This window comes from Halovibrio sp. HP20-59 (genome assembly GCF_033052795.2).
In the GTDB taxonomy this organism is placed as follows: Bacteria; Pseudomonadota; Gammaproteobacteria; order Pseudomonadales; family Halomonadaceae; genus Vreelandella.
Map to the genome: position 1 here is coordinate 230687 of NZ_JAWJUW020000001.1, position 55446 is coordinate 286132.

60 protein-coding genes and 1 pseudogene (1 of these 61 running past the window's edge) are annotated in these 55446 nt (G+C 54.0%); 30 read left to right on the top strand and 31 right to left on the bottom strand.

Going from position 1 to position 55446, the window contains the following annotated elements:
- Positions 1-14: 14 nt before the first annotated feature.
- From RZA33_RS01100 to RZA33_RS01110, 3 genes are all read left to right on the top strand, one after another.
- Positions 15-362 carry a putative quinol monooxygenase gene (locus RZA33_RS01100; RefSeq protein ID WP_317506000.1) on the top strand — a complete coding sequence of 116 codons (348 nt, stop codon included), beginning with the start codon at positions 15-17 and terminating at the stop codon, positions 360-362.
- Between the two features lie 79 nt (positions 363-441).
- Positions 442-909 (top strand): S-ribosylhomocysteine lyase, encoded by a 468-nt coding sequence (locus tag RZA33_RS01105; protein WP_317506001.1) that lies wholly within the window; start codon positions 442-444, stop codon positions 907-909.
- A gap of 79 nt (positions 910-988) precedes the next feature.
- A complete protein-coding gene (locus RZA33_RS01110; RefSeq protein ID WP_317506002.1) occupies positions 989-1639 on the top strand; it encodes a peroxiredoxin in 651 nt (216 codons plus the stop codon).
- Between the two features lie 119 nt (positions 1640-1758).
- On the opposite strand, the gene RZA33_RS01115 is transcribed toward RZA33_RS01110, so the two are convergent.
- The 11 genes from RZA33_RS01115 to RZA33_RS01165 form a co-directional block, all read right to left on the bottom strand.
- Positions 1759-2082 (bottom strand): hypothetical protein, encoded by a 324-nt coding sequence (locus tag RZA33_RS01115; protein WP_317506207.1) that lies wholly within the window; start codon positions 2080-2082, stop codon positions 1759-1761.
- On the bottom strand, positions 2082-2687 hold the full coding sequence (locus RZA33_RS01120; RefSeq protein ID WP_317506003.1) for a hypothetical protein: 606 nt from the start codon (positions 2685-2687) through the stop codon (positions 2082-2084). The genes RZA33_RS01115 and RZA33_RS01120 overlap by 1 nt, the downstream gene beginning before the upstream one ends.
- A 71-nt stretch (positions 2688-2758) precedes the next feature.
- Positions 2759-4027, bottom strand: a complete 1269-nt coding sequence (locus RZA33_RS01125; RefSeq protein WP_317506004.1) for a PAS domain-containing methyl-accepting chemotaxis protein — start codon at positions 4025-4027, stop codon at positions 2759-2761.
- 402 nt (positions 4028-4429) lie between these two features.
- Positions 4430-5086 carry a DUF3047 domain-containing protein gene (locus tag RZA33_RS01130; protein WP_317506005.1) on the bottom strand — a complete coding sequence of 219 codons (657 nt, stop codon included), beginning with the start codon at positions 5084-5086 and terminating at the stop codon, positions 4430-4432.
- 10 nt (positions 5087-5096) lie between these two features.
- Entirely contained in the window at positions 5097-5297 is a 201-nt protein-coding gene (locus RZA33_RS01135) for a zf-HC2 domain-containing protein (RefSeq protein ID WP_317506006.1), read from the bottom strand.
- A 58-nt stretch (positions 5298-5355) separates the two neighbouring features.
- Positions 5356-5652, bottom strand: a complete 297-nt coding sequence (locus tag RZA33_RS01140) for a hypothetical protein (protein ID WP_317506007.1) — start codon at positions 5650-5652, stop codon at positions 5356-5358.
- Positions 5653-5694: 42 nt separating this feature from the next.
- Positions 5695-6123, bottom strand: coding sequence for a DoxX family protein (locus RZA33_RS01145; RefSeq protein ID WP_317506008.1), 429 nt, complete (start codon positions 6121-6123; stop codon positions 5695-5697).
- 295 nt (positions 6124-6418) lie between these two features.
- Positions 6419-6889, bottom strand: a complete 471-nt coding sequence (locus tag RZA33_RS01150; RefSeq protein ID WP_317506009.1) for a thioredoxin domain-containing protein — start codon at positions 6887-6889, stop codon at positions 6419-6421.
- A gap of 1 nt (position 6890) precedes the next feature.
- The gene (locus RZA33_RS01155) at positions 6891-7457 is read right to left on the bottom strand and encodes a sigma-70 family RNA polymerase sigma factor (protein WP_317506010.1); all 567 of its coding nucleotides are present in this window, start codon (positions 7455-7457) and stop codon (positions 6891-6893) included.
- Between the two features lie 57 nt (positions 7458-7514).
- Positions 7515-7823, bottom strand: coding sequence for an EthD family reductase (locus tag RZA33_RS01160; protein ID WP_317506011.1), 309 nt, complete (start codon positions 7821-7823; stop codon positions 7515-7517).
- 60 nt (positions 7824-7883) lie between these two features.
- Complete coding sequence (locus RZA33_RS01165; RefSeq protein ID WP_317506012.1) at positions 7884-8441, bottom strand: carboxymuconolactone decarboxylase family protein; 558 nt, start codon at positions 8439-8441, stop codon at positions 7884-7886.
- A 149-nt stretch (positions 8442-8590) separates the two neighbouring features.
- Between RZA33_RS01165 and RZA33_RS01170 the strand changes: the two genes are divergently transcribed.
- The 6 genes from RZA33_RS01170 to RZA33_RS01195 all read left to right on the top strand — a co-directional run bounded on the left by RZA33_RS01170 (position 8591) and on the right by RZA33_RS01195 (position 13721).
- Positions 8591-9415, top strand: a complete 825-nt coding sequence (locus tag RZA33_RS01170; RefSeq protein ID WP_322976184.1) for a YiiX/YebB-like N1pC/P60 family cysteine hydrolase — start codon at positions 8591-8593, stop codon at positions 9413-9415.
- 302 nt (positions 9416-9717) lie between these two features.
- Entirely contained in the window at positions 9718-10098 is a 381-nt protein-coding gene (locus RZA33_RS01175; protein ID WP_317506014.1) for a hypothetical protein, read from the top strand.
- A gap of 480 nt (positions 10099-10578) precedes the next feature.
- A complete protein-coding gene (locus tag RZA33_RS01180) occupies positions 10579-11295 on the top strand; it encodes a cytochrome c peroxidase (protein WP_317506015.1) in 717 nt (238 codons plus the stop codon).
- A gap of 124 nt (positions 11296-11419) precedes the next feature.
- Entirely contained in the window at positions 11420-11776 is a 357-nt protein-coding gene (locus RZA33_RS01185; protein WP_317506016.1) for a hypothetical protein, read from the top strand.
- An 89-nt stretch (positions 11777-11865) separates the two neighbouring features.
- Positions 11866-12657, top strand: a complete 792-nt coding sequence (gene lgt / locus RZA33_RS01190; protein WP_317506017.1) for a prolipoprotein diacylglyceryl transferase — start codon at positions 11866-11868, stop codon at positions 12655-12657.
- Positions 12657-13721 (top strand): L,D-transpeptidase family protein, encoded by a 1065-nt coding sequence (locus RZA33_RS01195; protein WP_317506208.1) that lies wholly within the window; start codon positions 12657-12659, stop codon positions 13719-13721. The genes lgt and RZA33_RS01195 overlap by 1 nt, the downstream gene beginning before the upstream one ends.
- 101 nt (positions 13722-13822) lie before the next feature.
- Here the strand turns inward: RZA33_RS01195 and RZA33_RS01200 are convergent, their stop codons facing one another.
- Positions 13823-14287: a DoxX family protein gene (locus tag RZA33_RS01200; protein WP_317506018.1), complete on the bottom strand. Its 465-nt coding sequence runs from the start codon at positions 14285-14287 to the stop codon at positions 13823-13825.
- 11 nt (positions 14288-14298) lie between these two features.
- Positions 14299-14853 carry a DUF302 domain-containing protein gene (locus RZA33_RS01205; protein WP_317506019.1) on the bottom strand — a complete coding sequence of 185 codons (555 nt, stop codon included), beginning with the start codon at positions 14851-14853 and terminating at the stop codon, positions 14299-14301.
- Between the two features lie 258 nt (positions 14854-15111).
- On the opposite strand from RZA33_RS01205, the gene RZA33_RS01210 reads away from it, so the two are divergent.
- The gene (locus RZA33_RS01210; protein WP_317506020.1) at positions 15112-16233 is read left to right on the top strand and encodes a methyl-accepting chemotaxis protein; all 1122 of its coding nucleotides are present in this window, start codon (positions 15112-15114) and stop codon (positions 16231-16233) included.
- Between the two features lie 126 nt (positions 16234-16359).
- Here RZA33_RS01210 and merA read toward each other — a convergent pair whose 3' ends face one another.
- Positions 16360-17793, bottom strand: a complete 1434-nt coding sequence (gene merA / locus RZA33_RS01215; protein ID WP_416337830.1) for a mercury(II) reductase — start codon at positions 17791-17793, stop codon at positions 16360-16362.
- Positions 17756-18002 (bottom strand): annotated as a pseudogene (gene merF / locus RZA33_RS01220) (mercury resistance system transport protein MerF). Before merF ends, merA begins: the two are co-directional and overlap by 38 nt.
- A 92-nt stretch (positions 18003-18094) precedes the next feature.
- On the opposite strand from merF, the gene merR reads away from it, so the two are divergent.
- Positions 18095-18529 carry an Hg(II)-responsive transcriptional regulator gene (merR, locus tag RZA33_RS01225; protein WP_317506022.1) on the top strand — a complete coding sequence of 145 codons (435 nt, stop codon included), beginning with the start codon at positions 18095-18097 and terminating at the stop codon, positions 18527-18529.
- Between the two features lie 122 nt (positions 18530-18651).
- Here the strand turns inward: merR and RZA33_RS01230 are convergent, their stop codons facing one another.
- Positions 18652-19572 (bottom strand): AraC family transcriptional regulator, encoded by a 921-nt coding sequence (locus tag RZA33_RS01230; RefSeq protein ID WP_317506023.1) that lies wholly within the window; start codon positions 19570-19572, stop codon positions 18652-18654.
- Between the two features lie 104 nt (positions 19573-19676).
- On the opposite strand from RZA33_RS01230, the gene RZA33_RS01235 reads away from it, so the two are divergent.
- Entirely contained in the window at positions 19677-20519 is an 843-nt protein-coding gene (locus tag RZA33_RS01235) for a cysteine hydrolase (protein WP_317506024.1), read from the top strand.
- A gap of 422 nt (positions 20520-20941) precedes the next feature.
- Positions 20942-21637, top strand: a complete 696-nt coding sequence (locus RZA33_RS01240; protein WP_317506025.1) for a haloacid dehalogenase type II — start codon at positions 20942-20944, stop codon at positions 21635-21637.
- A 231-nt stretch (positions 21638-21868) separates the two neighbouring features.
- On the opposite strand, the gene RZA33_RS01245 is transcribed toward RZA33_RS01240, so the two are convergent.
- From RZA33_RS01245 to RZA33_RS01270, 6 genes are all read right to left on the bottom strand, one after another.
- Positions 21869-22390 (bottom strand): peroxiredoxin-like family protein, encoded by a 522-nt coding sequence (locus tag RZA33_RS01245; RefSeq protein WP_317506026.1) that lies wholly within the window; start codon positions 22388-22390, stop codon positions 21869-21871.
- A 130-nt stretch (positions 22391-22520) separates the two neighbouring features.
- Positions 22521-23963 carry a dihydrolipoyl dehydrogenase gene (locus tag RZA33_RS01250; RefSeq protein WP_317506027.1) on the bottom strand — a complete coding sequence of 481 codons (1443 nt, stop codon included), beginning with the start codon at positions 23961-23963 and terminating at the stop codon, positions 22521-22523.
- Between the two features lie 169 nt (positions 23964-24132).
- Entirely contained in the window at positions 24133-24645 is a 513-nt protein-coding gene (locus RZA33_RS01255) for a DUF302 domain-containing protein (protein ID WP_202606199.1), read from the bottom strand.
- Between the two features lie 28 nt (positions 24646-24673).
- Positions 24674-25177: a hypothetical protein gene (locus RZA33_RS01260; RefSeq protein ID WP_322976185.1), complete on the bottom strand. Its 504-nt coding sequence runs from the start codon at positions 25175-25177 to the stop codon at positions 24674-24676.
- A gap of 131 nt (positions 25178-25308) precedes the next feature.
- Positions 25309-25566, bottom strand: a complete 258-nt coding sequence (locus RZA33_RS01265) for a hypothetical protein (protein WP_317506029.1) — start codon at positions 25564-25566, stop codon at positions 25309-25311.
- Between the two features lie 57 nt (positions 25567-25623).
- A complete protein-coding gene (locus RZA33_RS01270) occupies positions 25624-27915 on the bottom strand; it encodes a PqqD family peptide modification chaperone (protein ID WP_317506030.1) in 2292 nt (763 codons plus the stop codon).
- Between the two features lie 253 nt (positions 27916-28168).
- Between RZA33_RS01270 and RZA33_RS01275 the strand changes: the two genes are divergently transcribed.
- From RZA33_RS01275 to RZA33_RS01285, 3 genes are all read left to right on the top strand, one after another.
- Positions 28169-29140, top strand: a complete 972-nt coding sequence (locus RZA33_RS01275; RefSeq protein ID WP_317506031.1) for a sulfurtransferase — start codon at positions 28169-28171, stop codon at positions 29138-29140.
- A gap of 98 nt (positions 29141-29238) precedes the next feature.
- Entirely contained in the window at positions 29239-29826 is a 588-nt protein-coding gene (locus RZA33_RS01280; protein WP_317506032.1) for a TetR/AcrR family transcriptional regulator, read from the top strand.
- A gap of 38 nt (positions 29827-29864) precedes the next feature.
- Positions 29865-30641, top strand: coding sequence for a ZIP family metal transporter (locus RZA33_RS01285; protein ID WP_317506033.1), 777 nt, complete (start codon positions 29865-29867; stop codon positions 30639-30641).
- Positions 30642-30674: 33 nt separating this feature from the next.
- Here RZA33_RS01285 and RZA33_RS01290 read toward each other — a convergent pair whose 3' ends face one another.
- Positions 30675-31154: a helix-turn-helix domain-containing protein gene (locus RZA33_RS01290; protein ID WP_317506034.1), complete on the bottom strand. Its 480-nt coding sequence runs from the start codon at positions 31152-31154 to the stop codon at positions 30675-30677.
- Positions 31155-31222: 68 nt separating this feature from the next.
- Here RZA33_RS01290 and RZA33_RS01295 point away from each other — a divergent pair, with 68 nt between their 5' ends.
- On the top strand, positions 31223-33388 hold the full coding sequence (locus RZA33_RS01295; RefSeq protein WP_317506035.1) for a heavy metal translocating P-type ATPase: 2166 nt from the start codon (positions 31223-31225) through the stop codon (positions 33386-33388).
- Between the two features lie 14 nt (positions 33389-33402).
- Here RZA33_RS01295 and RZA33_RS01300 read toward each other — a convergent pair whose 3' ends face one another.
- A complete protein-coding gene (locus RZA33_RS01300; protein ID WP_317506036.1) occupies positions 33403-34416 on the bottom strand; it encodes an isocitrate dehydrogenase in 1014 nt (337 codons plus the stop codon).
- 618 nt (positions 34417-35034) lie between these two features.
- Between RZA33_RS01300 and RZA33_RS01305 the strand changes: the two genes are divergently transcribed.
- From RZA33_RS01305 to cfa, 3 genes are all read left to right on the top strand, one after another.
- Positions 35035-36525, top strand: a complete 1491-nt coding sequence (locus RZA33_RS01305) for a SulP family inorganic anion transporter (RefSeq protein WP_317506037.1) — start codon at positions 35035-35037, stop codon at positions 36523-36525.
- Positions 36526-36545: 20 nt separating this feature from the next.
- Positions 36546-37403, top strand: coding sequence for a universal stress protein (locus tag RZA33_RS01310; protein ID WP_317506038.1), 858 nt, complete (start codon positions 36546-36548; stop codon positions 37401-37403).
- Between the two features lie 163 nt (positions 37404-37566).
- The gene (gene cfa / locus RZA33_RS01315; protein ID WP_317506039.1) at positions 37567-38727 is read left to right on the top strand and encodes a cyclopropane fatty acyl phospholipid synthase; all 1161 of its coding nucleotides are present in this window, start codon (positions 37567-37569) and stop codon (positions 38725-38727) included.
- 9 nt (positions 38728-38736) lie between these two features.
- Here cfa and crcB (RZA33_RS01320) read toward each other — a convergent pair whose 3' ends face one another.
- From crcB (RZA33_RS01320) to RZA33_RS01330, 3 genes are all read right to left on the bottom strand, one after another.
- Positions 38737-39132, bottom strand: coding sequence for a fluoride efflux transporter CrcB (gene crcB, locus RZA33_RS01320; RefSeq protein ID WP_317506040.1), 396 nt, complete (start codon positions 39130-39132; stop codon positions 38737-38739).
- On the bottom strand, positions 39129-39518 hold the full coding sequence (gene crcB, locus RZA33_RS01325; protein ID WP_317506041.1) for a fluoride efflux transporter CrcB: 390 nt from the start codon (positions 39516-39518) through the stop codon (positions 39129-39131). The genes crcB (RZA33_RS01320) and crcB (RZA33_RS01325) overlap by 4 nt, the downstream gene beginning before the upstream one ends.
- Before the next feature lie 218 nt (positions 39519-39736).
- Positions 39737-41428, bottom strand: a complete 1692-nt coding sequence (locus RZA33_RS01330; RefSeq protein ID WP_317506042.1) for a 2-isopropylmalate synthase — start codon at positions 41426-41428, stop codon at positions 39737-39739.
- Between the two features lie 202 nt (positions 41429-41630).
- Here RZA33_RS01330 and RZA33_RS01335 point away from each other — a divergent pair, with 202 nt between their 5' ends.
- Complete coding sequence (locus RZA33_RS01335; protein WP_317506043.1) at positions 41631-42116, top strand: Lrp/AsnC family transcriptional regulator; 486 nt, start codon at positions 41631-41633, stop codon at positions 42114-42116.
- Between the two features lie 89 nt (positions 42117-42205).
- Positions 42206-42565: a RidA family protein gene (locus tag RZA33_RS01340; protein WP_317506044.1), complete on the top strand. Its 360-nt coding sequence runs from the start codon at positions 42206-42208 to the stop codon at positions 42563-42565.
- A 4-nt stretch (positions 42566-42569) separates the two neighbouring features.
- Here RZA33_RS01340 and hexR read toward each other — a convergent pair whose 3' ends face one another.
- The 4 genes from hexR to RZA33_RS01360 all read right to left on the bottom strand — a co-directional run bounded on the left by hexR (position 42570) and on the right by RZA33_RS01360 (position 48871).
- Positions 42570-43433, bottom strand: a complete 864-nt coding sequence (gene hexR, locus RZA33_RS01345) for a transcriptional regulator HexR (RefSeq protein ID WP_317506045.1) — start codon at positions 43431-43433, stop codon at positions 42570-42572.
- A complete protein-coding gene (locus RZA33_RS01350; RefSeq protein ID WP_317506046.1) occupies positions 43423-45189 on the bottom strand; it encodes a putative bifunctional diguanylate cyclase/phosphodiesterase in 1767 nt (588 codons plus the stop codon). The genes hexR and RZA33_RS01350 overlap by 11 nt, the downstream gene beginning before the upstream one ends.
- Positions 45186-47429 (bottom strand): GAF domain-containing protein, encoded by a 2244-nt coding sequence (locus RZA33_RS01355; RefSeq protein WP_317506047.1) that lies wholly within the window; start codon positions 47427-47429, stop codon positions 45186-45188. The genes RZA33_RS01350 and RZA33_RS01355 overlap by 4 nt, the downstream gene beginning before the upstream one ends.
- A gap of 86 nt (positions 47430-47515) precedes the next feature.
- The gene (locus RZA33_RS01360; RefSeq protein WP_317506048.1) at positions 47516-48871 is read right to left on the bottom strand and encodes an aldehyde dehydrogenase family protein; all 1356 of its coding nucleotides are present in this window, start codon (positions 48869-48871) and stop codon (positions 47516-47518) included.
- 276 nt (positions 48872-49147) lie between these two features.
- Between RZA33_RS01360 and RZA33_RS01365 the strand changes: the two genes are divergently transcribed.
- From RZA33_RS01365 to RZA33_RS01400, 8 genes are all read left to right on the top strand, one after another.
- The gene (locus tag RZA33_RS01365) at positions 49148-50296 is read left to right on the top strand and encodes a GNAT family N-acetyltransferase (RefSeq protein WP_317506049.1); all 1149 of its coding nucleotides are present in this window, start codon (positions 49148-49150) and stop codon (positions 50294-50296) included.
- A 139-nt stretch (positions 50297-50435) separates the two neighbouring features.
- A complete protein-coding gene (gene ftsB, locus RZA33_RS01370) occupies positions 50436-50774 on the top strand; it encodes a cell division protein FtsB (RefSeq protein ID WP_317506050.1) in 339 nt (112 codons plus the stop codon).
- The gene (gene ispD, locus RZA33_RS01375) at positions 50771-51478 is read left to right on the top strand and encodes a 2-C-methyl-D-erythritol 4-phosphate cytidylyltransferase (RefSeq protein WP_317506051.1); all 708 of its coding nucleotides are present in this window, start codon (positions 50771-50773) and stop codon (positions 51476-51478) included. The genes ftsB and ispD overlap by 4 nt, the downstream gene beginning before the upstream one ends.
- Positions 51478-51966: a 2-C-methyl-D-erythritol 2,4-cyclodiphosphate synthase gene (gene ispF, locus RZA33_RS01380; protein ID WP_317506052.1), complete on the top strand. Its 489-nt coding sequence runs from the start codon at positions 51478-51480 to the stop codon at positions 51964-51966. The genes ispD and ispF overlap by 1 nt, the downstream gene beginning before the upstream one ends.
- Positions 51959-52990 carry a tRNA pseudouridine(13) synthase TruD gene (gene truD / locus RZA33_RS01385; RefSeq protein WP_317506053.1) on the top strand — a complete coding sequence of 344 codons (1032 nt, stop codon included), beginning with the start codon at positions 51959-51961 and terminating at the stop codon, positions 52988-52990. The genes ispF and truD overlap by 8 nt, the downstream gene beginning before the upstream one ends.
- Positions 52991-53119: 129 nt before the next feature.
- Positions 53120-53866, top strand: a complete 747-nt coding sequence (gene surE, locus RZA33_RS01390; protein ID WP_317506054.1) for a 5'/3'-nucleotidase SurE — start codon at positions 53120-53122, stop codon at positions 53864-53866.
- On the top strand, positions 53853-54530 hold the full coding sequence (locus RZA33_RS01395; protein ID WP_317506055.1) for a protein-L-isoaspartate(D-aspartate) O-methyltransferase: 678 nt from the start codon (positions 53853-53855) through the stop codon (positions 54528-54530). The genes surE and RZA33_RS01395 overlap by 14 nt, the downstream gene beginning before the upstream one ends.
- On the top strand, positions 54527-55446 hold the 5' portion of the coding sequence (locus RZA33_RS01400) for a DUF368 domain-containing protein (protein ID WP_317506056.1). Its footprint extends 40 nt past the window's final position; only the first 920 of its 960 coding nucleotides appear in the window; its start codon is at positions 54527-54529; its stop codon lies beyond the right edge, outside the window. The genes RZA33_RS01395 and RZA33_RS01400 overlap by 4 nt, the downstream gene beginning before the upstream one ends.

The following is a 55446-nucleotide window of genomic DNA, read 5'->3' on the forward strand; positions in this document are numbered from 1 at the left end:
CTTAGGAGATGAAAATGTCAGAAAAGATTTACTGTGTTGCCGGATTTAAGCCCAAACCAGGCAAAGAAGAAGCGGTATTCAAAGCGCTTCAGTCGTTAGAGCCAAACACCCATCGCGAAGACGCGTGTATTCACTATACGGTAACGCGCCAGATCGATAACCCTTTCGCCCAAGGCACCGGTTACCCGATCGTGTTTCACGAAATTTGGGCGAGCCGCGAAGAGTTTGAAGCACACTGTCAGCGTAAAGAGATCCAAGACTTTTTTGCTCAGCATGTTGAAGCGCCCGATGGCGATATTGAAGATGCCAATGTCTGCGTTTACACCGATGAGCCATGGAACTTTGATGCTCCTAAGGTGTGATGCACAGCGCCATCAGCGGCTTAGTGCAAAATAGCGCGATTAGATTTGATGATAGAGTTGATAAAGAAAGGAGCGTGATATGACCGATAAGAAAATGAACGTAGAGAGCTTTAATCTGGATCACACCAAGGTAAAAGCGCCCTACATCCGTTTAGCCGACATCAAAGAAGGCCAGAACGGTGACCGTATTCATAAATACGATTTGCGCATTTGCCAGCCTAACAAAGGCCATATGGACATGCCGGCGCTGCACTCCCTTGAGCACCTAATGGCAGAGATGTCGCGCAACCATACCGATAAAGTGGTCGATATCAGCCCGATGGGCTGCCAGACGGGTTTCTACATCGCGATGATTAACCACGACGACTACAACGATGTGGTCTCGATCATCGAAAAAACCCTGAACGACGTGTTAGAAGCCACTGAAGTCCCCGCCTGTAACGAAATGCAGTGCGGCTGGGCGGCTAGTCACAGCCTAGAGGGCGCTCAAGAGCTCGCGAAAGGGTTACTAGCGAAACGCAGCGAGTGGACCGAAGTATTCGCTTAAGCATTACTGGCAAGCACGCCTGCGCTAAATTGAGACGCCTCCCATGTGGAGGCGTTTAACGCCCAAGAAGGAGGAAAGCATGTCACTACGTATTAATGCAGTGGTTCCTGATTTTGAAGCGGATACCAGCCACGGATCCATCAATTTCCACGAGTGGATCGGCGATAGCTGGGCGATTCTGTTTTCGCATCCCAAAGATTTTACCCCGGTATGCACGACCGAGTTTGGTGCTGTCGCGAAGCTTAGCGCCGAGTGGAAAAAGCGTGATACCAAAGTGATCGGCGTTTCCGTCGATGGCGTAGCAGATCACAAGCGCTGGGGCGACGATATTAAAACCGTCTGCGGGAGTGATGTCGATTTTCCGATCATCGCCGACGACGGGCTCAAGGTCTCCAAGCTTTACGACATGTTGCCGGAAGATGCCTACCTGCCCGATGGCCGCACTCCCGCAGACAGCGCGACGGTGCGCTCGGTATTTATTATCGGCCCTGATAAGCAGTTGAAGCTTTCAATGACTTACCCGATGACCGTCGGGCGTAACTTCGCCGAAATCCTGCGCGCGCTGGATGCCCTTCAGGCGACCACCAAGCACGGCGTGGCGACCCCGGCGGACTGGGCCGTTGGGCAGGACGTCATTATACCGCCCAGCGTGTCTGACGAAGATGCTAGGCAGAAGTACGGTGAATATGAAACTGTCTTACCCTATCTGCGCAAAACACCGCTGCGCTAAAGGGGCTTTAGCCTAGAGACGCAGCGGTTTCTATAAGACAAGTAGCTTGATCAACAAAGCCAGCGCCTCGGTGCTGGCTTTTTGCGGCTAGTGTCTAACGCTAAAACCCTGCCAAGTCGCTAGACCATCATTAGCATGGCTATTCCCGCTAGGTAGAGGCCAATGATGACCGTGCTTTCAAAGCCGATACTGCCTGGCCCTTGTTCTTGACGTTGCAGCAATCCCAGCATCAATGCGGCGGTCATTAACGTTGATATGGCCACCCATAGCAAAACATGGCTGGGTATGGCGTGATAAATAGAGCCACCTCGATAAGCCACATCTGCAGCGCCAGCAAACAAGGTGTCAAACGCATTACCGCCAATAATGCCAGTTACCGCGAGCGTAAGAGCTCCTCGCCGGACCGCTGCGACCGTTGTTACCAGCTCGGGTAGCGATGTCATCACAGAAGTAAGTAGTATGCCGACGGCTGCTTTAAGGCCAGCTTGCCCGTGGTGTCTTCCGGTACGTCCTGGCGTGTTTCCCTTGTGCGTGTGGGGCTCCACATAGGGTGCTGGTGTGAGTTTTTAACCAGCTTTAAGGCGAATAAGTAAGCAATAAATAGCAGCGGGGTAATGGGGTGCACATGCCATAGCGTCCACGCTGGCGCAAAGTGTCCTACCAGCAATAAACTCAACAGACATAACAGCAGTGCTGCCTGAATCAAGTTGCCCAGCGAAGCAGCCGCGTGCTCTAAGTTAGCGCGTCTGTGCACCATATCGGCAATGGTCAGAAATAGCGTCTGAATGGCAATGCCGCCCAAGGCATTACTCATGGCCAGCTCGGGTTTGTCGGTCCATGCAGACGAAACAGAAACGACAATCCCTGATAACGAGGTTGCCATGCCGAGTAAAACGGCGCCCGCGATAGCTTCCCCCAGGCCAGTGCGGTCAGCAAGGTCATCGACGACCCAGGCCAGCCGAGTGCCGATGAGGCCAATAATGACAGCGCAAAGGCCGAATAACCCCAGGGCTAACGATAGCGACATAGTGTTAAGCGATGGGATCATTGGGTGCCCTTCTGCTAGAACATCGGTCTCATTTCTACTAAATCAGAAATTTCCTCAATAAGCGTTGGCGATCAAGCGGATTCAAGCGCTAACTGATCAATGGAGCTCGAAACGCTACGCGCCCCGGTGAGGATCTCGTTAACAATGGTTTCAATTTCGCTCACGCTAGCTTGGCTTGATTTCCCCTGCTCGACTACCTGCTGCATAGCATGAGTCGTACGTTCTACCAAGGCGCTATTATCTTTAAGCACGCGGGTAATATCCTCGACCGCTTCGCTGGAGCCTTTGGCTAAACGGCGTACCTCACTGGCAACCACCGCAAACCCTCGACCTTGCTCGCCAGCGCGAGCGGCTTCTACCGCAGCGTTGAGTGATAGCAGATTGGTTTGATTAGCAATACGGGCAATTGATTCGGTAATATTATTAATACTTTGCGCCTGTTGGTTAAGCGCTGCAATCAATTGCTGCGCCTCTGCCAAGGTTTGGGCTGCCTGCTCGGAATCACGTACAGCGCGCTGCAAATGACTGAGGCCATTTTGTGCAATCTGCTCTGTCTGGGATGAGGTGCTTTGAGCTGCGGTGACGGCCCTCGTCGCCGATTCAGCGGCTGCTACGGAACCCGTGATATCGGTAGCAAACTTGACTACCTTCACCACATTGCCATTGTTATCCTGGATAGGATTGTAAGTCGCCTCTAACCAGACACTGTCACCACGCGAATCCAAACGTTCAAACTTACCCTGAGTAAACTCGCCTTGTGCCAAGCTCTTCCAAAAATGCGGGTTAGCATGATAAAAATCAGGCGGGCAAAATATCTGATGGTGTGCCCCAACCAACTGCTCATTACGATAGCCCATGACGCGCTCAAAATTGGCGTTGGCATTTAGGACTTCACCGTTGGGCGTAAACTCAATCACCGCCATAGAGCTATCCAATGCTTCTAACACAGCATTTTTACGCTCGGCTTCTTGGTGGTCGGCGGTGACGTCATTGGCGATTTTTATGATCGACATGACTTTGCCGCGGTGATTGCTAATAGGCAAGTAAGTAGCCTCCAGCCAGACTTCCTCGCCTTGAGCATTGGTACGCCTAAAACGCCCCTGTTGGCTGTGGCCGGCTGCTAGCGTTTCCCAAAATGTAAGGTATTCGCGACGGCGGATCTCTTCAGGAAAGCAGAAAATCCGGTGGTGTTGCCCCTTCACTTGGTCGAGGGTGTAACCCATGGTGGTTAAAAACTGTTCACTTGCTTTCTGAATAATCCCTTCAGGTGAGAAAGTAATACAAGCAGTGTGTTGGTGCAGGGCGGTGTGTAAACCATTGGAAGCGAGAAACGAAAGCATTGACAGTCCTTTCAATGAGTCTTTTTAAATTACGTGTACAAGGTTAGACCAATGTGGATTTGTAAGCATCGGCATATGTCGGCCTGACACAAAGTTTTACATTTATGAACGCTTTTTTTTATTTTAAATAATTGATTTAATTTGTTTTATTTCCATTTCTACTAGCCTTTTTGTTTCGATAAGTAATGTCGCTCGACAGCCATTAAGCCATAATATCGCCGAGGTGACCTATGCAATGCCGAATAGTGGCGACGGCAACGCTTGCTTTCTGCACATCTTTTGTACAGCTAATGGTAATTGAAAATGCCCTTAAGGTCACTTGTTTGTACATCTTTGGTATAGATTTGGCGAAGAATGGAGTGTTATTGAAAGGAGGCCAACATTTAAGCCAATCTCTGTTTGTTAAGGGCAAGCGTTAGGGGTAGATTCGGCGCTAAAAGCTAACTGCGTAAACCATGCGGTTGCATTGCTTCCTGAATTATCGCCATCACTCATTAAAGCAACGCCATCAATATGGCTGGGCGTATCGCCGAAGAGCGCTGCGAAGTCAGCACGTACATCGCGGACTTCGGCGACCCATTCGCCCACCTTGGATGAGCCTCCTTGCAGTGCGATCAATTCGGCGCGGTCGGTAAACGCATTGGTCCAGGTACTGCCAGCGTCTTGCGTGGACGACCATACGTAGTTGACGGATTGTACTTGCCAGGGCAGCAATCCTGTTTTGCGAGCCACATAGACGCGGGCAGGGTAGTCATCCCCCGCTTTGGTGGTTTCGTCCAAGCCGGGATAGATATTACTCACTTGCCAACACCAGTGCAGGTAGGGTGTTTCATTGAGATCGATTTCGCGCTCCAAATAGAGTGTCGACGCCTGGCCTCGCGACTGGGCCTGAAGTACGTTGGCACCGTCTTTTGCGACAATCTCGTAGTGGGTCTCACCGTCAAAACTGCGAGTTGGCCATGTCATGATTTGGTTGGGCGTTAATAAGATATCCGCCATTGCCGCGCCGCTGTACATCAGCAAGCCGACGATAACCACAACGCCTTGTAGTGGGCGCATAGCATGACTCCTAATCATCGGCTGTCTTCGGTGCTTTCAACGCGGCAGGGTGGTGTTCACCAATGGTATGCAGCAGGTCGAACTGACGCGCGCAGGCACGGCAAGCACCACACATGGAAAGGTGGAAACGAAGTGCTGCTCTTTCCCTAAAAGAGAGCACTTTGTCTTGCTTAAGCGACATCAAGCGTGTTGCTTCACGACACATGATCATAGGAAACTCCTCAGTTAGCTAAGCAAGCGGGGTATACAAAGTGAGTTAAACTTGCCATTTATGAGGCGGCTTCGGCTTCGGCCTCACCCTCTGCTTCGGCTCCACCCTCTGCTTCGGCTCCACCCTCTGCTTCGGCCTCACCCTCTGCTTCGGCCTCACCCTCTGCTTCGGCTCCACCTTCTGCTTCGGCTCCACCTTCTGCTTCGGCCATCATGTAATAGCCAGTTTCAGTGGTGACGTCAGAGTAGACGGCATGCAGTGCTGAGCCACCTGCGACCAGGGCCAGAACGGGAACCGCATAAGCAAAGCCTTTGGACAGGCTATCAAGCAACGTTTGTCGTTTATCGTTTGGCATAAAGCCTCCTTTGCAAAGGTATAGATTTAATAGGTTCAGTTATTAAGCTCTATTACCTTTGGCCAGCATATAGAGTGCTACTATCGTTAGGGTCACCTGGAACATCATGCCCCCTAAAGGATGCGACGATGTTGCCATAAAGTGCCATTGCCCCCAGTGCACCATAAAGATGGCTCCGAGCAGAATGGGAACCATGCCAAGAGCGCCCAGGCGAGTCATGACATCGCCTAAACGATTCTTCATCAGCCCACCCAAGACGACCAGCAAGCCGGTGCCAAGCTCACCCAAGGCGACAAGAGCACCAAGAACGACCGGTAGGTTCATCATGGCAGAAAATGCAGCGATGCCCGAGCCCATGAATTTGTCGACACCCATGTAAAGAAAGACACTGGCAAGCCCTATACGCAATAACCAATGGGCATGGCGTTCGATAAGAAAAGCGTCTTGAGAAGGTGTAATAGTATTATTCATATGAGTGCTCCGCGCCTGTAAATACGGTGTTGATGCCAACTGTTATGTCAGGATTGATGTTTATTCTGCTCTTGCCAATAGCATCTTGTACTTAAGTTATGTGGCTGGAACGCGCAAAACTTTACAGCTGTTTTTGATTTTTTACGCAAATACAGATGCTAGGGACGAAAAGTTATAAAAGAGGCTACTGGGCGTAGTGCTGCGTTCAACGAGAAAGTCTCTTTGGCGTCACAAGTTGAGATGCAACGCCAAGCGGGGAGGCAATTCAATGCCGTCAGAGTTCAATGCCAATAGGTTAACGCTGCGTGGCCATCATTTTTTCAAATGAGTCGCGCAGCGAGTTAGCGCTTGTCACACCTTCAATTGTCTCCTGGCGATTTCCTCGGGCATCAAATAGCAAAATCGTCACATGACCGACATTATATTGACTGGCAAAGTCGGCGCCTTTTCTGGTGTTGATATCCATAATACGCCAAGCCGGTGGCGATGCCATTTGGTCCAACGCTTCTTCTGCATTGGCTTTTAATCGCTGACAAAGTGGGCAGCCGTGATCATGTACCTGGACGGCGACGGGGGTTCCGCTGCCAATGACGCTAAGATTTGATTCTGTGCGCGACGTATGGTCGTTAACGATAAGCCATGCTATTGGGACAGCCAGAAAGGCCAGTACTATTAATAATTTTTTGGCAAGTGTTTTCAACTTTTTAGCAGGATGAACCGATGCAGAGGGTTTCCGTGCAGGTTTCTTGGAGTGGGCTTTTTTCATATCAAGCTAACCAACCTTTTTCAATACAGTGGCGCAGCTTCAACCTCGCGCGATGCAGGATGACCCAACAGTTAGCCTCGGAGATGCCAAGGACATCGCAGATTTCCGGGGTTGGAAGTCCCATCAGTTCACGCATTGTGAACACGCGGGCGGTGTTATCAGGTAACGCGATGAGGCAGGTGTCCAGCACGTTCCAGAAGGCCTTGTTTTCGAGCACTTGATCGGGGTCGCCCCACGGTTTGGGTCGATTCGTCGCCTGCCAGCGGCCATTGTCTTGAAATAGGCTTTCCAACGCATCGTCGTCACTCTGTTCATCACTTTGCCACGTCACATAGCGCCGCTGCTGCCGGAGTCTTTCCAGAATTTTGTTTTTTAATATGCCAAATACCCAGGTTTCAAAAGCGGAACGGCCCGCAAAAGTGCCATGCTTTTCCAACGCGGTAACTAGCGTGTCCTGCACGGTATCCTCGGCCGCGGCGTTATCGCGTAGCTGCAGGCGAGCAAAGGCGACAAGCTTTGGTCGCAGCGACGCAATATGTTCATCGGGTGAGCGCTTGGCGGTTATCACATTAGTCCTCAACGAGAAGATCTGATGGCAGAAAAGTGTCCATGCTCATACGCTAGTCTAGACGGATGTATCAATAACGTCGTTGGCCTGCAGAATCGGCTCTACGTTGGTGAAGTTGGCGATATCGGCAAGTAATTGATCGCCGACTTCTGCAAACGCCGCTTCGAAGCGTTGTGCCGACTCAAACCCCAGGTGGGCCACAAGGTGATAGGGCGCCTGAGGGTCAATCTGACGGTGCACACGAAGGTAGCGCAGCCCGTGCTCGCTAAGTAGCGAATTCACCAGCGGCGCGTGCTTTTTCAGGTAGTAGTCATCGTCAAACGACAGCGTATCGCTGTTTGGGTAGGCAACCATGACATCAATCATCAATCTCTCCTAATAGAAAAGTGGCTTGTGGCCGCCTGAGCGACCACAAATCAACGCGGTTTATGACGCGGGTGCTTCCCACGCAAGCGGCTTGAGCTCTTCGTTGAGCGGCGTGCCGGCAATGTGGTTGGTGTAGTTCGAGAGTGTTTTCAGCGCGCAGCCAATGACCAACTCAAGCACCTGCTGCTGAGTGAAGCCTGCTTCAAGAAAGGCGTCCAGCTCAGCCTCTTCGGCCCAGCCTCGCTGAGCATTCAAGTGGCGTGCAAAGCGTGTAACAGCGGCCAGCTTGACATCGTTGGGCGCCTTGCGCTCGCGTAGGTCTTTGACGATTGCGTCGTCGGCGCCGGCTTGTTTAATGCCACCGGTATGCGCGGCGACGCAAAAAGCACAGTTGTTATCAGCGCTGATGGCAAGCAAGGCCGCTTGCTGTTCCACCGGGCTCAGGCTGGTCTTGGCATAGATGCCGTCAAGTGTCATATACGCTTCGAGAAGCGTCGGCGCTTCGGCCATTTTGGCAAAGATATTAGGCAGGAAGCCCATTTTCTTTTCTGCGGCTTTCAGGTTCGCCTGAGCGGCTTCGGGTGCGCTGTCTGTGGTATGTAACGGAAACTCGGCCATTTCACTCTCCTTGGGTCAATGAAAAATTGGTTGATGCAGGATCGCTGCATTGTGCAACCTGATTATGGAACAATCGGTTCAAAATTGACAATGGTCAATGACAAAAATCCTGATAGCCGCCTTTGGTGAAATAATCTGTAAAGTTTTGAATGAATGCCCCACCAATCAATATGGAAATTAGATGGGTAGGGACGAAGATGAAAGCAGTGCTGCATCGTATCGGTTACATGATGAGCTGTTGGTTGTCCTGCCCGCGCCATGATCAGTCTCGTCTAGAGCCTGTTGAAAAGCATACTGAATTGTTTTTAAAGCCTGGCGATGTCTTGTTGGTAGAGGGCTCGTCGCGTTTGAGTGTGGTTATCAAATACCTGACGCAGTCTTCCTGGTCTCATGCGGCACTCTATGTCGGAAGCGAGCAAGCCCTGCGTTTTGGCGCTAAAAATGCTGAATGCTTTATTGAAGCCGACGTCGCGGAAGGGGTCCGCTTGGTTGGGCTGAGCGAGTTCAAAGGGTGTCATTTGCGGATATGTCGACCAGTCGGCTTAAGAGAAGATGAGATAACATCGCTGATCGATGCTGCTGGTCATCGTCTTGGACATCGCTATGATTTGCATAACGTTATTGATTTGGCGCGCTATTGCTTGCCGTTGCCGCCCGTTCCACAACGCTTTCGTAAACGCTTTTTGACGCTGGGGAGTGGTGACCCTACGCGGGCTATTTGCTCCACGCTGATTGCCCAGGCGTTTCAATCGATCCGTTATCCCATATTACCCCTCAATAGTGATACGTCTGTCACTACCGCCGGTTACGTTGCAAAAAACGATCGACTACTGACTCGGCGTCACTACTCGTTATTTACCCCACGCGATTTTGATGTGTCACCTTACTTTGAGATCGTGAAACCGCAATTGATAAATGGATTTGATTTCCATCAACTGCACTGGCAAGAATCGACTGATTCATCCTCAACGTAAAAAGATCCTGCAGCAGGTCTCGTGTTTCTTATTCTAGTGCTTGGCTTCAAAGAAGGTCAGCTAATCCATGGCCGTAGCGTACCTAATGCGGTTGGCGATAGCCTTGATCTCGCTGATAGAAGAAGCTTGTTTAAAGTCGATATAAAATTTTTCAGTGTTTAAAGAAGACAGTTTTTTATAAAAATTGTAATGATCTTGTATTTAAGAACACAGATAAGTGCGAGACGAAAAGCTGCTTACGATTGACGTCACCCCGACGTTTTATCGTTAAAGCAGATAAAATCTAAAAGAAGGAGATAATCATGTTATTTAATAATTTTACCAAAAAAATAGGTGTTATTGGTCTTTTCATGGGCATGGCTGCAAGCCCACTAGTGTTTGCCGATAACGCAACTGCGCTAATCCAGGCTCGCTTCGACGCTGGCGCTTCTATCCAAGGTGGTACACGCGAAGGCAGTCGGCAATACCGAATTGAGGCGGAAAATAGCCAGATCGTTGAGAGCGAGGGTTCCCACTACCGCACTGTCTTCGAGGCTGGCAGTCCCGAACTGGGCGGCACAAAGGAAAGAATGCATCGTGACCGGGTTGAAGTCGATGGTGATAAGATGATGTCTCAACAGGTTGCAAAGCCAGAGCATAATGACCCTGACGTTGGCATCTTAGCACACGGCACGCGCGGCTAAACCTTGGTTTAATAATCACTGACCTACAGTATCCCTTATAGCATATAAGGCCAATGCGGGGCAGCGCTTTTCAGGTGACATAAATCGACATTACACTCTGTAACCAAAGATCAAGCGGCTTTTGGTTTTTCTGAAAGCCGCTTGTTTTATCCTGATCGTTTTTTATTTTATAGCGCTTTAAAAGACTGTTATTAGTAGCAGGCTCATCGCTACTACTCACTATTTACCTCACCCAATTTTAATGTGTAACTTTGCTTTAAAATCGTAAAGTTGAGATTGATAGATGAGTTAGGTGACCATCAGTTGCGCTGGCGGGGATCGAGTGATTTACCCCCAAGGTGGTCAGAGCCTGTAAGGAAGTCATGCGCCCGCTCACTGACTAAGTGTTGCATTGAAAATTAAACAACCAAGCAGGTGCTGGGTTGAGACCGGAAAAGTCGCGGCTCTGCATAATAAGGCTGACTTCGAGAGGTGAACATCATGTCGCTAACTAAACAAAAACGCAGTGATTTGCTGGATAAACTCCGTCGCCAAGTTCGTTACACCGCACCCGTCTTAATGCTGGTGGCGGGCGGCGTCGCGCTGGGTGTTTCGGCCAATGAGCAAAACGTATTTGCCAACGATCAATCGGCTACAAGTGGACTCATGCTGGCAAGTAATCACGCAGAGGCAGAGGCGCAACCTGAAGGCGAAGCTAGCGCTGAGGGCGAAGCAGAAGCGGAGGCTGAAGGTGAGGGAGAAGGTGAGGGAGAAGCTGAAGGAGAAGCTCAAGCTGAGGGAGCTGATGTAGAGCCTAATGAACGCACGCAGCTAGTGTCTCGGCCCGAAGGTTACGTACCCGGTTACGATGAAAACGGCGATAACCCCAAAGCATTGATTGAACGAGGTGAAGCCCTGTTCAACGATCCATCACTCAGTACAAACGGAATGTCCTGCGCCAGCTGTCATGGCAGTGACGGCCAACAAGGCTATCAGGCAACGTTCAATCAGCCTTACCCTCATCCGGTTGCCATGGGCACCAATATGTTTGGTATGGAGACGGTACACGCCGATGAAATGGTGCAGCTCTGCATGGTGGCTCCTATGGCGGCTGAGCCGTTGGATTGGGAGTCTGAGGATTTAGCGGCCCTGGCGGCCTATGTGGTCAATGCCCGTCAGCGCTTCGCTGGTGAGGCGGACGGCCACTGTAATATGTAGACCAGTAGGGCTTCGAAAAGCAGGGCGGCTTTTAGCATTGAGCTGAAAGCTGCCTTTTGGACTGATTGTTCTTTTTGTGGTAAAACGCCTTTGATAACTGATAAATGAAAAGGATGCTGAATGTTTGCTGACATGGCGAAAAATGCATAGCGTGATTGCCAAGCAACTGACCATCATGATGCTAGTGATTTTGGTGACGCTTTTAGGTGCTGGCTTTAGCAGCGCTGTAAAAGGCAGCTGCCTAGTTGATGCGCCTGTCTCTGCGACTATTAGCACGGATAACCATTGCCACTCTCCCACGTTGCTAGAGCAAGCAGTAGAGCATGCGGATGCTTCCTGCTCTCCCTACGCACCTGCAAGTGCTAACGCCATCTCAGGGACTATTTTGACGCCTTCTCCGCAGTGGTTGATGAAGGTGCCTTATCCCCAATCACATCCTGAGCGTTTAGAAAAACCTCCCCGCCTTTCATTGCATTTCTGAAGACCTACACGCGCTTCCATACCGCTTCTGAATCATGAGTGCACCTCATGAGCTGACGGTATGCCAGTAAGACATGAACGGAGAAAGCAATGGAATACCCTGAGATTGAACCTATTGCCGTGGCGATTGGGCCACTGGTGATTCATTGGTACGGATTAATGTACGTGGTGGGTTTTATATCCGCCTGGCTGTTGGGGCGTTGGCGTGCTGACACCCTTGGTTTGAATAAAGAAGACATCAGTGACCTTATTTTTTATAGCGCCGTTGGCGTCATTGCTGGCGGACGATTGGGCTATGCCATTTTCTATGGCATGGAGCAGTGGTTAAGCAATCCATTGTGGGTCTTTCAGGTCTGGGACGGAGGCATGAGCTTTCACGGTGGTTTGCTAGGCGTTGTCGCTGCAACGCTCTTTTTCGCACGTAAAAAGCGCATCGCCTTCATGGATATGGCGGATTTTATTGCTCCTTTAGCCCCTATTGGTTTAGGCGCGGGTCGGTTGGGTAACTTTATTAATCAAGAGCTTCCTGGCCGTACCACCGATGTGCCTTGGGCGTTGATCTTCCCACAGGTAGGGCCTGAGCCCCGTCATCCTTCAGCGCTATATGAGATGTTCCTGGAAGGGGCTGTGCTGTTTGTGGTGCTTTTTTGGCTGTCTCGCCGTCCACGCCAAAGAGGCCTGCTATCCGGGGCTTTCCTATTCGGCTATGGCGTATTCCGCTTCGCGGTGGAGTTTGTGCGACTGCCAGATGCCCATATTGGGTTCATCGCCTTTGATTGGGTCACCATGGGCCATTTGCTGACACTGCCCATGTTATTAGGTGGCGTTGCCTTGATCTTGTGGTCACGTTCCCAGCCTGTTACTAGCGTTAAAGGAGCCTAATAATGAATTTAATGAACCCCACCAGTACGCGCCGCATGTTTTTAAAAAAGAGCGTTCTCGCTGTCTGTAGTATGACCGCTGTTAGCACGTCGGTATGGCCTTTATTGGTTTATGGCGATGCGAAGGAGGTGCCTGACAACAATCATTACCCTATCCCTGAAAAGGGCAATATGATCGGTCAAGATTACCAGGTAATGGCCAGCCAAGAAGATACGCTTATTGATATCGCTCGTGTGCACAACGTGGGTTATGAAGAGATTCTCTCTGCTAACCCTGAGGTCAGTGTGTGGGTGCCAGGTAAGGGAACTGCCGTTACCATCCCACGGCGTCATATTTTGCCTAACGAAGCGCGCAAGGGGATTGTGATTAACGTCGCTGAGCTGAGGCTATATTACTACCCGGAGGTCAAGCCGGGTGAAACGCCACGGGTTGAAACCTACCCCATTGGGATTGGCCGTGAGGGCTTCAACACGCCACTGGGTATTACCAAAACAACGATTCGTTTAGAGAATCCCGCATGGTATCCGCCACGTTCTATGCGCCAGGAAGCCGCTGAGCGGGGAGATCCTGCACCGGCGGTGGTGCCTCCCGGCCCGGACAATCCGTTAGGTGAGCATGCGATTTTATTGGATATTCCTGGCTACTTAATTCATGGCACCAACCAGCCCGATGGTATTGGCATGCGCGCTAGCCGGGGCTGCATACGCATGTATCCAGAGGATATTGCCGCCATATTTGATAACGTGCCTAGTGGTACTCAGGTCAATATTATCGACCAGCCTGTTAAAGTGGGCGTTAGTGAAGAGGGCGACGCCTATGTGCAGGTCTTTAAAACGGTTGATAGCGATAAGGTAGGCGTTGACGAACTGAAAGCGATGCTGCTTTTGCAGCTGACGGGGTCCAAAGGCAGTTTCGCTGAGCTGGATGATAACCGTCTACAGGTGCTATTCGATCAGCCTGATGATCAAATAGTCGCGTTATCTTCACTTACTCAATCACCGAATGAGGGTGAAGGGGAAGCCGCGAGCATGAATATTTATCAAATGATAACGCAGACGCCTTGAGCTTAAAGCTGTTGCTAATTGTTTGATGCCTCTTAGCGGCTAGAGCTGAGCATAACACCTTCATGACGCTGCCTTGTCATGAAGGTGTACCACCTAAATGCTTAATTTGGGTGTGGGTCGCGTGAACACATTTTGCGAGCCTTCCATGCTTTAGGTTTCTTAACTCTTGAAGCATCAATCGAAAAAGAGTCTTCCCGCTGAAACGCGATTAATAGCAGACTACCCGCAAAGATAATCAGCGAAGGGTAGAACAGCACGTTGGTGCCTTCCAGGTACCAGCCTAGCGGGTCAATGATCGAGGGGAAAACGGCAACAAGAGAGGACCCGTTAATCGCCGCCTGTAGGGGAAGTACCCAGCGGCGCATCAGACCCACCAGAACCAATAAACCGATCACGATTTGTACCGCGCCGAAAAGGTACAAAAGCACCTCTGCGGACATGAAAGAAAGATAGTATTTTTCGCTGATTGCCGCGCTACCTTCTGTGTTGAGGAGCTTGTTGGCGCCCCAGAATAGCATCAGCCCGGAAAGTGAGATGCGCAGGAACAGCAGCGTTAATGCCTTCATTCGAATGATCCTTAGTTGTCGGTTGCGTTGTTGGCGATGCGTGTGAATAACTCGTCCAGCTCACTGGCAATATGCGCCAATTCATCGTCATCACCCTGCCCATAGGGTGCGAAGACGGCGCTGGGCGTCTTCCACGACAGCGTGGCGCTTTCTGAGTCATCTTCGGTCACGTAAAAGCGCAGCGGCGCTTCAATCATGGCGGGCACGCTTTCGCGGATAATGCGCACGGCAAAATCGTTACGAAACACGCCGATGACCCGGTTGCCGGGAATCGTCTCGCCACGCCGGGCGGCGGCCTCGGTTGGGCTGGCTTCGGTCACCACCAGCATGTCGGCCTGTTCCACGGCGCGGCGCAGGTCGTCGACCAGGTCGACATAGGATTTATCGGTCACCACCACGTTCCAGCCTTCCTGCGGCCAGTCGATAGAGGCATCGGCATTCGAGGTCGCTGAAAACGCCAGTAGAACAAACAATGCCGCAAGCTTCCCTAGCCGCTGTATTGGCGCTGAAAACGCGGCCCGCAAACGCTGTGGTAAGTAACATGAACATCCAAGGTAAGTATGCATAGAAGATTCCTCGGCTGATGATGGGATGAGTTGATGCCAGCTCTTAGTGGAAGCTGAGCCTACTGCCTTACAGAGTAGCCACGATTTTCCTTATTGAGACCTTACCTAGCCGTCGCGGTGTGGTAATTCCCTGACGTTGATTCCGGTCGACAATATTGACGTTAAAAATAAATACAAAAAATTGAAACCGTCGTAGACTATCGGGAACGATCATTCTATGGCTCGGTTTAGCGCTTAAAGGCACGCCACGGGGAAATTATGTCAACAGCAGACGCACATCATTCTAAGCATCGCGAAGCCCAGAGCGATAGCCATCCACCGCTATGGCCACGGGCCTTGAAAACGGCACTGATCGTCGGGCCAGTGCTGACAGTGATCAATCAATTTGAGGCGCTGTGGACGTTAAGCGGATTCAGTTTCTGGCAATTTGCCTTAACCATGCTGGTACCTTTCTGCGTGTCGTGGCTGGGTGCCACTGGCGCCAAGCAGCACTTCGGCCGCACCAGCCAAAGGTACGTTGATCGTTTTGAAAACATTGCCGGACTCGCCGACAAAATCGGCCATAACGCCTATACGGTGAATCAAGCCTCTCAAAAGCGCCATGCATTCATCGAGCAGGTGCTCTCTCACAGCCGCCAGGCGGGAAAAGAGGCCGAGCATCTACAAGTGACGGCCGAACAGAGCTGTAAAACACTACGCCAGGCCAATCATGACGCCGCCGATGTTAATTCACGCATTCAGCATGTTGCTGATGGCATGTCGGCAGGCCGTGCGCTCACTCAGCAAACGGCTGAAGCGGTGGCTACATTTAGTCAGCAGTTTGACGATATTCAAGGCATGGCGGCCAGCATTCAGCACATAGCCACCCAAACGAATTTGCTGGCCGTCAATGCGCGCGTGGAAGCCGCCAGAGCGGGAGAAGCCGGACGTGGTTTTGCCGTCGTAGCGATGGAAGTCAATAAACTTGCAGACAACGCCGCTAAAGCGGCAAGTGATATTCATCAGCGGCTGGAGGCGCTTTCCGATACCACGATTGACGTTAAACAAAAGATGCTGACGCTGCAGTCGCAAATCGAAGCGCTCGAAGCCGAAAGCCAGGCCGGCCAGCGCGGCGTAGCGACGGTGGCGACGGCGATTGACCATGCCACCGGCGCCGCCGATGAAGCAGCCGGTCACGCGGTTCGGCAAGTGGAGGCGACCAGAGGCGTGATACGTGACCTGGAACAGGTGCTGGATGATACGCAAAAAGCGATTGAGCGTTCAGCGAGCAACCACCAGCTTGCCCTTGAGCTCAGGCGCGTCGCCAGCCCTGTCATGCCCGCCCCGCCCGAATCAGCCCCTGCGCTTCCAGCATCGGGAGCCCAAAATGGTGTGGCGTAACTGGCTCACAACCTCTCTCGGCAAATGGTCAACTGTTCCCAATCGTTTCAAGGCGTTTTCGTCAGCGGCATCTTTTGAATAAATAAGTTACCTTCGCGGTCGCGTTATGTTCAGTCGGTGCTTTGTTCATCCTGCACAGCAAGAAAGCTGCTTTACATCCTTGGTGAAAGTTTGCGCGCAGAGCTTGAGGCCTTCCACCATGGTCAGGTAGGGAAACAGTTCATTGCCGATGTCCTCTACCGTCATACCGGCCCGCAGCGCCATTACCGCCGTCTGGATCAGCTCACCAGCTTCTGCCGTGACAGCCTGAACCCCCAGCAAGCGACCGGAATCGCGCTCGGCGACCATCTTGATAAAGCCATGGGTGTCGAAATTGACCAGTGCACGCGGCACGTTCTCAAGTTCCAGCACGCGGGTATCAACGCTGAAGCCTCGCTCAAGTGCCTCGGTTTCCGTCAGACCAGCGGTGGCCACCTGTGGGTCGGTAAACATCACTCCCGGCATGGCACTGAGATCCAGAGTGGCCTTGCCTCCCGTCATGTTAACGGCAGCCCGACTGCCCCCGGCAGCGGCCACATAGACAAACTGCGGCTGATCGGTGCAGTCACCGGCGGCATATATACCGGGAATGGTGGTTTGCAGATGCTCATCCACCTGAATCGCACCGCGCGAGGTTTCCACGCCGATGCCCGCCAGGTTCAGAGTGTCGGTATTGGGTGTCCGGCCGGTCGCCACTAGCAGTTGATCTGCCCGTAAGGTGGCGGCATTGGTGTCCACGACGAACTCATTTTCGCTATAGTCCAAGCGGCTGGCCTGGGTCTGCCTGAGAACCTCGATGCCCTCACGCCTGAACGCTTCCTCTATGGCTTCTCCGATTGCGGGGTCTTCACGGGACAGCAGTCTGCTGCGGGCCAACACGGTGACCTCGCTCCCTAGTCTGGCGAAGGCCTGGGCTAACTCCAGAGCAACGAAACCGGCACCGATCACAATCAGCCGTTCGGGCAAGGTATCCAGTACCAATGCACTGGTGGAGGTCAGGTAGGGTGTATCGGCCAGCCCCGGTATCGGCGGCTCTGACGGGCTGGCGCCAGTGCCAATAAAGGCGCGGTCGAAGTGAACAGTCTGCTCACCGCCGTCGTTCAGTCTGACCGTCAGATGATGGGCATCGGCAAAGCGGGCCTCACCGTTCAGGACGGTGATGGCTGTGTGGTCGCGCAGTATGCTTTCGTACTTGTCATTACGAAGCGCCTCGACTCGTGCTTGCTGTTGCTGAACCAGTTTTGCCCTGTCCACCACAGGCAGTTGAGCGCTTACCCCTTCGTCAAAGGGACTCTCCTTGCGCAGGTGCGCAATATGCGCGGCGCGGATCATGATCTTCGAGGGCACGCAGCCGGTATTGACGCAGGTGCCGCCGATGGTGCCGCGCTCGATCAGGGTAATGCGGGCGCCACGCTCCGCGGCTTTCAAAGCGGCCGCCATGGCCGCGCCGCCGGTGCCGATAACGGCAATGTGTAGGTTGTTATCACTCATCAGGACAACTCCTTGAATCTGTAGAGGCATTCTTACGGTAGGCGTCGAATTGTTTTTTTCGCCATAGCGCATAGACAGTCAGGCCGATGAATACGACCAGGGCTGGAAGCAACACGTAGTCGAGATACCCCGTCAGGGCCAGTGCCCAGCAGGATCACCAGGATTGGGGTGAAGCAGCACAGCGCCACCAGGACGGTGCCAATCACGCTCACGCGCAGCAGGGTCGTTGGGTTTTTCAACAGACGTTCTCCTTTTAAGCGAGTGGAGGTCGAGCATTCGGACCCGCCATGAGATAAGGTTACTTCCGTAGTCAGCTACAGAGTCAAGGCAGATGTCGAATAACGCAAATTCACTGACCATCGGTGGCCTGGCCAGGGCAGCCAAGGTTCATATCGAGACAATCCGCTATTACCAGCGGCGAGGGCTAATACCGGAACCCCAGCGTCCGCCAGGGGGTATCCGGCGCTATGGTGATGCCGATATCGACCGATTGACGTTCGTGAAAACGGCGCAGCAGTTGGGCTTCAGTCTCGACGAGATCAGCGACTTGCTCCGGCTTGAAGACGGCACCCACTGCCAGGAAGCCAGTGCTTTGGCCGAACACAAGTTACGGGACGTGCGAGAGAAGATCGAAAGGCTGGAGAAAATCGAGAAGGCGCTTGGGGAAATGGTGGATCAATGCCACGCCCAACAAGGCAATATCAACTGCCCGCTCATTGAATCCCTGCATGAAGGGATCAGTGGGTCAGAAGAACAAGCACCTTAGTTTCCATCACTATCATCGGCGATGCGTGCCATGGTGTTTCATGCACTGCCGTGAGTTGATCCCCCAATGCTCATATTCACAGGAGAAGGCGCTAAAGTGCAGTGCTGCTCAAACGATAAAGACTAGAGCGATTGATCGCGACGTGCAGGAGGGCGGAGCTTTTTGCGATATGTTTCTGGATCATCGCCAAACTTTTTTTTAAAAGCAGCGCTAAATTGGCTACGGCTATGATAACCGCAACGCTCGGCAACGCGTTGGGTGGGCAGTGGGGTTGAGTGTAATAGACGTGCGGCATAACGGAGACGCATTTCAGTGGCAAACCGCTGTGGTGGCATCCCAAAAGCCCGCTTAAAGCGTTCAATAAAGACAGTGCGACTCATGTGGCAGCATTCAGCAAGTTGTTCAATGTTCAATCGTTGCCCTTTATTCTGGGTCATTGCCACAAGCGCATTTTGCAGTTCCGGTGCTTCCAGGCTTAATAGCCATGGGTGCTGCGGCGCATCAGCCTGGATTTCCCTAAGTAACCAGATGAAACACTGTTTCATTAACGCTTCCAGCATCGCATCGGTACCCAGTGTTGGTGATGCCAATTCTTGAAATAATTGGTGAAAAAGGCGCTGGATTTCAGCTTTCGAGTTTTCAATACGCACAGGCGTTTGCAAGCGGTCAAAGGGAGAACCCCCAGTCAGTGAATCGACTTCCAGCAACCCACATAAAATGATAACGCAAGGCAATGTCGTATCGGTATGCGTGCTTATCCAGGGGGGGGACTGCCCCGCGGCAACGCAGCGATTCATGCCTGGTGGTTCTCCAGCAACCTCATCAATGGTAAGTGCAAAGTCAGGTGGGCATATGACGAGGCTGCCAGCGTTCAAGGGCGTTCGCTGACGATCCTGATCCACCATCATGCCATTTCCCTGCAATATATAATGAAGCGATATCGTGCCCAGCGGTGGAGTCTGAAGTGGCCAGCCGCGTCGTATGTCGCATACCGCAAACGACGTTACATTGATCAACATGTCTTTGAGAGCATTCTCAAGCATATCTGTCACCCATTATCCGAACGATTTGGGACCTTTTCAGGACTTTTGTTACGCCGGTTACACCTAGACTCAATAAGGTAATACACTCAAACAGGATGTACCTTATGTGTAATCATCATGATGATAATAAATCGCCAGCCACGCTGTATAAAGTTGATGAAGGGCGTCGACGTGTGCTGGTAGGTGGTCTTGCTGGCATTACAGCCGCGACAATCGGCGGCTTTTCCAGACCTGCGATGGCACAGGGTGAGGTTTCAAGTGCTTATGCACCGCCTGAAGAAGGTGCTTTACCCGCAACGGGGTTTCAACTTGATATTAATCGAGCGGCATTGGTGGTCACCGATCCTCAGGTCGACTTTTTAAGCCCAGATGGCGTTACTTGGCAAGTGGTTGGAGAAAGCGTACAGGAACACAACACGGTAGAAAATATTCGTCGCTTATTTGAAGCGGCTAAACAGCGAAAGATGACGGTGGCAGTATCACCTCATTATTATTATCCCCACGATCATCAGTGGACGTTTGGTGGTCCGCTGGAAAAAATGATGCATGGTATCGGCATGTTTGATCGTGAAAATCCGCTTGCGGCATTGCCGCGCGATACGGGTGCTGACTTTATGCCGCAATATAAACAATATATTGAAGATGGCGAAACGATTATTACGTCCCCGCATAAAATCTATGGTCCTGAGCAGAATGATTTAGTGCTTCAGTTACGTAAGCGCCGAATTGATCAAGTTATACTGGCGGGTATGTCAGCGAATCTATGCGTCGAATCCCACTTGCGAGAATTATTAGAGCAGGGGTTTGAAGTGGCCGTGGTACGCGACGCTACTGCCGCAGCAAAACTACCAGAAGGCGATGGCTATTTAGCGGCCTTAACTAATTTTAGGTTTATTGCCAATGCGCTTTGGAGTACAGATGAAACGGTCGCCAAACTACAGGGGTGAGAAAACCCTGGGCGGCTAACGTCATTGCCCGGCCCAATAGCTGCTCCAGATTGTTGGTTTATCCACTCTCTGGAGCATGCGCATTACACGTGATTGCTATCTTCAAATCCATTTTGTCATTTCAATAATTTATGTAAATGTCACAGAAACCAACCAGCTTTCGATAGGCTGTCAGCTCTTAAGGCATTGCGAGAGGGTAAGAATCGACGGGGTGACGGCAAGATTGACTGGTTGTCCTTCAGCCTCTATCTCATTGCCAACCCTGATTTACTGGATGCTTTCACCTCGTCGTTCTGCTTCAAGAATGGAACGACGGTAGCTTCTACGGATGTGAAGAGCGCGATTATATCGATTTCCCTAGTCTCGCCGACACGTTGGCGTAACATGGGCTTCACAGTCACGAAGGATATAGGTGAGCCGAAATGCCCCAACAGACTCTAAAAGCAGAACCACGCATCATTTTCTTTGATGTCGTTGAAACCGTTTTTTCCCTGGCTCCGCTGGAAGATAAACTGACTGAGCTAAACCTGCCCCCCGGTACGGATCGACTATTTTTCGCACAGTTGCTGAGAGATGCTTTCGCTCTCTCGGCCAGCGGCGTCTTCCACTCCTTTCCAGACATTGCCAAAGGGACACTAACGGTCCTGCTGCACAGCCTTGGACGCGAGGCCGATGAAACCACGTTGAAGGAGATCTTGGGAACTTTCTCCCAGCTCCCAGCCCATCAAGATGTCAAACCCGCGCTTGAAAGGGCGAAGCACTCAGAGTGCCAGGCCGTACTGCTCACTAATGGCTCCCGCGCCAATACAGAGAAGTTGGTACGCGACAACGGCCTAGAGCATTTGGTGGACGATATTGTATCGGTGGAGGATTTCAGCATCTGGAAGCCCCAAACAGAACTTTACCGCCTGGCTGCATTAAAACACTCGTGCGCCCCGGCGAATGCTCTGCTGGTGGCGGCCCACGCCTGGGATGTCCACGGCGCGATTCAAGCCGGGTTTCATGGCATTTGGATTCAACGTCAAGAGTCGTTCTATCATCCCTTAATGGGTAACCCAGATGGGCAGGTTACAAGCTTGGTCGATGCAGTCGATCTTGGAGTTCAACGGCTCCTGTGAAAATCGATACGCAGCAATGGCTTATTAAAGCGCGTCGGGGTACTTTAAACGATCCAAAGAGCGGCAAACTTTTATAGTAAAAACGAAATATTCAAGCTCCGGCCATTCGGCCGGAGTTTGATTTAAGTCTGCATGGTAATAGCTTAGGCAAAAGATTATTTTAAAGTTTAATTATTTTCGAAATCGACCTGGATGGTTTGCATCGCGACGGTAACGCCTAATTAAAAAGTTTTAGCCGATGCCGCGAGGTGGGTAATCCTTGTCCTGGATAGTCGCAATACCCATCTTGATCATTTCCAAATTGGGACGGCAGAAAGGCGCGCTAGAGATTTCCGCGAAATGCAGTCCGCCATCCGGGCGAATGAAAAACAGCCCCGGTTCGGCAAAAGGTTGATCGGTCTCTGAACTATCCAAGGGGGTAGAGATATATAGGCCTAAGTCGCGCGCCTGATCGATACCAAGGTCGTACGCGACGTCGAAATTTAAGCCTACTTCGTCGGCAAATTTTTTGGCTTTTTCCTCAGGGTCGGTGGAGACCGCAACGATCTGCACATTCCTATTATCGAAGTCGGCTTTCATATCATTGATCTGGCCGAGGTATTTTTTGCAGATGGGGCAGTGAAGACCCCGGTACATAACCAGCATTTGCCATTGGCCCTGCGGTGGCTGTCCTAGCGTCACCGTCTCACCAGTAACGGTCTTTAAAGCAATAGCCGGAAAGGTTGCGTCAATTTTAGCGTGTACTGACATCATGTAACTCCTTGTAACGTGCGGCCCCTAACAGATTGTTTGTGAAAGTGATATTGAGTGGAAATCTCAATGTGTGGAAGATTCCGCTTCACGTACAGTATGTATAGTCGATACGTTGCTACACGTCGAAAGATTAAGTACCTGGCCCGCAATCCAAGCAGGGATCGATGTCGGTGTTGGCCTTTATCATTTTTGCGTGCAAGTCTCTAAGCGCCGTACGCACCCCTTCCTCAATGACCGGGTGGTAGAACGGCATCGCCAGCATAGTGGAAACGGTCATGCGTTGCTGAGCGGCCCAGGCCAAAAGGTGGCCAATATGTTCAGCGGCGGGGCCAAACATCTCGGCGCCCACGAACAAACCGCCATTGCGCTCCGCATACACTTTTAAGATTCCCTGGTTTTTTCCTAACACCTTGCTTCGTCCCTGATCTTCAAACGCGCTTTTGCCCGCAACATAGTTCTCACGTTCGGCTGCCGACATGCGGCCAACAGAGAGTCCTACGCTGGTTATCTGCGGGTTGCAGAAGACTACGGAAAAGGGCACCTTCCTTTCAGCAGGGATCACGCTTGGGTAACGGCCCGCATTGTCCCCGGCGATTCGGCCTTCATGAGCCGCTTCGTGAAGAACGGGTGCCTGTTGGTTAGCATCACCTACCAAGAAAACCGGGCTGTTGCCGCACTGGAGGGTCGATGGCTCGTTTAGTGGGACGCCGTTGTCATCCAGAACTAGACCGCTGTTGTGAAGAGCCAGTGCCTCAAGGTTGGGTGAACGACCTGTCGCCACCAGGATATAATCAAATAGCTCCGTCAGCGCGCCCTTGTCGCGATCAACAAAGCTAATGGAAACACCACCTTCAACCGATGAAACATCGGTCACATCTGAGCGAGTGTCCAGATAGAACTCCTCGTTAAAACATTGTTCGGCATAATCGCGTATTTCCTGGTCAGCTATGCCGCCAAGAGAACCACTTCGACCAAACATGCGCACGCGAACACCCAGGCGACTCAGCGCCTGGCCCAATTCCAAGCCGACTACGCCGGTTCCAAACACCGCCACCGACTCAGGCAGATTAGGCAATTCGAACAGGCTGTCATTCACCAGCAGCCGTTTGCCCAACCCCTGAAACATATCGGGAATAGTAGGGCTCGACCCGGTGGCAATCACGATTCGATCCGCCTTAATTTCAAGTTCTTCGCCGACCGCCAGCCTGCCCGGGGCCACGAAGCGGGCATTACCTACCAGCTTGTGGGCGGAGGGGATAGCGTCGACTGATGCCAGTACCGACCCGACAAATTTATTCCTCTCCTTGCGCACGCGTTTAAGGACTTTCTCGCCATTAACCACGATATCCCCTACTTGGATACCAAACAGTCCTGTTTTTGTTGCAGCATGGGCACTTTCCGCCGCTGCGATCAGCAGCTTGCTGGGCATGCAGCCTACCCGGGCGCACGTTGTCCCGTAGTGGCTGCCTTCGATTAGCACCAGATTATCGGTATGCTTGCGCGCAGCGTTATAGGCAGCGAGACCCGCTGTACCGGCCCCTATAATCGCAACATCTACTTCTCTTGTAGTCATCTCATCGTCTCCAAATATAACCATTCGATTGGTGTTATCTATTTAACGGTAGAACGTCTGGATAAGTTGAAACGCCAACGTTAAATTATTTTACGCTGACTAAAATCGAGGGAGACCACATCAACCAAGCGAGCCACACCGACTGTTAAAGGGGATATGCGCTGCTACATTAAGGTGACACAGCGCTATCGCCTATTTGTTGAAATAAGGCATCTAATGCCTGAGCGGTATCGTCTAATTTAGGCGTGTTCTGGTTGATATAAGGAGCAAAAACATGGCTAGGTACTTTCCACGCCAGTGTCGCGCTGTCGGCTGAATCTTCAGTTACGTAGAACCGCAGTGGCGCTTCAATCATTGCCGGTACGCTTTCACGGATAATGTCTACCGCAAAGTCGTTACGAAATACCCCGACGACTCGATTGCCTGGAATGATTTCACCGCGCTGTGCAGCGGCCTCGGTTGGACCAGCTTCCGTAACAACCACCATCCCAGCGTCTGAAACAGCTTGGTGTAGATCATCGAGCAGCGTCGCGTAGTTTTTCTCTGAAGCAATGACTGTCCATCCCTCTTCTGGCCAATCAATCGGCTGATTAGCGGATGCTTGGGTGATAAACGATCCACTGCCTCCTGCCACCATCAGCACTGCAAGGTAATAGCGGGATTGTTTGATAAATTGGTTCATTGCTAGCTCTTCCTGATAAAAGAACGACTTAATGTATGTTTTTTTGCCAAAAGCGCTGCGTGGAGGGATGTACACCAAAATCGCTTGATAAGGTCATGTTCATTGATTCGCATAACAGCCGGATAAGCGCCATGTGGTGTACGGTATGACTCATTAGAAACGCCAGCTCACGACCTAGACTGGAAGGCAATGTGAGGTTATTACCCGATGGGTCGACTGAGTAGTTAACCATTATGGGTATATCGACAGGCTGGTGCGCCAGCGCTTGTAGTTCAGCCCGAAGCTTATCAACGGTTTGTGCCGCTACGCTGGGATCTTCTTCTAGCGCTGTCTGGCGATCACGCTGTTCATAATCGATATTATTTTTTTGTACGCTTTCTTTGAGGCCTGCCAGTAGCGTTTGATAATGCTCTAGTACATGGCGTACATGCTTACCCACTGACTGGGTATCAAACAGCTTTTGATATAACTTGTAAGGCATTAGTAGGAGTAAATCATTGAGTTGATTAAGTGGATAGATGTTTTCATCCACCAGCTCCTTACTCGTGGTACATGATTCAACGGCTGACAATGAGGTAACGGGCATAACGAAGCTCCTTATACGCTGAGCTGGCGATATCACCAGCTCAGCACAACACAGCGGATTAAGCGTGCAGCAAATCGTTAACCGGCTTCGGCACCGCCTTCACCTTCTGCTTCTCCCTCTCCTTCGCCTTCGCCTTCCATCTCTTCTTCGCCTTCAGCGCCACCTTCGGCCAGCATCATGGGCGCTTCCTGCATCGAGGTGAACCCTTCAGTGGGCTCATCGGCCTGGGCCTGGAAGGCCAAACCACCCGCTATCAGCGCAAGGGCGGGCGCGGTATAGCCGAACTGACGGCTAAGGCGGCTCAGTAAACGACGTTTAGCTTCGTGTTGAGGCATGATGTTTCTCCTTATAGTGTCACAAGCAAATGCGCCAGATGGCGCGCCTTCCTGCCGCTATACCACGGCGTGGGAAGAGGGTAAAAGCGGTGTTTGGTCAAGCCACTGGGTAACGGCCTCGACCTGCGTGCTGGCCAGCCGCGCACAATGCGCGCCCTGGGTTATATGCTGCAGCGCGGTCAAGGCGTTAGGGCTTAACCCTTGTTGGTGTTCTGCTGTTTCCAGGGCCGCAGGGAGCAGGGCGCCAAGTAACGCGAGTGACGACGGCGCCTTCGGGCTGTCGCTCGGGGTGGCATCAAGCCATAAAAGCCCAACGCAAGGGCCGCGCTCCTGAAACAGGAACCCGGCACCCTCAAGCGGTACATTAAGCGGTTCCAGGGTGTCCGGTGCGGCCAGCGAGAGGCGTGCCCCGCGCGTCAGGGCAAGGCCGTTCTGTGCCCCCACCGCCTTCAGCGTTTCCATCGCCTGGGCAGGCGCCTGGTGGGGCACAACGCAGACGATATGCCCCTCCGGCCGACTCAGCAGGACGACATCAAGTACCAGTTGCCCGTCACTGGCGGCGTGGGACAAGCAGTGCTGAGTGATGGCAGGGACGATGTCGTCGAGATGCAGGCGCGAGCGAATCACCCGGCTGTCGTTGGTCAGGCAGTAACCGTTGGCGCTTTCCAGTACATGCAGCGACGTGTCGGGGGCGTTGCCGTCGGCGTCCAGCAGCGGCGCCAGTGTCTCGGCAATGCGTGTTGCCACGGGGCCCTGTGGCGCGCTGATCGACCAGCGGCGCTGATCAAAAAACAGCGTACTGCGCCAGGTAGCGGAATGCTCGCGAGCGGGAGACGCCGTGTCGGGCGCGGCGGTGTCGCGATCCCCAGGCGCCAGCAGGCCATGCTGCCACCATAGCGAGAGCGTCGCCCACAGATCGCTGGCAAGGGTGTCGGCATCGACCTGCCCGCCGCTTGCTGCCTGGAGCTGCTCGAGCACTGTCTCAATCGGCGCGCCTTCGCTGACCAGTAGCCAGATCAGCGCCGCGCTGTCGTTAAGCTGGAAGTAGCGCCCGCTGGGGTGGTGGTAAAGCGCCAGCCGCTCGCCGTCGATCAGCTCGCTGATGTCCTGGCCGTGGAAAGACAGGCTCAGCGGGGCGAACTCGGCCGCCAAACGGTAATCGGCAAGGCTGGGTAGCCCTACAAAGGGCAGGTAGCGATGGCCGTCCTGGGTCGGGTAGAGCGGTACAAAGCCACCGGCTCGTTCACGCTCTGCCGCCAGTGCAGCGGCATCGAAGGTCGTCGCTTCCCGGGGTGGCTGATCAAGCCCGGTCAGGGCGATCATGTCCTGCACCAGGCCGGTTTTGACGGCCTCTTCGACTACGCCGCCGTGCTCGGGCTTGGCGCAGGTGCCCAGCGAAGGGCTTAGGTTGCACTCCAGAATCCATGGCTTGAGCTGGTCGTCGACCAGGCAGTCCAGGCCGATCAGCTCGTAGCAGCCCCGCGGGTCGGCGCCGTCTTCCCGGGAGCGGGCGCGCATCGCCTCGACCCCGGAGAGCGCGGTCAGCGTGGCCAGATCCTGCAGTTGGCTAAACAGCGCCTGGTCGTCGTGGCCCTGCTCGCGAAGCCAGTGGCGATAGCGGTCAAAGTCGATAAACTCCACCGGAATCTCGGCGTCCAGGTTGAGCGCGTTGATGTCGGGGTTGGTCAACTGGCTAAAGGGGTTGTCGATGTCATCCGGGCTCCACGGCGCCGAGGCCAGCTTGGCAAAGCCTTGGTCATAGAGATACACGCGTAGCGGGTCAATGCTGGCAATCAGCATATAAAGGCGTAGCACGTATTTGTGGCCGCGGATGGTGTGCGGGTTGGCAACGTACTCCTGCACCAGCCAGTTGGGCGCCAGCGGCGCGGTGGTCGGGTCGCGCAGCACCTGAACCCCTTGGCCCTTGGAGGCGTTGGTCGGCTTTAAAATCCAGCGCTTTTCGGGATGCGTGGCGGCGTCTTCGACCAGCGACAGGTAGTCGTGGGGCATTTCATAGGCGCGGGGGAAGAAATTCAGCCGCGCCGTATTGGGATGCGCCTCCCCAAAGTGGCGCCGGGTGCGTTCGCGCAGTGCCCTCAACCCTGCATGCAGGCGGCTTTTGACCGTGAGCGCGGCGTTGCCGGGAATGTGGTTCATCACCCGACTGGGAGACGTCGCCTTGAATGCCGCCCTGGGCGGCATGCCGGTAACCCAGGCCGCCTGCCACTGCGCTTCGTCGCCTTGCTGCCAGCCTTTGGCTTCCAGCGTTTGGCGGAAAAAAACATCCTGCTCGGCATGGCGTTTGCCGCTCAGCCAAAAGCGTGGTGGGGGAGTAGTGTGCGCGCTCATACCGGGCTCCTTGTCGGGTCATTACCAGTGAGTGGTCGATCAGCGCGATTGCTTACACATGATTTTCAGCAATCGCCAAAAGCAAGCCTTGCACCGGTGCCACGACCACGGGGACGTTTATCTATACGGTTATGCCAAAAAAGCACTTTAATAATGGTTTAATATCGCCGACTATCATATTAATGTACCAATCGTTCTTTTTCCTGTTTTATTCAGATTGATGAGCTTTGCTCGCGACCGCAATGGAGGTTTTATGTCCCGCTTATTATTGGGCCTGATCGGGGCTCTGGGTTTTTCCGCCCAGGCACTGGCACTTGAAGAAACGCCACTTGAAATGACGCCGCTGGTGGATGCCCAGTGGCTAAACGAACATCTGGATCAAGAGGAACTTGTGGTAGTGGACGTGCGCTCGTCCATCGACGATGGCGGCGATGCCGAAAGCTTTGCCGAAGCCCGCATTCCGGGCAGCCGTTATTCAAGCTACACCGATGACGGTTGGCGCGAAACCCGCGACAGCGTAGCGGGATTGATGCCCGAAGTGAGCGATCTTGAAGCGCTGATTGGCGACCTGGGTATCGATAACGACAGCGCGGTGGTGATTGTGCCCGCCGGTACCGGCGCCACCGACTTCGGCAGTGCGGCGCGGGTATATTGGACGCTTAAAGTCCTCGGCCACGACGAGGTTGCCATTCTCAACGGCGGCTTTGCGGGCTGGGAGCAGCAGGGCTTCGACGTGGCAAGCGGCGAGCCTGAGCCTTATGATGCCGCCGAGTTCGATGCCACGCTTCGCAAGGAGCTGATTGCGTCAACCGAGGACGTGGAAGCTGCCCGTGAAAGCCAGGCGCAGCTGGTCGACGCCCGGCCCGCCGACTATTTCGCCGGTGATAACCAATCACCCGCGGCACGGGTGGCCGGTACGATTCCGGGCGCGCGGAGCCTGCCCCACCAGTCGCACCTGAACGACCAGAACGGCGCTTACTATCTGGACGTCGATGGGCTGCAGTCGCGCATCAATGCCGTGGAGCTGGATAGCAGCGAGCGCACGATTGCCTTCTGCAACACCGGTCACTGGGCTGCTACCGACTGGTTTGTGCTTAGCGAAGTCGCCGAATTCGACAACATCGCCATGTACGATGGCTCGATGGCCGCCTGGACCGTCAGCGATTCCCGCCCGGTGCAGCTTGCCCGCGAAGGCATCAAGCAGGTGAGAGAACTGCTGAACTAATTCAGCAAAACGACTGTTCTCATGTGAAGCATCCACACTGTGGATGCTTTGCGTAGGTGAATTCTATCTCGTAATATGGTGACTTTTGGAATTTCGTAATGAGTCTCGGTAGACCTCTACAGCATTCCCCAGAGACGGCGCTGGAAGCCGCCGTTAACGCTTTTTGGCGTTCAGGTTACCACCATACATCCATGCGTGATTTGTTGGAGGCGATGCAGCTGTCACGCAGTAGTTTGTACCAGGCGTATGGCAACAAAGAAGCCCTTTTCCTACGGGCGCTGGCGCGTTACCGCGAAGAACTGCTGGTGTCTTTGAATGCGACACTTGCTCAGGAGGCCAGTGCTTGGCAGTTTATTGAACACTTACTTCAACACATGGCTCAGCAGGCCGAGAGCGAGCAGGCGGCTTTGGGCTGCCTGATTTTTAATTCGGCCACCGAGCTTGGCAATAGCGGTTCTGCCGTGTCGGATGCTGCGGTTCAGAGCGTTCGGGCGATTACCCAGTTTTTTGTCACGGTCATTGAGCAGGCGCAGCAAGAGGGTAGTATTTCCCCAGAGCGTGATGTACAAAGTTCAGCCTATTTCTTAACGCTTTCGGTGTCGGGGTTACGCATGCTGCTAAAAAGTGGCGCTAGCCAGTGTCAAGCCGAACAATTGATTAACAATATTTTGCGTGGATTGCGCTGAGTCCAGGGTACATTCATCAGGGTGTTTTAGGCGCAATAATGGAAAATACGTTGTTATTAGGTTTTTTGGGTAGCCTTGTGGCGGGGTCGTTGACCGCCGTTGGTGCACTTCCGGTACTGTTGGGTAAAACCCCTGATCGTGGCTTCCGAGACTTAGCGCTTGGCTTTGCCGCAGGCGTGATGTTGGCAGCATCGTTCTTTTCGCTGATTATTCCGGCGCTAGAGGCGGCGGAAATTTATTACGACGGTGGTCCTGTTCCCGCCGCTATTGTTTGTACTGCTATTTTGCTGGGGATGGGCGCGATTGCGCTGTTAAACGAATACCTCCCACATGAGCATTTTGCCCAGGGCCGCGAAGGGCCGGAGGCCGCATCGCTACGCCGGGTGTGGCTATTTGTGTTTGCGATTACTATCCACAACCTGCCGGAAGGCATGGCGGTGGGCGTCGGCTTTGGGGCCAATGGGTTAGAGGACGGTATGCCCCTGGCGATTGGTATCGGCCTACAGAACATGCCAGAAGGGCTCGCTGTGGCGGTCGCCTTAATGGGTGAGGGCTACTCAAAGTGGCGCTCCTGGTCAATTGCTGCGCTAACCGGCCTCATTGAGCCCGTTGGCGGACTCTTTGGCGCCAGTATTGTCAGCGTTTCCCAAATACTGCTGCCTTGGGGCCTGGCGTTCGCCGCCGGTGCCATGCTGTATGTCATCAGCCACGAAATCATTCCCGAAACGCACCGCTGTGGGCACCAGAAAAAAGCCACCTTTGGTTTGGCGATGGGGCTGGTGATTATGCTGTTTCTTGATGTGTGGCTGGGGTAAGCAGCTCTTGCTTTTAACTATATTTAACTGCGTTTAACGCAGCACATCAGCGCCGCCGTGGGGGCCTGGGTGCTCACACAGGCGATGATCGCTCAGCACGTCGATAATATGGCACTGACCAATATTGCCTCCCGCGCACTGATTGATCATGCGCTGCAGCTCATCGCGCACTGCGGTTAGCCTCGCAATCCGTGCTTCTACCTCGGCCAGGTGATGTTTTGCCAAGGTATCGACCTCTTCGCAGGGCATAGCGGGATAATCCGCCATTTTTAAAAGCTCCCGTACCGCCTCAACCGAAAAGCCAAAATCCCGGGCATGACGAATAAACGTTAATCGACGAATAGCCGACGCCGTATAGCGACGCTGATTGCCCTCGTTGCGCGGTGCTGAAGGCAGTAGACCAATGCGCTCGTAATAACGCACCGTTTCCGGTTTACAGCCGGACTCACGTGCCAGTTCACCAATGCCAATATAGTGCTCAGTGGTGGAGAGCGCTGGGGAGAGTTTTTTCATTACTTGAACCTCTAGTCGCTATAGGTATTACGCTGCCTTTAAGATAGTTGAACTGGGAGCTTCATGCGATGAGTCATACGACAACTGTTAAAACCACACAAGACAAGCCCCCGCAAGCGACGATCACGCCCACCACCCTGCGAGTGCAGGGCATGGATTGTGGCGGCTGCGAGCGTAAAGTCGAAGCGGCGCTGAAGCGCCTAAACCATGTCGAAGAAGTCTCTGCGAGTTCTGTCAACGGCTCGGTGCGGTTGACCGCGCCGCCTGGGCAAACGCTTCCCCATTCCGAGATTGAGTCGACCATCACTGCGTTGGGTTACCAGGTGATTGATGAGTCGGCGGGCACGGCTGAAGCGACAAAACATACCCCTTGGTGGAAAACGCCTAAAGGGCGTTTAGTGCTTGTCAGTGGGGTACTGCTGGCGCTTGCTTGGGCGCTTAAATTTGCCTGGCCTAGCCTGGGTACTTGGCCGTTTGTCGCCGCGACGGTGGTTGGCCTTGTGCCGATTATCCAGCGTGCAGGGCAGGCGCTGAAGATGGGCAACCCCTTTACCATCGAAATGCTAATGAGCATCGCCGCGCTAGGGGCGCTGGCGATCAATGCCGCCGCTGAAGCCGCGGTGGTGGTGTTTCTATTTGCGGTGGGGGAGCTGCTAGAAGGGGTCGCTGCCGCTCAGGCGCGCCGCAGTATTTCGGCGCTTTCAAAGCTGACACCTTCCACCGCTTGGTTGCTGGAGCAAGGGGTAGCCCAGGAAGTCGCTGCCGCGTCTCTGGTGCCGGGGCAACGGGTGCAGGTTCGCCCCGGCGACCGGTTGCCCTGTGACGGGCAAATTATTGCCGGTCACTCCTCAATCGATGAATCGCCAGTCAATGGTGAATCGGTACCGAGTGAGCGCGGCGAAGGCGAGGGCGTATTTGCTGGCACTATTAATCTGGACGGTGTGTTAGAGGTCGAGGTCACCAAAAGCGCTGAAAACAACACCATCGCTAGGGTGATTAAGCTAGTGGAAGAGGCCCAGGCAGCGAAAGCCCCTGTGGCGCGTTTTATCGACCGCTTTGCGTTTTACTATATGCCTGCCGTGGTAGGGGTGGCTCTGCTGGTTGCTATTGCGCCGCCACTGGTATCGACGATGCTATGGTCTGAATCCATCTACCGTGCGCTAGCACTGCTTCTTATTGCCTGCCCCTGTGCCCTGGTGATTTCAACGCCAGCGGCCATTGCCGCCGGTTTATCCGTAGGCGCTCGGCACGGTTTGCTGATAAAAGGCGGCGCGGTATTAGAGCAGCTAGGTAAGCTCAAACGGGTCGCGCTGGATAAAACCGGTACACTGACCGCGGGAAAACCCACGGTAACGGATGTGGAGAGCCACCACGACAGCGCTGATGCTAGCGAGGTCTTGCGTTTAGCCGCCGCTTTAGAACAGGGGTCGAGTCATCCCCTCGCTGTGGCGATTAGCGAGCATGCCCAACAGCAGGGGGTGGCGATACCGACCGTGCAAGCCGCGCATGCGTTGGCAGGGCAGGGCGTTGCCGGACAGGTGGCAGGGCGCGATTTAATGCTGGTAAGTCCGCGCTATCTGCAACGTTTTGCTCATCAGTCCAGCCGTTGGGAGGCACGAATTGCCGCGCTGGAAAATGAGGGGAAAAGCCTCGCCGTGCTGGTCGAAAACCAGCGCCCCTTAGGGCTGATTGCCGTTCGTGATGTACCCCGCGAAGATGCGCGCCAGGGCCTGCAAGCGTTAAAACGGCTAGGGGTTCAGGCCGTGATGCTCAGCGGTGACAATGCCCGTACGGTGGCCGCTATCGGTGAGCAGCTTGGCATTGAATCAGAAGGCCAGCTAATGCCTGAAGATAAGGCGCAACGCGTGCGCGAGTGGCAGGCGCAAGGGCTTGGGCCGGTAGGCAAAGTGGGCGATGGTATTAACGATGCCCCGGCGCTTGCGGCGGCAGAGGTTGGCATTGCGATGGGCAGTGGCACGGATGTGGCATTGGAAACCGCCGACGCCGCGCTGCTTAAAAATCGGGTAGGCGGGATAGCCGAGATGATTATGCTTTCCCAGGCCACCATGCGTAACGTCAAAACCAACGTGGCGTTAGCGCTGGGCTTTAAGGCGCTATTTTTAATCTCTACGGTGCTGGGTATTACGGGCATGTGGGTGGCGGTGATGGCTGACACCGGGGCGACCGTGTTGGTCACCCTCAATGCCATGCGTTTATTGCGCTACCGTTTTTAACCGCGTAAATGATTTTAACCCTGTACGTACTCAACCAGCGCCTGGCCAAATGATTCAGTGGTACCCGTGCCACCCATATCGGGGGTGACCATATCCTGGCGAGTTTCCAGCACGGTACGAATGCCCTGGCGGATGGCGGTGCCTTTCTCTGCCATGCCGAGGTGGTCAAGCATTTGTGCCGCGGCTAGCAGGAGCGCGCAGGGGTTAGCGATGTTTTTGCCTTCGATATCCGGCGCTGAGCCGTGGACGGCTTCAAAGATCGCCGCTTTTTCACCGATGTTTGCCCCTGGGGCCAAGCCCAAACCGCCCACTAAGCCAGCGCAAAGGTCAGAGAGGATATCGCCAAACAGGTTGGTGGTGACCACCACATCAAATTGATGCGGGTTCATTACCAGCTGCATGCAGGCGTTATCGACGATCATTTCTTGGAATTCGATCTCGGGGTACTCTTTGGCTATTTCGCGTGCCACGTCCAAGAACAGCCCAGAGCTGGTTTTGATAATGTTGGCTTTGTGTACCGCGGTGACTTTTTTGCGACCGTTGTTTTTGGCCAGCTCAAAAGCGTAGCGCACAATGCGCTCAGAGCCTTTGCGGGTTACTTTGATCACCGAAATGCCGGTCTCACCGTCGTCGATCATCTCCTGACCGTCGGAAAGGTACGCGCCTTCGGTGTTTTCTCGCACCGTGATCATATCAATGTCGTCGTAGCGCGAACGTGTGCCGGGGAAACTAATCGCCGGGCGCACGTTGGCATAAAGGTCAAAGTGACGACGCAGCTGTACGTTAATCGAGGAGAATCCTTTGCCAATCGGCGTGGTCAGTGGGCCTTTCAGAGCGATGCCGTATTTCTCGATGGCATCCAACGACTCTTGAGGAATCAGCGTGCCATGCTTTTCAAGGGCGCCTAAGCCAGCATCGATGTGCTGGTAGGTTAAGCCGCAATCTAAGGCGTCGAGTACACGAAGCGTGGCCTCCATAATTTCTGGGCCGATACCGTCGCCCTTGATGACTGCAATAGATTGGCTCATGTGCTGCTCCTCTTTTTAATCGTCAGATTAGCGTCAGGCTGGGTTGGCGCCTATCTAAGTGCCGCTTCAACATGATCATTAGAACTAGAATAGGTGGTTATTTGCGGGTAATAGTACGCCAGAAGTGGGGGCAAGGTCACCCAGCCTAACGTAGCAGTTAAACCTCAGGGGTGGCGTCTAGCCTTTGAAGTTAGACGTTAGGTGCAATGCAGCAGGATTATTGCTAGGATACGGCACTTTGTCGCACCTAGCGTTCTGTAAAAGAATCTCTACCAATGACTATATCCACACAACGCTTTTCAGGGCTGATGACTCCGCCCTAGCCCTTCGCTCCCCTCTCAAGGTGCTGGCAGTGCATTCACCGTGCTGTCATCGCTTTCTGGTACTTGTTTCTAGTGCCTGTTTTTTTAGTGCCTATGTGTTTCAAGTGCCTGACTTTCTTTTCAGTGCTTAAGTTTTCAGTACCTGAATTTAGCGGCACCTAACGCTAGCTCACCATTTTTATAATAAACAGTTGATGACCCCAGCGTGCCTATGTGTTGGCGGTGCTTCCCATTGTTGGCTGCGCTGTTCGACTGCTTTTGGCCTGCTATTAACCTAAAACCGTGGACCCCTCGCATGTACGAAAAGTTTAAACAATCCTGGCTCTCCAACCTCAAGGGCGACACCCTGGCGGGGATTGTCGTGGCGCTAGCGCTCATCCCCGAGGCCATCGCGTTCTCAATTATTGCCGGTGTTGACCCCAAGGTTGGCCTTTATGCCTCGTTTGCTATCTGTGTGATTGTCGCCTTTACCGGCGGCCGCTCCGGCATGATTTCAGCGGCAACCGGCGCCATGGCGCTACTGATGATCACCCTGGTCAAAGAGCACGGCTTAGAGTACCTGCTGGCCGCGACCCTGCTGACCGGTATGCTGCAGATTGCGGCAGGTTATCTAAAGCTTGCCGAGCTGATGCGCTTTGTGTCGCGCTCGGTGGTAACAGGCTTCGTCAACGCGCTGGCCATCCTGATCTTTATGGCCCAGTTGCCCGAACTGACTGACGTCACTTGGCACGTTTACGCCATGACAATTGCAGGCTTAGCCATCATTTACGGCTTCCCCTATGTGCCGGTAGTTGGTAAAGCTATCCCTTCGCCACTGGTATGTATTGTCGTACTTACCGCCGTGTATTTGCTGACCGGCATGGATATTCGCAGCGTTGGTGATATGGGCGAGCTGCCCGATAGCCTGCCGATTTTCTTATGGCCCGATGTACCGCTGAACGTTGAAACCCTGATGATCATACTGCCCTATTCGTTAATGTTAACGGTGGTGGGCCTGCTTGAATCAATGATGACAGCAACAATCATTGATGACTTAACCGACACCAAAAGTGATAAAAACCGCGAGTGTAAAGGCCAGGGTATTGCCAATATTGGCGCGGGTTTGATTGGTGGTATGGCGGGTTGCGCCATGATTGGCCAATCGGTGATCAATATTAAATCCGGTGGTCGTCGTCGTACCTCGACGTTAATTGCCGGTATCGGACTGCTGCTGATGGTGGTCTTCCTGGCCGATTGGGTATCCCAGATCCCCATGGCCGCGCTGGTGGCGGTAATGATTATGGTCTCTATCGGTACCTTTAGCTGGGAGTCGATTCGCGATCTGAAAAAGCACCCCATGAGCACCAATATTGTCATGGTGACCACTGTTATCGTAACGGTAGGTACCCACAATCTGGCGATTGGCGTATTCGTTGGTGTGCTGTTAGCGGCGATGTTCTTTGCCAACAAAGTCGGCAACATTATGTATATCGGCTCTAAAGAAATCGAACCGGGTAAAGAGCGTGAATATGAAGTCGTTGGTCAGGTGTTCTTTGCTTCCTCCGAGCGCTTTATCGACGCCTTCGACTTTAAAGAGAGTATCGATAAAGTCACCATCAACCTCTCCCGGGCGCACTTCTGGGATATTACCGCCGTGCAGGCGCTGGATCGCGTGGTGATTAAATTCCGCCGTGAAGGTACCGAGGTAGAGATGGCGGGCTTGAGCGAAGCCAGCGCGACGGTGGTGGATCGCTACGCGGTACACAACGACCCTGAAGCGGTTGAAAAACTGATGGGCGGCCACTAAACCAACGCATGGAGAGCGATATGACAGATCAAGTATTAGCCGCTATTGACGGCTCCCAGTTTTCTGAAGGCGTCTGCGATTACGCCGCCTGGGCAAGCTTGGCCATGGATGCACCGTTAACCTTTGTGCATGTGGTCGACAATCATTCAGGCGTACCCGAAGAGCAGAACCTTTCCGGCAACCTGCGTTTCGGTGCCCGCGAAAGGCTGATGAAAGAACTTTCCGAGCTCGATGAGCAGCGCGCTAAGGTGAATCGTGAGCACGGCAAGCTGATGCTGGAAGCGGCTAAAGAACGCGCGATTGAGGATGGGGTCAGCGACCCCGTTATCCGCCAGCGCAATGGCACCCTGGTAGAGAGCCTGTTAGAGCTGGAAAAAGAGATGCGTTTGCTGGTGGTGGGTAAGCGCGGTGAAATCGCTCACCAGGCCACCGGTCACTTAGGTTCTAACCTTGAGCGGGTGGTGCGTGAACTGCATCGCCCGATCTTGATGGTGCCGAAAACCTTCAAGCGCCCTGAAAAGATCCTGATGGCCTTTGACGGCAGCAAAACTGCCCGTAAAGGCGTTGAAATGCTGGCACGTTCACCGCTTTTTGCAGGCACCGAGTGCCATGTGCTGATCGTGGGTGCGGAAACGGCTGAACGCCGTTCCGAGCTTGAGTGGGCGTTAAGCACGTTGCGTGAAGCGGGTCACCAGGCTGAAGGCGCTATACGTGCTGGCGAGGTAGATGAAGCCCTACAAGCCTACGAAAAAGAGCACAGCATAGACCTGCTGGTGATGGGCGCTTACGGGCACTCGCGTATTCGCCACTTGCTGGTCGGTAGCACAACCACGGCTATGCTACGTGGTAGCAAGGTTCCCGTTTTAATATTGCGCTAGCAAGCACTTTAAAGTCGGCCCCCTTAAAGCCAGGGGGTCGGCTTTTTTGGTGTCTTATGCTTTTAAAAAGCTCCATAAAATAATGCTCATATGCCAATGGGGTTCTACGCTGGTAGAAAGGTTGCTAACTATTCATTAACGGGAATAGCCAGAGGAGACTGTCATGAATATGCCCACCTTTGAGAGAACCTCTATTTGTTTCGATGAAACCTCGCCCTCCCATCGTTTTGTCGCTGACTTGTTAGCCCAGGCCGATATCCAGCTTGACGGTGATCGCCCCTGGGATTTGCAGTTGAAAGCACCAAACGTGATCGATAACGCTCTGTCGCGAGGAAATTTAGGCCTGGGTGAGGGCTATATGAACGGCGACTGGGACGCTGAGCGCCTAGATGCGCTGTTTTATCGCTTAATGCGCGCCCAGTTAGGGCGGCGTATTAAACCGACTCAGTTGATTTATCACTCCCTACGGTCTCGCCTGTTGAACCGTCAAACGGCTAAGCGGGCTTGGGAAGTAGGCGAAAAGCATTACGACCTTGGCAATGATTTCTACGCTGCCATGCTCGATCAACGTATGACGTATACCTGCGGCTACTGGAAAAATGCCCAAACGCTGGATGAAGCCCAGGAGGCCAAGCTCGACTTAATTTGCCGGAAACTACAGTTAGAACCCGGCATGCGGGTATTGGACATTGGCTGCGGCTGGGGCAGCTTTATGGCTTATGCCGCCGAGCATTACGGTGTCGAGTGCGTGGGTCTGACGATTTCTAAAGAGCAGGCTGAGTTCGGTCAACGATTGCTTAAACGTGGCTTGCCAGTTGAGTTTCGCTTGGAAGATTATCGCGATGAAACCGAACAGTTTGATCGTATTGTCAGCATTGGCATGTTTGAACACGTGGGGCATAAAAACTACCGTGAGTACATGAACGTCGCCCACCGCTGTTTGAAAGACGATGGCCTGTTTTTACTGCACACCATTGGCAAAAATATAGCGAATACGGCCACCGATCCCTGGATCGATAAGTATATTTTTCCCAATGGCGAATTGCCCACCTTAGGGCAAGTCGCCGATGCCGCAGAGGCGCTGTTCGTGGTTGAGGACGTGCATAATTTTGGCGCTGATTACGATCGTACATTAATGGCGTGGCACGATAACTTTGAGAGGCACTGGCCAACATTTGAAAGCCAGTATGGCGAGCGTTTCTATCGTATGTGGCGCTATTACCTGCTCAGCTGTGCGGGTGCTTTTCGCGCTAGGGAAATACAGCTATGGCAATTCGTGCTGAGCAAGCCGGGTATTGTCGGGGGGTATGCACGAGTGACCTGAAGCCGAGGCTTAGGCTTGTATTTGCTTCTTAGCTATCCGCTGGCCGCAAAGCGCTGCGGCTAGCCAAAGCGGCACGCTGGTCGCCACGTAGAGGAAAGCCAGCGCAAAGTGGTCTTCTTGGAATAGATGTAAAGTTTCCAGACTAAACAGTGAAAAGGTGGTGAAACCGCCGCAAAAGCCGGCTACCAGCAATGGCTGCAAGCGTACTAAATGTCCCTGGGCATAGTGGGCGCCCAGGGTTGCCAGCCAGCCAATCAGACAAGAGCCCAGCACATTAACCAGCAGTGTGCCCCAGGGAAAGTAGCTGCCCAGGGCTGCCAACATGCCTAGCGATACCCAATAGCGTAACGCGCTGCCCAAGCCGCTGCCCAGGCCCACGGCCAGGTAGGGTAACCAGGCACTCATAAATGCTCTCCTAACCACCAACCCAGGCTCACCAAGGCGAGCCCGAGTAAACAGGTGCCGAGTACATTAGCAATCGCGCGCTGCGGATAGCCGCTTTGCCAAAGCGCCAGAGTTTGTAAGCTGAACGAGGAGACGGTGGTGTAGCCGCCGAGGGCGCCCACGACCGCTAGTAGCCAGAATGAGGTGGGGGCCTGGCCGCTGGGCAGGCCCATTATGCCGAGTAGCCATCCCGCGGCGAATGCCCCGCTGATATTGACAGCGAAGGTGCCCCAGGGGAAATGAGTGCCAAATCGCCTCGCCAATATATTAGACACAGCGAACCGGCCCATGCCGCCGATAGCCCCGCCCAGTGCCACTAGCAAAACGCTTGCCACACCGCTTCCCATAACACCGTACTCCTATGCGTGTGTTCCTACCCAGATGACATTCAGACACAAAAGTACGATGACGGCAAAGCGGCGCGGCTCTGCAGCGTATCGAGCACAAGGCATTTGGCGAATGTATCGAATGCGGTGAGTGGATGGGTGCTAAGCGCCTTGAGTGGGATCCCGTTGTGCTCAAGTGTATTGATTGTGCGGCGTCACCCACTCTCTGGGAGCAATGGCTAGCTCAGCGCATCTGCCTGCTGCTGAAGCGACGTCGCCGCGGTGGTTTTAGCGGCAAGATTGATACCCGACAGCAACGCTTTGAGCGAGGCGCTGACAGTGTCGCTATCCTCGGCAACCGCGCAGAGCCGCTGGCCATCGATATACAACTGCACAAAGGCAATCGCATTGGCCTCACTGCTGGCACCGAGGGAGTGCTCGCTGTAATCGATAATACCCACGCTGCTGCCGGAATGACGCCGCCACGCCTCGGTAAACGCCGACATCGCGCCGTTGCCCTGGCCAGAGAGGCGTAGCGTTTCGTCACCCTGTTGCAGCGTAACCTCAATGCCTTCCTGCTGACCTTTGGAAAGCCGGTAGTCGACAAGCGCCAGCGGGGCTTCTTGTGTGAAATGATTGAACATGACCTGGCGTATCATTTCGCTGGAGAGTTCGCCAGCACGTTTTTCGCTTTCCTGCTGCACGTAAGGCGCCAAGGCCAGCAGCATCCAACGCGGCAGGTTAATGCCGTAATCCCGCTCAAGCAGGAAAGCCATACCGCCCTTGCCAGACTGGCTATTGACGCGAATTACCGCCTGATAGTCGCGGCCGATATCGTGGGGGTCGATAGGCAGATAAGCCACTTGCCACGGCTCGTCGGGCTTTTGATGCTTAAGGGATTTACGAATCGCATCCTGGTGACTGCCCGAAAAAGCGGTGTAGACCATCTCGCCCACCCAAGGGTGGCGCGGGTGCATGGCGATGCCGGTACACTCGTTGACCACCTGAATGATTTCATCCGGATTGGAGAGATCCAGTTGAGGGTCAATGCCCTGACTGTAGAGATTCATCGCCAGGGTGACGATGTCCATATTGCCGGTGCGCTCGCCATTGCCTAGCAGGGTGCCTTCTACCCGCTCGGCGCCAGCCAGCAGGGCGAGTTCAGCAGAGGCCACAGCGCCACCGCGGTCATTGTGGGTGTGCACCGAGATAATCAAGCTGTCACGGCGGCTGATGTGCTGGCAGAAGTACTCAATCTGATCGGCGTGATGGTGCGGCCCAGCCACTTCCACCGTGGTGGGTAAGTTGAGAATGCATTTATTCTCCGGCGTTGGCTGCCATACATCCATCACCGCTTCACAGATCTCCAGCGAAAAATCGATCTCGGTGCTGGAAAAGCTTTCCGGGGTGTACTCGAAACACCATTCAATGTCGGGGTATTGGTCGGCGTAGGTTTTGACCCAGGTGGCCCCCTGCACCGCGATATCGACAATGCCCGCGCGATCCATCTCAAACACCCGCTCGCGCTGGGTAGTGGAGGTGGAATTATACAAGTGAACAATGGCGCGCTTGGCGCCGACCAGCGAGGCAAAGGTCTTTTCAATCAGGTGTTCACGGCACTGCACCAGCACCGCAATGGTGACGTCATCGGGAATTTGATTTTCTTCGATCAGCCAGCGCACGAAGTCGTAGTCGGGCTGGCTGGCCGAAGGAAAGCCTACCATGACTTCTTTAATACCTACTTTGACGATCTGCTGCCAGAAGCGTTGTTTTTGCTCAACGGTCATCGGCTCAAGCAGCGCCTGATTGCCGTCGCGAAGGTCTTCGCTCACCCAGATCGGCGCGTGATCTAGATCACGATCCGGCCATTGGCGATTGAAGGCAGGTACGCGGGGCGCAGGGCGATATTTGCGATGATCGAAAGCTGACATAGCGGTGTTCCTAAAGTAGTGGTCGTCACAGTGTTGTAAATAGCGGCTGCTTGTGGCGGCCGTACTGCTGATTCGCTGCTTTTGACAGTTTAAACAGTGTAAGGGATTTGCCACGCTAGGTTCTTGCGAAGATACATAGGATAGAGTGATAATTGGCAGGGTATGGCTTTTATATAAAATATTTTAGCAGGAGCTGCTTTTTATGGCCGTAAACCCGCTTTTATTGGATCGTTTTGATCGCCATATCCTAGATATCGTGCAGCTAGAAGGGCGTATCAGTAACCAGGAATTGGCTGATCGTATCGGCCTTTCACCTTCGCCCTGTTTGCGCCGGGTGCGGGCCCTGGAAGAGCACGGCCTCATACTGCGCTACCGCGCGGAAGTCGATTCCCGCCAACTGGGCTATCAGTTAATGGCGCTGCTGCATATTTCCATGGATCAGCATACGCCGGAGCGCTTCGATAATTTTGAGCGCCATATTCGTGAGATACCCAATGTCATCGAATGCCTGATCATTACCGGTCAGGCGGCGGATTTTCAGCTCAAGATTCTGGTGCGCGATATGGATGACTACCAGCATCTTTTGCTGCACGTGATTAACCGCATTGAGGGCGTGACGGGTGCGCATACCAGCTTTGTGCTGCGGCGGGTGTTTGAGCATCGACCTGTGCCCACTGACCGAGTTTGATTAACCCGATATAGTCAGTCACAAGGATATAGTCAGTCACAAGCTCGTCGGTTTAGACTGTTTTTTCAATCTAATGAGGAGTTGCCACTATGATGATTCAGCGCCACGATACGAAAGCGCGAATGAGCCGTGCGGTTATCCATCAAGGGGTGGCTTATCTATGTGGGCAAGTAGCTGGCCCAGAGGCGCGGGACGGTAATATCACGGTACAAACGGAGAGCATGCTGGCGCGGGTTGATGCGTTGTTAAAAGAGGTTGATTCGAGCCGCGAACAGCTGCTTAGCGCGACTATTTATCTCAAAGAAGGCAGCGACGTTGCCGCTATGAATGAGGTGTGGGATGCCTGGATGCCGTCAGGCTACGCACCGGCGCGCACTTGCGTTTGCGCACCCCTGCCCGCCGATGAGCTGAAAGTGGAAATTACCGTCACCGCCGCGGTGAGCAACTAATCATTCACTTACTGGTTTTTTCGATCGGAAAGCGCGTGTCGCGCAGGCTGTCTTTGATTTTTTTGAGATGGGGGAGGAAGTCCTCACCGCGTCTCAAGGTGACCCCGGTGGCCAGCGCATCAATCAGCGTTAACTGGATCACTCGCGAGGTCATTGGCATGTAATGGTCGGTGTCTTCGGGCGTGGCGACATCCAGTGTGGCAGTACATTCGTTAGCCACCGGCGAATTGGGCGCAGTAATACCGAGCACTACCGCCCCTGCTTCGCGGGCCAGGCGGGCAATGTCCACCAGTTCTCGGGTGCGTCCCGTGTAGGAAATAATCACGACCACATCACCGGTATGGCAGGCGGCGGCGACCATACGCTGCATGAGTACATCGATGTAAGCCATCACCGGCAGGTTAAAGCGAAAGAACTTATGCTGGGCATCCTGGGCCACCGCGCCGGAGGCACCTAAGCCGAAAATATGGATCTGTTTGGCCTGGGTTAAGTAGTCGACCATACGCTCGACGGCGGCCATGTCGACTTCCCGCTGGGCTTCATCAAGAGCGGCGATAGTCGCGCCAAAAATCTTATGGGTATATTGGGTGACGGAGTCGCCAGGTTCCACGGCGCGCGTCACGTAGGGTGTGCCACCGGCTAGGCTTTGGGCGAGTTTGATTTTAAAATCGGGGTAGCCTTTAGCGCCAAAGTTGCGGCAAAAACGGTTCACCGTAGGTTCGCTGACGCTGGCCGCCTGAGCGAGGCTGGCAATGCTCAGGCTGGTAGCGACCGTCGGGTCTTCAAGAATGACATTAGCGACTTTACGCTCTGAGCGGTTGAGTTCTTCTAGACGATCGCGTAAACGGTCAAGTAAGTCATGCGCCATTAACGGTCTCCGTGTGGGTGGTAGATAAAAGCGGTTTCCAGTCGCTGCACCAGGACACAAATGCCTCATCAGGCAGCGGGCGGGCGTAGAAGTAACCTTGCGCAGCTTCACAGCCGATAGAGCTTAAATAGGCCGCCTGGGCTGAGTTCTCAATGCCTTCCGCCACCACATCGCAGCCGACGCTGTGGGCAAGCTGGGTAATGGTGCGGGCCAGTTCGCGGTCAATCGCGCTGGTTTCCAAATCCATGACAAAGGCGCGGTCGATTTTGAGCGTCGAGAAGGGCAGCGTTTTAATGTACGCCAGCGACGATTGGCCAGTGCCAAAATCGTCGATGGCAACCGCGATATTCATGTCGGCCAGCTGGGCAAGCTGCTGCTTGGCGTGGCTCATATCGCTCATCAGCCCAGATTCGGTCACCTCTAGGGCAAGAAAGCGTTCGGGAATTTGTTGCTGTGCTAAGCGGGCTAGCAGCTGCTGGGCGAAATCTTTGCGCATGAGTTGGCGGGTGGCGACATTCACCGCAATATGAAAATCGCCATTGAGCAGCCCCAGCGCCCGCCATTCAATGATATGGCGCATGGCCTCGTCTATTACCCAATCGCCTATCGAGAGAATATCACCGCTGGCCTCTGCAAGCGGTATAAACTCGCCCGGCGAGATAAGCCCGAGCTCTGGATGCTGCCAACGCAGCAACGCTTCCGCGCCGAGAATTTTATGGTTTGCCAGCGAGAGCTTGGGTTGGAAGGCAAGCGACATCTCGCCACGCTCGGTGGCACCGCGGATAGCCTGCTGCAGTTGCAGGCGATGTCGCTGTGTGGCTTCGAGCGCCGGTGTATAGCATTGCACAGACAGTGTCCCTTGCGGCGGCAGCGCTAGCGCGGCCATATGCACGAGTCTTTCAGTGTCAAAGTGTCGCTTTTCGCCACTAATACCAATGCGCGCACTGATGGGAAGCAGGAGCTCTCCCAGCGTCTGATCTTGTTCAAAACAGGCGAATAAGCGATCGGCCAAGGGCAGCAGTTTGGCAGGGTCAGCCGTCGGCGTAATCACGAGCAGTTCGCTACCGCCCCATAAGCCGAGCAAGCAGGCGGCGTCGAGCTGCTGGTGGAGCTGTTGACCGATAGCGTAGAGCAGCTGGTCAGCGACGGTATAACCGTGCAAACGGACCACGTCATCCAAACCGTCAAGGGCAATAAACAGAAGCCCGGCCCCCGAGGCTTGCAGGGCGGCCGCTTGCAGCGCCTGGTTTAATGCCCGTCGGTTGGGCAGTTGCGTAATCGGGTCGGTGCGTGATTGGCGATCAAGTTCTTGGGTACGCTTCGCGACCATGAGCTCTAGCGTATCGGCCTGCTTGTCGCGCACTTGGTAGCGGTGCTCAACGTCCAGAGTGATACGTATGCGCTGCAGGACTTCATCTTGCTTAAACGGCTTGGCAATAAAGTCGCGTACGCCCATGGCTAATGCCCGTTGCCGGGTAGCATCATCAATTTGGGCCGTCAGTACAATAATCGGGGGCATCTGCTCTGCAAAGTGACTTTGTAGCTCTTCAATCACCGCGTAGCCGTCTAAATAAGGCATGCGTATATCGAGTAGCAGCAAGTCCGGTCGCTGATGCTGGCAGTGCGCAAGCACTTGGCGTGAATCATCGATGCCATGTACATTGGCGAAACCGTATTCATCGAGTAGGTCGAGCATTAACTCGATATTAACGATGTTGTCGTCGACAATAAGCAGGTGTTTTTGGGTAAGGCTCATAGCTCCTTCCTTGGCGCAGCATTTAAGAGCTGGCTCAGCTTACGGCTTAGCTGTTCGATATCGATGGGTTTGGTCAGATAATCGCAAAATCCGGCCGCTAAGCCATAACGTAGGTCGCGCTCCATGGCGTTAGCAGACAAGGCAATCACCTTGATAGACTGAAGTAGGGGGTCTTGCTGCATCACGGTCAGGGCTTGATAACCGTTCATACCGGGTAAATTAATATCCATCAGCACTGCATCGGGTGTTGAACGACGCATAATGTCTAGCCCCAGTTCAGCGCTGATCACAGCCTGAAGCTGTATAGAAGGGAAGTCTTTCATCACCTCTTCCATCAGCCGTTGGTTGGCGGGGTTGTCTTCGATATAAAGCAGCTTAAAGCTGCGTTGGCTATCGGTATTCACTCTCACCCGTTCATTAGAGCTCGTGTTACTGGGTTCGTCATGTTGTTTAGCTAGCGGCAACGTAAACCAAAACGTTGAGCCTACTCCCAGCGTACTTTCAACCCCGATGCGCCCATGCATTTTGCTGACTAATTGACGGGTAATGGCTAAACCAATCCCTGTTCCTTCGATGGAATCATGCTCGGCCCCGAGGCGGTTAAACGGTTCAAACAACTCATGCTGGCGCTCAGTTGCAATGCCTTTTCCTGAATCATTAACGCTAATGCGCATTTCATCGATGAGTTGCGTGGCGGTAATGTCGATATTGCCCTGCGGGTCACTATATTTAATCGCATTTGAAAGAAGGTTAAGCAGTACTTGCTTGGTGCGGGTGTAATCGGCGGTTACCAGGCGGTGTGGCGTTGATGGCATGCGCGTTAATGTAATACCCGCGGCTTCGAAGTTGGCCTCAAGGGTGCTGCATGCGTCATCAATGACATTGGCCATTGCAATGGGCTCAATCGATAACGTCAGATGGCCGGCTTCGATTTTAGCCAGATCCAGCACCTCATTGATTAAGGTCAGTAAATGTTGGCCGCTGTTCTCAATTTGGCCGATCTGACGCCGCTGCTTTTCGTTCAGTGGGTCGCGGCGTCCTTTGCCCAGCAACTGCGAAAAGCCAATGATTGCGTTGAGCGGTGTACGCAGCTCATGGCTCATTGAGGAAAGAAATTGGCTTTTGGCTTGATTGGCTTTTTCAGCTTGATCTCTGGCCTTTGCCAAGTCTTCGGTCGCTTGCTCACGCTCAGCCATTTGGCTATACAAGTTGATGAGTAGTGAGCAGGTGTCGGTAAATGGTTGAAGCCAATCAAGCAGGGCTTGGTTCAATGGCTGCTTGCTGTTGGCGATAGCGTACATGCCTATTAGCTTATCGCTGCTAAAAATCGGCACGCCCAGATAATTGTGCAGAGGCGGATGCCCTGGCGGAAAGCCGCCGCGTTTAATGTGGCTGCCGACGTTGTTGGTCATGATGACCTCACCGTAGGCAAATACTTGACCCAGCAACGAGTTAGGGTTGCTGAGTGTCATATCGCCGTTACGCAGTCGCTCCATCAAGGTGCGCGACTCCTCGTTCCATGACAAATCGGTAATGGCATGAATTTTAAGTGCGTTAGTGGTATCGGTGGGCATGACCTCGCCAATCAGCGCGTAATCGCTATCGGTGAGTTCACGCAGCGCTTCCATTAAAAACACCCATAGCCGCTTCTCGGACATCAGCGCCTGGTAATCAGTAATCCCTTGATGGAGTACTTTGAGCAGTACCTGCTCCTTTTGCATCTTACCAGCGGTGCGGGTGAGCTCGACCTGTAGCTTATGTTGGCGGAGTAGCTCTTCTACCTGGCCGGCTAGACTGCCGAGTAGCTTTAAATCGCGCTCGCTAAAAGTGCGCGGCCGCCGGTCAATTAAGCACAGCGTACCCACCGCCATGCCATCTAATGGCCGCACCGGGTAGCCCGCATAAAAACGAATATGTGGCGTGCCGCCAACCAGGGGGTTGTCGGCAAACCGCTTATCTTGATGCGTGTCTTCAATCACTAACGGTGCATCATGGGCAATGGCATGAGCACAGAAAGACATCTCGCGGCTGGTTTCAGTCATATCCAGGCCGGGATGAGACTTAAACCACTGGCGCTCCTCGTCGATTAACGTCACAAGGGCAATCGGTACGTTAAACAGGTCCCGGGCTAACTGTGTCATACGTTCAAAAGCCGTCTCTACGGGAGTGTCAAGGACCTGTAGAGCATGCAAAGCCGCCAGGCGCTGTGTTTCATTAAAAGGAGTGTCTGGGGCTTGCATGTGATTCCGGCGCAGTGAATGGATCAAAATACCTTACGGATCTTATACCAATGGTTAACTAAATATCGGACATTAACTAGCAATCTTTAGCCAAGCCTTAACAGTTTTATCAGCCAGCGTCGGTAAGGCGGGTAGATAACATGACTAGCGGCTTGTTTAGATTGATAAAAACCCCCACGCAAATGGCTAAACCGGGTAAAGCCATGGCGGCCATGATAAGCACCCATGCCGCTCTCGCCTACACCGCCAAAGGGCAGTGAATGGACCGCGTGGTGAAGCAGGGTGGCGTTAAAGACCAGCGCGCCCGAGCGAGTAGTGCGCAGTAGTTGATGCTGCAAAGCGTTGTCGCGAGTAAACGCATAAAGCGCCAAAGGATGGGGGCGGGCATTGACATAGTCGATGGCAGCTTGCATATCACTAACGCCGATCACAGGAAGGCAGCGACCAAAAATTTCTTTGCGCATTATCTGCAGGCCCTGGTGGGGGTCGATAATCAGTGCGGGGGCATGGTCTCCGTGGTCAATGATTCTACACCCATGGTTGCCAGCTTCTTCTAACATGGCATCGATTCGCTGCTGGTGGGCAGTGTTGATGGCGTCAGTGGCTGCATGGTCGTTGGGTCGCTGCTGCTGAATAGCGTGACTTAGTGCCTGAGTTAAGGCGCTAATATGGCGGCTTTCCACTAGGACATAGTCGGGGGCGATACAGGTTTGCCCACCGTTCATGCCCTTGCCAAAAATGATAGCCGCTGCCGCTCTGTCCAGATCCGCATCGCCTGCCACGATGGCCGGCGATTTGCCGCCAAGCTCTAGCGTCGTGGGGGTTAAATTTGCCGCTGCTGCCTGGGCGACTTGGCGTCCTGCTGCGGCAGAGCCAGTGAACAGCAAATGATCGAAGGGCAATTCGCTAAAGCGACGGGCAATCTCCACATCGCCCTCCACCACACATAGCTCTTCCGGGGTGAAATATTGCTCCACTAGCTGGCGCAGCAGAGCGCTGGTGGCTGGCGTGTGCTCGCTAGGCTTGAGCATCACCACATTGCCCGCTGCGAACGCATCCACTACCGGCATTAGCGCCAAGCTCCAGGGATAGTTCCAGGGCGACATCACGCCAACAACGCCCAGCGGTTGGGGCGCAATACGGGCACGGGCGGGCATCAGCCGCCAGGGCATACCGACCGACCACGGGCGCATCCAATGCCACAGGCGAAGCCTGGTGTGGCGAATAGCCTGGAGCACGGCGCCGATTTCAGCCATGCGTATTTCGACATCGCTGCGGCGGCCAAAATCGCTTTGAATAGCGCTTATAATCTCAGCTCGATGGCGCTGGGTCATGCGCGCTAGCCGGGCCAAGCGGTCGCGTCGAACCTTGAGTGTTGGGTAGGGCGTTTGGTCGGCAGCTTGGCGCTGCGTTTTGAAGTCCCCCGTTAAGTCGCGCGTCATGACCTCTCCTAGTGCGCCGCTACCGGCGTGTGGCAATAACCCTGGCAGGTTCTGGGCTACCCTGCGCATGGTTTTTGTGGACTGTTTTTGTGGACTTTTTTTGTAACTGGTTTGTGTGAACGGCTTGTGTAAACGGTTCGTCTAGTCAGATAGTGTAAAGTGACACAAGCCATCTTATGCTGTGTTAGCTTCGCACTCTCTTTAGCCCCTAGCTTTTAGCCCCTATTTTTTAGCCCTAGCTCCACACTTTTAGCCTTACATTGCCTGGAAGGTGCTATGCCGTTAAGCCCACTCTCGTTAACTATATTACCCACCATTGGGGCCGTCACGGCAAGCCAATGGGATTCACTGGTGGATCATGATCAACCCTTTTTGCGCCACGCGTTTTTGTACGCGCTTGAAGCCAGTGGTTCCGCCAGTGAAGCAACTGGCTGGGAGCCTTGCCATCTGAGTGTATGGCAAGATGAGCAATTGGTCGCGGCAATGCCCATGTATCGTAAACATCACTCTTACGGGGAGTATGTGTTTGATTGGGGCTGGGCTGAGGCACTGGAGCGCGCCGGTGGTCGCTACTATCCGAAAGCACTCAGTGCCGTGCCTTTCACCCCGGTGCCAGGGGCTCGCACGCTCATCGCCAAGCACGCCAATGCGGGGGTGGTGCGTGCCATACTGGCCGAGGCATGGCGTGAACAGTGTCAACGCCTTGAGCTTTCCAGCTGGCACTTGCTGTTTGCCGACGAGGCCGATGTCAGTGCCTGGCAGGCGCAGTGCCCAGAGCTAATCACTCGTGAAGGCGTGCAGTTTCAGTGGCGTGATCGCGGCTTTGGTGATTTTGATGGCTTTCTCGCTAGCCTGACCTCAAAACGGCGTAAGATGATCAAACGCGAGCGGCGTCTAGTCGCTGAGCAAGGCTTGACGGTGAGGCGGTTAGAAGGGGACGCTATTACGCCAGCAGCAATGGCGCACTTTTTTCATTGTTATACGATCACCTACCACGAGCGTGGTCGCCCGCCTTATCTTAACCATGATTTTTTTGAACGTTTGCGCCAAGCCATGCCTGAGGCATTGGTGCTGGTACAGGCTTATATCGGTGAGCGCCCGGTGGCGGCAGCGCTGTATTTCCGTGGCGCTAATAGCCTGTATGGACGCTATTGGGGAAGCGAAATCGTCGCGGACTGCCTGCATTTTGAGGTCTGTTATTACCAAGGCATTGAGTACTGTTTGCAGAACGGTTTAACGTTGTTTGACCCCGGTACCCAAGGTGAGCATAAATTGGTGCGTGGTTTTGCCCCCCAGCGAGTCCGCTCGTTGCACTACATTAGCCATCCTGGGCTGGCTGCAGGCGTTGCTCAGTTTTGTCACCAAGAGGGCGAGCAGGTCAGCGCCTACCGTGAGGCGGCTCATCAAGCCCTGCCCTTTAAATAAACCGCTACTCGCTGGTGTTGGTCCTTAATGGCATAATGCGCGCCGACAAAGCCGAGTTGATCCTTGTTCGTTTACGCCACCTTGTGAAGTTTAACGCCATGCAGTTTAAACACCGCAGACCGACCGCAGGAGAGCAGCGATGCGCAAATGGCTAGTGATAACGCTGCTGGCCGTGTTGGCACTGCTCCAGTACGAATTATGGCTGGGCAACGGCGGCTGGAGAGATTTACAGAACGTGGAGCAACGCGTTGCTGTGCAAGAGGCCGCCAACGTGCCCATGCGCGAGCGCAATGCGCGGCTGGCGGCCGAAGTGACGGATTTAAAAACCGGTTTGGATGCGATTGAAGAGCGGGCGCGCAGCGATATGGGCATGGTGCGCACCGACGAGCAATTCTTTTGGGTGCCGGGTGTAGCGATTGAAAATGAGCTGATCGGTATTAATGCAGGACTAGTCGCGCACAAGGAGCCGCCGCAGTGAGCCAAACGTGGCTAGTGGTACCTGCAGCTGGGCAAGGGCGTCGTATGGGCGCCGATAAGCCCAAACAGTATTTACGCTTGGCGGACCGGTCGATACTGCAGCATACGCTCGCGCGGCTACATGACGCTTTTCCGGACGCGCGCTTGGTGCTGTGTTTAGACGATGATGATCATTGGTTTGTGCCGCAATGGGTACCGTTTAGCGACTGGACGCGGGTGCGCGGTGGCCACGAGCGCATGGACAGCGTCTTGAATGCCCTGCATGCCATTAAAGCCCAAGACGACGATATTGTCTTGGTGCACGATGTGGCCCGCCCCTGTATTACCACGGACGACCTGCACGCGCTTTATCAAGCCGCCGCTACCCACCCTGGTGGCGCCCTGCTGGCAATGCCAGTAGCAGACACCATGAAGCGCGCTGATGCAAAGGGATTGAGTACGCGTACCGAGCCGCGTGATGGGTTATGGCACGCGCTAACGCCCCAAGGGTTTCGCTATGCGCTGCTGCGTCGTGCGCTGGAAACCGCCCGCCGTCAGAATACCTTAGTGACCGATGAAGCCTCGGCGGTTGAAGCTCTGGGAGAGTACCCTCAACTGGTCAGCGGGCGACGTGATAATTTAAAAATTACTCACCCGGACGACTTAGCCCTGGCTGCTGCCATAATGGCCGCCCAAACCAATTGCACGCTAGCAAGGAGCCATTGATGCGTATTGGCCATGGATTCGATGTACACCGTTTTGGCCCTGGCGATCATTTAATGATCGGGGGTGTTAAGTTGCCATTTGAGCAGGGCTTTGTCGCTCACTCCGATGGGGATGTGCTGTTGCACGCCATCAGTGACGCGCTGTTGGGCGCCTGTGCGCTAGGCGATATTGGTCACCATTTCCCCGATACCGACCCCGCCTGGGCTGGCGCGGATAGCCGTGAGCTACTGCGCCACGTGGTGAGCCTGGTACAAAAACAGGGCTATGGCGTGGTCAATATCGACGCCACGGTAATGGCCCAAGCACCTAAAATGGCGCCGCATATAGAGGCAATACGAGCCGTTATTGCCACTGATCTAGGGGTTTCGCTAGGTCACGTCAATGTCAAAGCCACCACCACTGAGCGTTTAGGTTTCACCGGTCGTGGTGAGGGCATTGCCGCTGAAGCGGTGGTGCTGGTTAACCGCTTAGAGACACTCAATGATTAATATGCCCGTTTGGCAGCGCTGCCTAGATGCTCAATTTGGTCCGCCCAGACCAGGCGAGTACCGAGCTCAGCCGGAAGATTTTTGGGTCGATGAGCAGCTCGATTTTACCCCCGAGGCCCATGGTGAACATCTCTGGCTGCGCGTTGAAAAGCGCAACCAAACCACGTTAGATGTCGTTAACATATTAAGTCGGCTGTGTGGCGTAACGCCCCGCGATATTGGCTATTCCGGCATGAAAGACCGTATTGCGGTTACGCGTCAGTGGCTGAGTGTGCATTTGCCCGGCCGTGACGCGCCCCGAGAGCTCGAGCAGTCGCTTAATGCGTTGGGTATTACTGTTGTTGAGCAGGCGCGCCACCCACGTAAGTTGAAGCGTGGTGTTCACCGCACTAACCGTTTTGTGTTGCGCCTGAGCGGTGAGGCCGTTGAAAGCGAAGATTTTGTCAGCCGCTGGGAAGCCCTTTGTCAGCATGGCGTGCCTAACTATTTTGGCCCTCAGCGCTTTGGTCATGAGGGGCGAAATCTCCAACGCGCCGAGGCATTACTTAACCGAGGTTGGCGTAAACGCGATGATCGGCAAGGTATGATGCTCTCCACAGCGCGTAGCTTTTTGTTCAACGAGTTGCTCAGCACGCGCTTAGCGGATGGCACTTGGAGTCAGCCCCTTGCTGGCGATACCTTAATGCTGGACGGTACACAAAGCGTATTTAGCATTGATACTATCGATGCAACGCTGGACACGCGCGCCGCTGAGCTGGATGTTCACCCCACCGGGGTGCTTTGGGGCGTTGGCGAGCCTAGCCTGGGTGATGCTGCTCGCTATGAGGCGCAGCTCTTGCAGCACTATCCCGGTCTATGCGATGGCTTAGCGCGCAGTGGGGTTAAGCAGGCGCGCCGGGCGCTGCGCATGCGCTTGCTTGACCCTGAGCTAACGTGGCAGGCGGACAGCGCACAACTCTCATTTGCGCTGCCACGCGGAAGCTTCGCAACGGCCGTGCTGAGTGAGTTGATGGCGGTGAGCTGATTCAGCCGCCAGCGTTCCTTCAGGTCAGTATATTGAGGGTTGGTAAAAGCGATGGATATAAGTCATTACGTTTCGCGCTTATGATTTTTGTCTTCAAGAACTTTTGTCGTCAAGAACGGGGAGACCACTATGCGGCGATTGCTGCTTTCAAATGATGATGGTGTGCACGCCCCTGGTTTGCGTGCGCTGCACGATGCGTTGTTGGCCTACGCGAACATTCGTGTGGTTGCCCCTGACCGTGACCGTAGCGGCGCTAGTAACTCGTTGACCTTGACTCGTCCACTGTCGTTAATACCGTTGGATAACGGCTTTTACAGCGTTGACGGCACCCCCGCCGACTGTGTTTATTTAGGCGTTAATGGGGTATGGGACGAAAAGCCAGATTTGGTGATCTCCGGAATTAATCACGGCGGTAATTTAGGCGACGATGTGCTCTACTCGGGCACGGTGGCGGCGGCCATGGAAGGGCGCAATTTAGGCATGACCGCGATAGCCATGTCGCTGTGTGGCGAACGTCACTTTGCGACGGCGGGCAGAGTGGCTGCTACCTTGATCGGCGCTGCGGATCAGCTGTCACTTCCGCCGCGCACGTTGTTGAATGTCAATGTGCCCGACGTGCCCTGGGAAGACATTAAAGGCGTTAAGGTGACTCGCCTGGGCTATCGCGGCCCGGCAGAAAAGCCGCTAGAAGTACAGGACCCGCGTGGGCGCAAGCGCTACTGGATAGCCCCGGTAGCGGCGAATGCCGATGACGGTGAAGATACCGACTTTGCCGCCGTTGAGGCGGGCTATATCTCGATTACCCCCTTACAAACAGATCTGACGCGTCACCCCGCGCTTCACGATGTGCAGGATTGGTTGGATGTTTTTGCCTGACATTTCACCCGGCGAGCTGCGGGGTCGCGGCATGACCTCCCAGCGTACCCGTGACCGTATGGTTGAGCGCCTTATGCAGCAAGGCATTAACGATGCCCGCGTGCTAGAGGTCATGGCCAGCGAGCCGCGTCACCTATTTGTTGATGAAGCGCTGGCCCATCGCGCCTACGAAGACACCGCGTTGCCGATTGGTTTTGGTCAAACCTTATCGCAACCGTTGACCGTGGCTCGCATGACGGAACTTGTGGTGCGCGCCGGACCGCGCCGGGTGTTGGAGCTGGGCACAGGGTCCGGCTACCAGACGTTATTATTGTCGCGTTTGGTAGAGCGGCTTTATTCCATTGAACGGATAAGCGCGTTGCACGAGCGAGCAGTGGCGCGCCTGCGTCGGCTAGATGCCCCAGCCACGTTGGCGGTGGCTGACGGTGGTTATGGATGGCCTGAAGTCGCGCCGTTTGACGTCATTTTATTAACCGCCTGCGCCCAGACGCTGCCGACCGCACTATTAGAGCAATTGAGCCGCGATGGGGTATTAATTGCCCCGTTGGAAGAACCCGATGGCAGTCAGTGGCTTACTCAAGTAAAACGCATTGGCAGTGCCTTTGAGAAACGTCGGCTTGAGCCCGTACGTTTTGTACCTTTGCTACAAGGAGTAGTGGATTGAAGCGGCAACCCTTGGGAATATTTTTACGAGGCGCAGGGATGGGCGCCGCCGACGCAGTTCCCGGCGTATCGGGGGGCACCATTGCGTTTATTAGCGGTATTTACGAAGAGCTGATTCATACCATCAAGCAATTCGGTCCCAGTGCCATTGGCGCATGGCGCCAAGGCGGTTGGCGAGGGCTCAGTAAGCATCTAAATCTTGCTTTTCTGGTGCCGCTACTGGCCGGGGTGGTGGTTAGCTTGTTCAGCGTTGCACATTTGGCGCTTTGGCTAATGGAGGCGCACCCGCTGCTGCTCGATGGCTTCTTTTTCGGCTTGGTGGCGGCGTCGGCATTAGTCGTGGGTCAGGCGGGTAGCGGTTGGAAACTGTGGTACTTGGTGCCGCTATTGGCGGGATTATGGTTGGCTCAAGCGTTGCCTGGCATGATGCCGCTGGTGTTATTAATTGGTAATAAAGCGGTAGTCGTCATAGTGGCAGGCTGTATAGCGATTAGTGCCATGCTGTTGCCGGGGGTGTCAGGCAGCTTTCTGTTGCTGACCATGGGCCTCTACGGCACCATCATGGGAGCGATACGCAGCCTCGACCTTGGCATTATTGCGCTGTTTGGAATTGGTTGTATGGTGGGCTTGGCGCTTTTTTCGCGGCTGTTATCATGGCTTTTACGGCGTCATCGCACGCCAACCATGCAGCTGTTACTAGGCTTTATCGTCGGTTCGCTGCCGATTCTCTGGCCGTGGCGCGAATTGTTACGCTACCAGATGGGTCCCGCAGGACAAATGATCCCGCTGGAACACCGTTATTTACTGCCCGCTGACTATGCCGTACTGACCGGTGCCTCGGCACAAGTGGCAGGCGTGGTTGCGTTAATGGTCGTCGGTGCACTGATCGTTGTGTTACTCAATCGACGTGCAGACCG

What these genes read in the sequence shown, in the direction of transcription:
- RZA33_RS01100 (WP_317506000.1), top strand. Translation starts at nt 15, where the DNA reads ATGTCAGAAAAGATTTACTGTGTTGCCGGATTTAAGCCCAAACCAGGC.
- RZA33_RS01105 (WP_317506001.1), top strand. Translation starts at nt 442, where the DNA reads ATGACCGATAAGAAAATGAACGTAGAGAGCTTTAATCTGGATCACACC.
- RZA33_RS01110 (WP_317506002.1), top strand. Translation starts at nt 989, where the DNA reads ATGTCACTACGTATTAATGCAGTGGTTCCTGATTTTGAAGCGGATACC.
- RZA33_RS01115 (WP_317506207.1), bottom strand. Translation starts at nt 2,082, where the DNA reads ATGACATCGCTACCCGAGCTGGTAACAACGGTCGCAGCGGTCCGGCGA.
- RZA33_RS01120 (WP_317506003.1), bottom strand. Translation starts at nt 2,687, where the DNA reads ATGATCCCATCGCTTAACACTATGTCGCTATCGTTAGCCCTGGGGTTA.
- RZA33_RS01125 (WP_317506004.1), bottom strand. Translation starts at nt 4,027, where the DNA reads ATGCTTTCGTTTCTCGCTTCCAATGGTTTACACACCGCCCTGCACCAA.
- RZA33_RS01130 (WP_317506005.1), bottom strand. Translation starts at nt 5,086, where the DNA reads ATGCGCCCACTACAAGGCGTTGTGGTTATCGTCGGCTTGCTGATGTAC.
- RZA33_RS01135 (WP_317506006.1), bottom strand. Translation starts at nt 5,297, where the DNA reads ATGATCATGTGTCGTGAAGCAACACGCTTGATGTCGCTTAAGCAAGAC.
- RZA33_RS01140 (WP_317506007.1), bottom strand. Translation starts at nt 5,652, where the DNA reads ATGCCAAACGATAAACGACAAACGTTGCTTGATAGCCTGTCCAAAGGC.
- RZA33_RS01145 (WP_317506008.1), bottom strand. Translation starts at nt 6,123, where the DNA reads ATGAATAATACTATTACACCTTCTCAAGACGCTTTTCTTATCGAACGC.
- RZA33_RS01150 (WP_317506009.1), bottom strand. Translation starts at nt 6,889, where the DNA reads ATGAAAAAAGCCCACTCCAAGAAACCTGCACGGAAACCCTCTGCATCG.
- RZA33_RS01160 (WP_317506011.1), bottom strand. Translation starts at nt 7,823, where the DNA reads ATGATTGATGTCATGGTTGCCTACCCAAACAGCGATACGCTGTCGTTT.
- RZA33_RS01165 (WP_317506012.1), bottom strand. Translation starts at nt 8,441, where the DNA reads ATGGCCGAGTTTCCGTTACATACCACAGACAGCGCACCCGAAGCCGCT.
- RZA33_RS01170 (WP_322976184.1), top strand. Translation starts at nt 8,591, where the DNA reads ATGAATGCCCCACCAATCAATATGGAAATTAGATGGGTAGGGACGAAG.
- RZA33_RS01175 (WP_317506014.1), top strand. Translation starts at nt 9,718, where the DNA reads ATGTTATTTAATAATTTTACCAAAAAAATAGGTGTTATTGGTCTTTTC.
- RZA33_RS01180 (WP_317506015.1), top strand. Translation starts at nt 10,579, where the DNA reads ATGTCGCTAACTAAACAAAAACGCAGTGATTTGCTGGATAAACTCCGT.
- lgt (WP_317506017.1), top strand. Translation starts at nt 11,866, where the DNA reads ATGGAATACCCTGAGATTGAACCTATTGCCGTGGCGATTGGGCCACTG.
- RZA33_RS01200 (WP_317506018.1), bottom strand. Translation starts at nt 14,287, where the DNA reads ATGAAGGCATTAACGCTGCTGTTCCTGCGCATCTCACTTTCCGGGCTG.
- RZA33_RS01205 (WP_317506019.1), bottom strand. Translation starts at nt 14,853, where the DNA reads ATGCATACTTACCTTGGATGTTCATGTTACTTACCACAGCGTTTGCGG.
- RZA33_RS01210 (WP_317506020.1), top strand. Translation starts at nt 15,112, where the DNA reads ATGTCAACAGCAGACGCACATCATTCTAAGCATCGCGAAGCCCAGAGC.
- merA (WP_416337830.1), bottom strand. Translation starts at nt 17,793, where the DNA reads ATGCCTCTACAGATTCAAGGAGTTGTCCTGATGAGTGATAACAACCTA.
- merR (WP_317506022.1), top strand. Translation starts at nt 18,095, where the DNA reads ATGTCGAATAACGCAAATTCACTGACCATCGGTGGCCTGGCCAGGGCA.
- RZA33_RS01230 (WP_317506023.1), bottom strand. Translation starts at nt 19,572, where the DNA reads ATGCTTGAGAATGCTCTCAAAGACATGTTGATCAATGTAACGTCGTTT.
- RZA33_RS01235 (WP_317506024.1), top strand. Translation starts at nt 19,677, where the DNA reads ATGTGTAATCATCATGATGATAATAAATCGCCAGCCACGCTGTATAAA.
- RZA33_RS01240 (WP_317506025.1), top strand. Translation starts at nt 20,942, where the DNA reads ATGCCCCAACAGACTCTAAAAGCAGAACCACGCATCATTTTCTTTGAT.
- RZA33_RS01245 (WP_317506026.1), bottom strand. Translation starts at nt 22,390, where the DNA reads ATGATGTCAGTACACGCTAAAATTGACGCAACCTTTCCGGCTATTGCT.
- RZA33_RS01250 (WP_317506027.1), bottom strand. Translation starts at nt 23,963, where the DNA reads ATGACTACAAGAGAAGTAGATGTTGCGATTATAGGGGCCGGTACAGCG.
- RZA33_RS01255 (WP_202606199.1), bottom strand. Translation starts at nt 24,645, where the DNA reads ATGAACCAATTTATCAAACAATCCCGCTATTACCTTGCAGTGCTGATG.
- RZA33_RS01265 (WP_317506029.1), bottom strand. Translation starts at nt 25,566, where the DNA reads ATGCCTCAACACGAAGCTAAACGTCGTTTACTGAGCCGCCTTAGCCGT.
- RZA33_RS01270 (WP_317506030.1), bottom strand. Translation starts at nt 27,915, where the DNA reads ATGAGCGCGCACACTACTCCCCCACCACGCTTTTGGCTGAGCGGCAAA.
- RZA33_RS01275 (WP_317506031.1), top strand. Translation starts at nt 28,169, where the DNA reads ATGTCCCGCTTATTATTGGGCCTGATCGGGGCTCTGGGTTTTTCCGCC.
- RZA33_RS01280 (WP_317506032.1), top strand. Translation starts at nt 29,239, where the DNA reads ATGAGTCTCGGTAGACCTCTACAGCATTCCCCAGAGACGGCGCTGGAA.
- RZA33_RS01285 (WP_317506033.1), top strand. Translation starts at nt 29,865, where the DNA reads ATGGAAAATACGTTGTTATTAGGTTTTTTGGGTAGCCTTGTGGCGGGG.
- RZA33_RS01290 (WP_317506034.1), bottom strand. Translation starts at nt 31,154, where the DNA reads ATGAAAAAACTCTCCCCAGCGCTCTCCACCACTGAGCACTATATTGGC.
- RZA33_RS01295 (WP_317506035.1), top strand. Translation starts at nt 31,223, where the DNA reads ATGAGTCATACGACAACTGTTAAAACCACACAAGACAAGCCCCCGCAA.
- RZA33_RS01300 (WP_317506036.1), bottom strand. Translation starts at nt 34,416, where the DNA reads ATGAGCCAATCTATTGCAGTCATCAAGGGCGACGGTATCGGCCCAGAA.
- RZA33_RS01305 (WP_317506037.1), top strand. Translation starts at nt 35,035, where the DNA reads ATGTACGAAAAGTTTAAACAATCCTGGCTCTCCAACCTCAAGGGCGAC.
- RZA33_RS01310 (WP_317506038.1), top strand. Translation starts at nt 36,546, where the DNA reads ATGACAGATCAAGTATTAGCCGCTATTGACGGCTCCCAGTTTTCTGAA.
- cfa (WP_317506039.1), top strand. Translation starts at nt 37,567, where the DNA reads ATGAATATGCCCACCTTTGAGAGAACCTCTATTTGTTTCGATGAAACC.
- crcB (WP_317506040.1), bottom strand. Translation starts at nt 39,132, where the DNA reads ATGAGTGCCTGGTTACCCTACCTGGCCGTGGGCCTGGGCAGCGGCTTG.
- crcB (WP_317506041.1), bottom strand. Translation starts at nt 39,518, where the DNA reads ATGGGAAGCGGTGTGGCAAGCGTTTTGCTAGTGGCACTGGGCGGGGCT.
- RZA33_RS01330 (WP_317506042.1), bottom strand. Translation starts at nt 41,428, where the DNA reads ATGTCAGCTTTCGATCATCGCAAATATCGCCCTGCGCCCCGCGTACCT.
- RZA33_RS01335 (WP_317506043.1), top strand. Translation starts at nt 41,631, where the DNA reads ATGGCCGTAAACCCGCTTTTATTGGATCGTTTTGATCGCCATATCCTA.
- RZA33_RS01340 (WP_317506044.1), top strand. Translation starts at nt 42,206, where the DNA reads ATGATGATTCAGCGCCACGATACGAAAGCGCGAATGAGCCGTGCGGTT.
- hexR (WP_317506045.1), bottom strand. Translation starts at nt 43,433, where the DNA reads ATGGCGCATGACTTACTTGACCGTTTACGCGATCGTCTAGAAGAACTC.
- RZA33_RS01350 (WP_317506046.1), bottom strand. Translation starts at nt 45,189, where the DNA reads ATGAGCCTTACCCAAAAACACCTGCTTATTGTCGACGACAACATCGTT.
- RZA33_RS01355 (WP_317506047.1), bottom strand. Translation starts at nt 47,429, where the DNA reads ATGCAAGCCCCAGACACTCCTTTTAATGAAACACAGCGCCTGGCGGCT.
- RZA33_RS01360 (WP_317506048.1), bottom strand. Translation starts at nt 48,871, where the DNA reads ATGACGCGCGACTTAACGGGGGACTTCAAAACGCAGCGCCAAGCTGCC.
- RZA33_RS01365 (WP_317506049.1), top strand. Translation starts at nt 49,148, where the DNA reads ATGCCGTTAAGCCCACTCTCGTTAACTATATTACCCACCATTGGGGCC.
- ftsB (WP_317506050.1), top strand. Translation starts at nt 50,436, where the DNA reads ATGCGCAAATGGCTAGTGATAACGCTGCTGGCCGTGTTGGCACTGCTC.
- ispF (WP_317506052.1), top strand. Translation starts at nt 51,478, where the DNA reads ATGCGTATTGGCCATGGATTCGATGTACACCGTTTTGGCCCTGGCGAT.
- truD (WP_317506053.1), top strand. Translation starts at nt 51,959, where the DNA reads ATGATTAATATGCCCGTTTGGCAGCGCTGCCTAGATGCTCAATTTGGT.
- surE (WP_317506054.1), top strand. Translation starts at nt 53,120, where the DNA reads ATGCGGCGATTGCTGCTTTCAAATGATGATGGTGTGCACGCCCCTGGT.
- RZA33_RS01395 (WP_317506055.1), top strand. Translation starts at nt 53,853, where the DNA reads ATGTTTTTGCCTGACATTTCACCCGGCGAGCTGCGGGGTCGCGGCATG.